This is a genomic window from Roseobacter sp. (genome assembly GCF_039970775.1).
Taxonomy (GTDB): domain Bacteria; phylum Pseudomonadota; class Alphaproteobacteria; order Rhodobacterales; family Rhodobacteraceae; genus Roseobacter.
The window spans coordinates 55,723-110,773 of sequence record NZ_JBDVLG010000026.1; the positions used below are offsets into that span (position 1 = coordinate 55,723).

At 59.1% G+C, this 55,051-nt stretch carries 59 protein-coding genes (1 of these 59 cut by a window edge); 31 read left to right on the forward strand and 28 right to left on the reverse strand.

Features of this window, described 5'->3' with window-relative positions; translation table 11 throughout:
* A protein-coding gene (locus tag ABJH13_RS05645; protein WP_348405243.1) for a LysR family transcriptional regulator crosses the window boundary here: on the forward strand, positions 1-869 show its 3' portion. Its footprint begins 10 nt before the window's first position; the window shows 869 of its 879 coding nt (coding positions 11-879); the start codon falls outside the window, past its left edge; its stop codon occupies positions 867-869.
* Positions 866-1,783: a DMT family transporter gene (locus tag ABJH13_RS05650; protein ID WP_348405244.1), complete on the forward strand. Its 918-nt coding sequence runs from the start codon at positions 866-868 to the stop codon at positions 1,781-1,783. The genes ABJH13_RS05645 and ABJH13_RS05650 overlap by 4 nt, the downstream gene beginning before the upstream one ends.
* Before the next feature lie 105 nt (positions 1,784-1,888).
* Here ABJH13_RS05650 and ABJH13_RS05655 read toward each other — a convergent pair whose 3' ends face one another.
* Complete coding sequence (locus ABJH13_RS05655; RefSeq protein ID WP_348405245.1) at positions 1,889-2,221, reverse strand: metalloregulator ArsR/SmtB family transcription factor; 333 nt, start codon at positions 2,219-2,221, stop codon at positions 1,889-1,891.
* A 39-nt stretch (positions 2,222-2,260) separates the two neighbouring features.
* On the reverse strand, positions 2,261-2,461 hold the full coding sequence (locus ABJH13_RS05660; protein WP_348405246.1) for a hypothetical protein: 201 nt from the start codon (positions 2,459-2,461) through the stop codon (positions 2,261-2,263).
* A gap of 103 nt (positions 2,462-2,564) precedes the next feature.
* On the opposite strand from ABJH13_RS05660, the gene ABJH13_RS05665 reads away from it, so the two are divergent.
* From ABJH13_RS05665 to ABJH13_RS05690, 6 genes are all read left to right on the forward strand, one after another.
* Entirely contained in the window at positions 2,565-3,458 is an 894-nt protein-coding gene (locus ABJH13_RS05665; protein ID WP_348405247.1) for a LysR substrate-binding domain-containing protein, read from the forward strand.
* Positions 3,459-3,663: 205 nt separating this feature from the next.
* Positions 3,664-3,993: an AtpZ/AtpI family protein gene (locus ABJH13_RS05670; protein WP_348405331.1), complete on the forward strand. Its 330-nt coding sequence runs from the start codon at positions 3,664-3,666 to the stop codon at positions 3,991-3,993.
* 1 nt (position 3,994) lies between these two features.
* Positions 3,995-4,741 carry a F0F1 ATP synthase subunit A gene (locus tag ABJH13_RS05675; RefSeq protein WP_348405248.1) on the forward strand — a complete coding sequence of 249 codons (747 nt, stop codon included), beginning with the start codon at positions 3,995-3,997 and terminating at the stop codon, positions 4,739-4,741.
* Positions 4,742-4,795: 54 nt separating this feature from the next.
* The gene (locus ABJH13_RS05680) at positions 4,796-5,020 is read left to right on the forward strand and encodes a F0F1 ATP synthase subunit C (protein ID WP_011567586.1); all 225 of its coding nucleotides are present in this window, start codon (positions 4,796-4,798) and stop codon (positions 5,018-5,020) included.
* Between the two features lie 85 nt (positions 5,021-5,105).
* Positions 5,106-5,633, forward strand: a complete 528-nt coding sequence (locus tag ABJH13_RS05685; protein ID WP_348405249.1) for a F0F1 ATP synthase subunit B' — start codon at positions 5,106-5,108, stop codon at positions 5,631-5,633.
* Between the two features lie 5 nt (positions 5,634-5,638).
* The gene (locus tag ABJH13_RS05690; protein WP_348405250.1) at positions 5,639-6,208 is read left to right on the forward strand and encodes a F0F1 ATP synthase subunit B; all 570 of its coding nucleotides are present in this window, start codon (positions 5,639-5,641) and stop codon (positions 6,206-6,208) included.
* A gap of 70 nt (positions 6,209-6,278) precedes the next feature.
* Here ABJH13_RS05690 and ABJH13_RS05695 read toward each other — a convergent pair whose 3' ends face one another.
* Positions 6,279-7,049: an FCD domain-containing protein gene (locus tag ABJH13_RS05695; protein WP_348405251.1), complete on the reverse strand. Its 771-nt coding sequence runs from the start codon at positions 7,047-7,049 to the stop codon at positions 6,279-6,281.
* Between the two features lie 226 nt (positions 7,050-7,275).
* Between ABJH13_RS05695 and smc the strand changes: the two genes are divergently transcribed.
* Positions 7,276-10,731 (forward strand): chromosome segregation protein SMC, encoded by a 3,456-nt coding sequence (smc, locus tag ABJH13_RS05700; protein WP_348405252.1) that lies wholly within the window; start codon positions 7,276-7,278, stop codon positions 10,729-10,731.
* Positions 10,732-10,868: 137 nt separating this feature from the next.
* On the opposite strand, the gene ABJH13_RS05705 is transcribed toward smc, so the two are convergent.
* The 3 genes from ABJH13_RS05705 to cobD are packed head-to-tail and all read right to left on the reverse strand — an operon-like array spanning position 10,869 to position 13,941.
* Entirely contained in the window at positions 10,869-12,032 is a 1,164-nt protein-coding gene (locus tag ABJH13_RS05705; protein WP_348405253.1) for a lytic murein transglycosylase, read from the reverse strand.
* A 17-nt stretch (positions 12,033-12,049) separates the two neighbouring features.
* Complete coding sequence (gene cbiB, locus ABJH13_RS05710; RefSeq protein ID WP_348405254.1) at positions 12,050-12,955, reverse strand: adenosylcobinamide-phosphate synthase CbiB; 906 nt, start codon at positions 12,953-12,955, stop codon at positions 12,050-12,052.
* Entirely contained in the window at positions 12,952-13,941 is a 990-nt protein-coding gene (gene cobD / locus ABJH13_RS05715; RefSeq protein WP_348405255.1) for a threonine-phosphate decarboxylase CobD, read from the reverse strand. Before cobD ends, cbiB begins: the two co-directional genes overlap by 4 nt.
* Before the next feature lie 161 nt (positions 13,942-14,102).
* Between cobD and ABJH13_RS05720 the strand changes: the two genes are divergently transcribed.
* A complete protein-coding gene (locus ABJH13_RS05720; protein ID WP_348405256.1) occupies positions 14,103-14,483 on the forward strand; it encodes a response regulator in 381 nt (126 codons plus the stop codon).
* 25 nt (positions 14,484-14,508) lie between these two features.
* Here the strand turns inward: ABJH13_RS05720 and ABJH13_RS05725 are convergent, their stop codons facing one another.
* Complete coding sequence (locus ABJH13_RS05725) at positions 14,509-15,492, reverse strand: glutathione S-transferase family protein (RefSeq protein ID WP_348405257.1); 984 nt, start codon at positions 15,490-15,492, stop codon at positions 14,509-14,511.
* Positions 15,493-15,671: 179 nt separating this feature from the next.
* Here ABJH13_RS05725 and ABJH13_RS05730 point away from each other — a divergent pair, with 179 nt between their 5' ends.
* The gene (locus ABJH13_RS05730; RefSeq protein WP_348405258.1) at positions 15,672-16,022 is read left to right on the forward strand and encodes a hypothetical protein; all 351 of its coding nucleotides are present in this window, start codon (positions 15,672-15,674) and stop codon (positions 16,020-16,022) included.
* Positions 16,023-16,027: 5 nt separating this feature from the next.
* Here ABJH13_RS05730 and ABJH13_RS05735 read toward each other — a convergent pair whose 3' ends face one another.
* On the reverse strand, positions 16,028-17,221 hold the full coding sequence (locus ABJH13_RS05735; protein WP_348405259.1) for a MalY/PatB family protein: 1,194 nt from the start codon (positions 17,219-17,221) through the stop codon (positions 16,028-16,030).
* A gap of 100 nt (positions 17,222-17,321) precedes the next feature.
* On the opposite strand from ABJH13_RS05735, the gene def (ABJH13_RS05740) reads away from it, so the two are divergent.
* From def (ABJH13_RS05740) to ABJH13_RS05765, 6 genes are all read left to right on the forward strand, one after another.
* Positions 17,322-17,840, forward strand: coding sequence for a peptide deformylase (gene def / locus ABJH13_RS05740; protein WP_348405260.1), 519 nt, complete (start codon positions 17,322-17,324; stop codon positions 17,838-17,840).
* A complete protein-coding gene (gene def, locus ABJH13_RS05745; RefSeq protein ID WP_348405261.1) occupies positions 17,837-18,334 on the forward strand; it encodes a peptide deformylase in 498 nt (165 codons plus the stop codon). Before def (ABJH13_RS05740) ends, def (ABJH13_RS05745) begins: the two co-directional genes overlap by 4 nt.
* 54 nt (positions 18,335-18,388) lie before the next feature.
* Entirely contained in the window at positions 18,389-19,294 is a 906-nt protein-coding gene (fmt, locus tag ABJH13_RS05750) for a methionyl-tRNA formyltransferase (protein ID WP_348405262.1), read from the forward strand.
* A gap of 11 nt (positions 19,295-19,305) precedes the next feature.
* Complete coding sequence (locus ABJH13_RS05755; protein ID WP_348405263.1) at positions 19,306-19,542, forward strand: hypothetical protein; 237 nt, start codon at positions 19,306-19,308, stop codon at positions 19,540-19,542.
* Between the two features lie 101 nt (positions 19,543-19,643).
* Positions 19,644-20,084: a hypothetical protein gene (locus ABJH13_RS05760; protein WP_348405264.1), complete on the forward strand. Its 441-nt coding sequence runs from the start codon at positions 19,644-19,646 to the stop codon at positions 20,082-20,084.
* Positions 20,078-20,770, forward strand: a complete 693-nt coding sequence (locus ABJH13_RS05765; protein WP_348405265.1) for an HTTM domain-containing protein — start codon at positions 20,078-20,080, stop codon at positions 20,768-20,770. Before ABJH13_RS05760 ends, ABJH13_RS05765 begins: the two co-directional genes overlap by 7 nt.
* 55 nt (positions 20,771-20,825) lie before the next feature.
* Here the strand turns inward: ABJH13_RS05765 and ABJH13_RS05770 are convergent, their stop codons facing one another.
* Both ABJH13_RS05770 and ABJH13_RS05775 read right to left on the reverse strand, forming a co-directional pair.
* On the reverse strand, positions 20,826-22,826 hold the full coding sequence (locus ABJH13_RS05770) for a peroxidase family protein (RefSeq protein ID WP_348405266.1): 2,001 nt from the start codon (positions 22,824-22,826) through the stop codon (positions 20,826-20,828).
* 167 nt (positions 22,827-22,993) lie between these two features.
* Entirely contained in the window at positions 22,994-23,737 is a 744-nt protein-coding gene (locus tag ABJH13_RS05775) for an aspartate/glutamate racemase family protein (protein WP_348405267.1), read from the reverse strand.
* Between the two features lie 158 nt (positions 23,738-23,895).
* On the opposite strand from ABJH13_RS05775, the gene ABJH13_RS05780 reads away from it, so the two are divergent.
* Positions 23,896-25,140, forward strand: coding sequence for an FAD-dependent oxidoreductase (locus tag ABJH13_RS05780; protein ID WP_348405268.1), 1,245 nt, complete (start codon positions 23,896-23,898; stop codon positions 25,138-25,140).
* A gap of 44 nt (positions 25,141-25,184) precedes the next feature.
* Entirely contained in the window at positions 25,185-26,411 is a 1,227-nt protein-coding gene (locus tag ABJH13_RS05785) for an MFS transporter (RefSeq protein WP_348405269.1), read from the forward strand.
* A 13-nt stretch (positions 26,412-26,424) separates the two neighbouring features.
* Here ABJH13_RS05785 and ABJH13_RS05790 read toward each other — a convergent pair whose 3' ends face one another.
* The 5 genes from ABJH13_RS05790 to ABJH13_RS05810 all read right to left on the reverse strand — a co-directional run bounded on the left by ABJH13_RS05790 (position 26,425) and on the right by ABJH13_RS05810 (position 29,414).
* Positions 26,425-26,676 (reverse strand): hypothetical protein, encoded by a 252-nt coding sequence (locus tag ABJH13_RS05790; RefSeq protein ID WP_348405270.1) that lies wholly within the window; start codon positions 26,674-26,676, stop codon positions 26,425-26,427.
* A gap of 206 nt (positions 26,677-26,882) precedes the next feature.
* Positions 26,883-27,419, reverse strand: a complete 537-nt coding sequence (locus ABJH13_RS05795) for an ATP-binding protein (RefSeq protein ID WP_348405271.1) — start codon at positions 27,417-27,419, stop codon at positions 26,883-26,885.
* A gap of 137 nt (positions 27,420-27,556) precedes the next feature.
* A complete protein-coding gene (locus tag ABJH13_RS05800) occupies positions 27,557-27,778 on the reverse strand; it encodes a hypothetical protein (RefSeq protein ID WP_348405272.1) in 222 nt (73 codons plus the stop codon).
* Entirely contained in the window at positions 27,775-28,125 is a 351-nt protein-coding gene (locus tag ABJH13_RS05805; protein WP_348405273.1) for a PAS domain-containing protein, read from the reverse strand. The genes ABJH13_RS05800 and ABJH13_RS05805 overlap by 4 nt, the downstream gene beginning before the upstream one ends.
* A gap of 875 nt (positions 28,126-29,000) precedes the next feature.
* Entirely contained in the window at positions 29,001-29,414 is a 414-nt protein-coding gene (locus tag ABJH13_RS05810) for a transporter substrate-binding domain-containing protein (RefSeq protein WP_348405274.1), read from the reverse strand.
* Between the two features lie 851 nt (positions 29,415-30,265).
* Between ABJH13_RS05810 and ABJH13_RS05815 the strand changes: the two genes are divergently transcribed.
* Positions 30,266-30,514, forward strand: coding sequence for a hypothetical protein (locus ABJH13_RS05815; RefSeq protein WP_348405275.1), 249 nt, complete (start codon positions 30,266-30,268; stop codon positions 30,512-30,514).
* A gap of 182 nt (positions 30,515-30,696) precedes the next feature.
* Here ABJH13_RS05815 and ABJH13_RS05820 read toward each other — a convergent pair whose 3' ends face one another.
* The 3 genes from ABJH13_RS05820 to ABJH13_RS05830 form a co-directional block, all read right to left on the reverse strand.
* Positions 30,697-31,476 carry an ATP-binding cassette domain-containing protein gene (locus ABJH13_RS05820; protein WP_348405276.1) on the reverse strand — a complete coding sequence of 260 codons (780 nt, stop codon included), beginning with the start codon at positions 31,474-31,476 and terminating at the stop codon, positions 30,697-30,699.
* A complete protein-coding gene (locus ABJH13_RS05825) occupies positions 31,476-32,588 on the reverse strand; it encodes an ABC transporter permease (protein WP_348405277.1) in 1,113 nt (370 codons plus the stop codon). Before ABJH13_RS05825 ends, ABJH13_RS05820 begins: the two co-directional genes overlap by 1 nt.
* Before the next feature lie 78 nt (positions 32,589-32,666).
* Entirely contained in the window at positions 32,667-33,617 is a 951-nt protein-coding gene (locus tag ABJH13_RS05830; protein ID WP_348405278.1) for a sugar ABC transporter substrate-binding protein, read from the reverse strand.
* Positions 33,618-33,806: 189 nt separating this feature from the next.
* Between ABJH13_RS05830 and ABJH13_RS05835 the strand changes: the two genes are divergently transcribed.
* Positions 33,807-34,814 (forward strand): LacI family DNA-binding transcriptional regulator, encoded by a 1,008-nt coding sequence (locus ABJH13_RS05835; protein WP_348405279.1) that lies wholly within the window; start codon positions 33,807-33,809, stop codon positions 34,812-34,814.
* Between the two features lie 3 nt (positions 34,815-34,817).
* Here ABJH13_RS05835 and ABJH13_RS05840 read toward each other — a convergent pair whose 3' ends face one another.
* The 4 genes from ABJH13_RS05840 to ABJH13_RS05855 all read right to left on the reverse strand — a co-directional run bounded on the left by ABJH13_RS05840 (position 34,818) and on the right by ABJH13_RS05855 (position 38,540).
* Complete coding sequence (locus ABJH13_RS05840) at positions 34,818-35,225, reverse strand: MOSC domain-containing protein (protein WP_348405280.1); 408 nt, start codon at positions 35,223-35,225, stop codon at positions 34,818-34,820.
* A gap of 154 nt (positions 35,226-35,379) precedes the next feature.
* Positions 35,380-36,513 carry a Gfo/Idh/MocA family oxidoreductase gene (locus ABJH13_RS05845; RefSeq protein WP_348405281.1) on the reverse strand — a complete coding sequence of 378 codons (1,134 nt, stop codon included), beginning with the start codon at positions 36,511-36,513 and terminating at the stop codon, positions 35,380-35,382.
* A 12-nt stretch (positions 36,514-36,525) separates the two neighbouring features.
* Positions 36,526-37,419 (reverse strand): TIM barrel protein, encoded by an 894-nt coding sequence (locus ABJH13_RS05850; protein WP_348405282.1) that lies wholly within the window; start codon positions 37,417-37,419, stop codon positions 36,526-36,528.
* A 17-nt stretch (positions 37,420-37,436) separates the two neighbouring features.
* A complete protein-coding gene (locus ABJH13_RS05855; RefSeq protein ID WP_348405283.1) occupies positions 37,437-38,540 on the reverse strand; it encodes a Gfo/Idh/MocA family oxidoreductase in 1,104 nt (367 codons plus the stop codon).
* A gap of 121 nt (positions 38,541-38,661) precedes the next feature.
* Between ABJH13_RS05855 and iolD the strand changes: the two genes are divergently transcribed.
* From iolD to ABJH13_RS05895, 8 genes are all read left to right on the forward strand, one after another.
* Positions 38,662-40,524 carry a 3D-(3,5/4)-trihydroxycyclohexane-1,2-dione acylhydrolase (decyclizing) gene (gene iolD / locus ABJH13_RS05860; RefSeq protein WP_348405284.1) on the forward strand — a complete coding sequence of 621 codons (1,863 nt, stop codon included), beginning with the start codon at positions 38,662-38,664 and terminating at the stop codon, positions 40,522-40,524.
* 5 nt (positions 40,525-40,529) lie between these two features.
* Positions 40,530-41,510, forward strand: coding sequence for a 5-dehydro-2-deoxygluconokinase (gene iolC / locus ABJH13_RS05865; RefSeq protein ID WP_348405285.1), 981 nt, complete (start codon positions 40,530-40,532; stop codon positions 41,508-41,510).
* Between the two features lie 4 nt (positions 41,511-41,514).
* Positions 41,515-42,357, forward strand: coding sequence for a 5-deoxy-glucuronate isomerase (locus ABJH13_RS05870; RefSeq protein WP_348405286.1), 843 nt, complete (start codon positions 41,515-41,517; stop codon positions 42,355-42,357).
* A gap of 42 nt (positions 42,358-42,399) precedes the next feature.
* Positions 42,400-43,239: a class II fructose-bisphosphate aldolase gene (locus tag ABJH13_RS05875; RefSeq protein WP_348405287.1), complete on the forward strand. Its 840-nt coding sequence runs from the start codon at positions 42,400-42,402 to the stop codon at positions 43,237-43,239.
* Positions 43,233-44,228 (forward strand): inositol 2-dehydrogenase, encoded by a 996-nt coding sequence (iolG, locus tag ABJH13_RS05880; RefSeq protein ID WP_348405288.1) that lies wholly within the window; start codon positions 43,233-43,235, stop codon positions 44,226-44,228. The genes ABJH13_RS05875 and iolG overlap by 7 nt, the downstream gene beginning before the upstream one ends.
* Positions 44,229-44,506: 278 nt before the next feature.
* Positions 44,507-45,019 (forward strand): hypothetical protein, encoded by a 513-nt coding sequence (locus tag ABJH13_RS05885; protein ID WP_348405289.1) that lies wholly within the window; start codon positions 44,507-44,509, stop codon positions 45,017-45,019.
* A gap of 58 nt (positions 45,020-45,077) precedes the next feature.
* On the forward strand, positions 45,078-46,124 hold the full coding sequence (locus ABJH13_RS05890) for a ChuX/HutX family heme-like substrate-binding protein (protein WP_348405332.1): 1,047 nt from the start codon (positions 45,078-45,080) through the stop codon (positions 46,122-46,124).
* Positions 46,121-46,348: a hypothetical protein gene (locus tag ABJH13_RS05895; RefSeq protein WP_348405290.1), complete on the forward strand. Its 228-nt coding sequence runs from the start codon at positions 46,121-46,123 to the stop codon at positions 46,346-46,348. The genes ABJH13_RS05890 and ABJH13_RS05895 overlap by 4 nt, the downstream gene beginning before the upstream one ends.
* On the opposite strand, the gene ABJH13_RS05900 is transcribed toward ABJH13_RS05895, so the two are convergent.
* From ABJH13_RS05900 to ABJH13_RS05925, 6 genes are all read right to left on the reverse strand, one after another.
* Entirely contained in the window at positions 46,326-47,354 is a 1,029-nt protein-coding gene (locus ABJH13_RS05900) for an AbrB family transcriptional regulator (RefSeq protein ID WP_348405291.1), read from the reverse strand. The two genes, ABJH13_RS05895 and ABJH13_RS05900, sit on opposite strands and share 23 nt — an antisense overlap.
* Positions 47,351-47,992, reverse strand: a complete 642-nt coding sequence (locus ABJH13_RS05905; protein ID WP_348405292.1) for a GntR family transcriptional regulator — start codon at positions 47,990-47,992, stop codon at positions 47,351-47,353. The genes ABJH13_RS05900 and ABJH13_RS05905 overlap by 4 nt, the downstream gene beginning before the upstream one ends.
* Before the next feature lie 176 nt (positions 47,993-48,168).
* Positions 48,169-50,100, reverse strand: coding sequence for a response regulator (locus ABJH13_RS05910; protein ID WP_348405293.1), 1,932 nt, complete (start codon positions 50,098-50,100; stop codon positions 48,169-48,171).
* A 275-nt stretch (positions 50,101-50,375) separates the two neighbouring features.
* Positions 50,376-51,971: a glucan biosynthesis protein G gene (locus ABJH13_RS05915; RefSeq protein WP_348405294.1), complete on the reverse strand. Its 1,596-nt coding sequence runs from the start codon at positions 51,969-51,971 to the stop codon at positions 50,376-50,378.
* 156 nt (positions 51,972-52,127) lie between these two features.
* Positions 52,128-53,003: a polysaccharide deacetylase family protein gene (locus ABJH13_RS05920; protein ID WP_348405295.1), complete on the reverse strand. Its 876-nt coding sequence runs from the start codon at positions 53,001-53,003 to the stop codon at positions 52,128-52,130.
* On the reverse strand, positions 53,000-53,425 hold the full coding sequence (locus ABJH13_RS05925) for a nuclear transport factor 2 family protein (RefSeq protein WP_348405296.1): 426 nt from the start codon (positions 53,423-53,425) through the stop codon (positions 53,000-53,002). Before ABJH13_RS05925 ends, ABJH13_RS05920 begins: the two co-directional genes overlap by 4 nt.
* Before the next feature lie 317 nt (positions 53,426-53,742).
* Here ABJH13_RS05925 and ABJH13_RS05930 point away from each other — a divergent pair, with 317 nt between their 5' ends.
* Both ABJH13_RS05930 and ABJH13_RS05935 read left to right on the forward strand, forming a co-directional pair.
* Positions 53,743-54,231 (forward strand): twin-arginine translocation pathway signal, encoded by a 489-nt coding sequence (locus ABJH13_RS05930; RefSeq protein WP_348405297.1) that lies wholly within the window; start codon positions 53,743-53,745, stop codon positions 54,229-54,231.
* Between the two features lie 15 nt (positions 54,232-54,246).
* The gene (locus ABJH13_RS05935; protein ID WP_348405298.1) at positions 54,247-54,861 is read left to right on the forward strand and encodes a ferric reductase-like transmembrane domain-containing protein; all 615 of its coding nucleotides are present in this window, start codon (positions 54,247-54,249) and stop codon (positions 54,859-54,861) included.
* The last annotated feature ends 190 nt before the right edge of the window (positions 54,862-55,051 follow it).

The following is a 55,051-nucleotide window of genomic DNA, read 5'->3' on the forward strand; positions in this document are numbered from 1 at the left end:
GGGACGAGATCAAGACCGCCTATCAGGTGGCACGGGTTGGTACGGTCAGCGGTGCCGCAGATGTGTTGGGCGTGCACCACGCCACCGTGATCCGGCATATTGATGCGCTCGAAGGACGGTTGGGCGTCAAGCTTTTCCAACGGCACGCGCGCGGCTATACGGCCACCGAAGCCGGGCGGGACCTGCTGCGTGTGGCACAGGCGACGGACGATCAGTTTAGCCAATTGGCGGGGCGCATCCGGGGGTTGGGCGATGAGGTATCGGGCGATCTGGTGATCACCTCTTTGATCAGCCTTGCGCCGCGCATGGTGCCGTTGCTGGCGGCTTTCCAGCAGGCCTATCCGGATGTCGTGGTGCGGTATCTGACGGGGGAGCGGTTGTTTCGGCTAGAATACGGCGAGGCCCATGTCGCGATCCGCGCGGGGTCTGCCCCCGATCAGCCAGACAATGTGGTGCAGAGCTTTCACCAACAACGCATCGGGCTTTATGCGACACGCGGGTATTTGGCCACGCACGGCACGCCCGGGTCGGTAGACGATCTCAAACACCACCGGTTTGTCGGGCATGACAGCGCGCAAAGCCGTGCACCCTTTAACCAGTGGCTGCGGTCGGTTGTGCCCCCGGATGCGATCACCTTTCGGTCGACGGACACGCGCGCACTAGAGGTCGCGGTCCGGTCTGGCGCGGGGATAGGTTTTGTGCCGGTGCTAGAGGCGCAGGGCGACGCGGATCTGGTCGAAGTTATCCCGTCGCACGAGGATTGGTCAGCGCCGCTGTGGCTTGTCACCCACGTCGATCTGCACCGCACACCCAAGGTCCAGACCTTTCTGAACTTTCTCAAAGAGCACTCCAAAGACTGGGCGACATGACCCCCAGCGCAAAAGGACATTTGGCGATGCTGGCGGTTTCGATGCTGGTGGCGGGGTCGTTTTCGTTGGGGGCGCAGGCGGCCAATGCGATCGACCCGGCTGTTTTGAACGCCGTGCGGTTTGTGATTGCAGCTACCGTCATTGGCGTGGCTGCTTTGGCCACGACCGGCCTGCCACGCGAGGCGTTTCGCGCGCCATGGCGGTATGTGGCGCTGGGCGGGACGTTTGCGATATATTTTGTGCTGATGTTCGAGGGGCTGAAAACGGCAGCACCCATCAGCGCGGCGGCGGTCTTTACGCTCACACCGGTGATGGCGGCCGGTTTTGGTTGGCTGCTGTTGCGTCAGGTCACGACCCCGCGCATGGCGCTTGCGCTTAGCATCGGGGCTGCGGGCGCATTGTGGGTGATCTTTCGCGCAGATCTTGCAGCGCTGCGGGCCTTTCAGATCGGGCAGGGCGAGGTGATTTATTTCGTCGGGTGCACCGCCCATGCGATTTATACACCGATGGTGCGCAAACTAAACCGGGGCGAACCGGCGGTGGTGTTCACCTTTGGGATGTTGGTCGCGGGGGCGGTGCTGTTGACGGGGTATGCCTGGCGCGACATCGTCGCAACCGATTGGGCGGCCTTGCCGGGGATCGTGTGGGTGACATTGATCTACGTGGCGCTGTTTGCGTCATCCGCCACGTTCGTTTTGCTGCAATTTGCCACGCTGCACCTGCCAAGCGCCAAGGTCATGGCCTACACGTATCTTACGCCCAGTTGGGTGATCTTGTGGGAAATCGCGTTTGGAAACGGGGTGCCGCCGGTGCTGGTTTTGGGGGGCGTGGGGCTAACGATGGTGGCGTTGGCGCTGTTGCTGCGTGATGAAACTTTGCCGATGCGGGAACAAAAGCCAGCCCCTGCACGTTGACCTTTCGACGCAACTGAAGGAATAGAAAAATGTACAGCATTATTTATCTTGTCGGTCTGGTAGTTATCGTAATGGCCGTGATCAATCTGGCGACGTAAAAGGGGCCTAGCCGGTGCTGTCGGGCAATTCGGCCGCTAAGAACCGCTCGAACGCATCGAGGTTTACCGGTTCGAACTGGCCAAACCCCTGCATCCAAACCGACGCCGCGCGCAGGGCGTCTGGCTCTAGTTTGCACCATTTGACCCGCCCACGTTTTTCTTGCGAAATCAGCTTGGCCGCTGTCAGCACACCAAGGTGTTTTGAAATAGCGGCCAATGACATCTCAAACGGGTCCGCCACGTCGGTGACGGCCATGTCGTCTTCAAGCAACATGGTCAAGATCGCCCGGCGGGTCGGGTCTGCCAACGCGGCAAAAGCCTGATCAAGGTCACGTGTCATGCCCCTACATATCGCCCGCCACAGGGGAGGGAAAGGGGCTCAGCCGCGCGGATGATGCGTTGTTTGTGAGGGCATGGTCACGCGGTGCTCTTCGAGGTCGGCATCCGACAGGCCCACATCACGGGCCAAATGGTCGCTGATGCGCCTGATATGGGGCGCTTTGGGGGGCTGCCGTCGGGCGCGTTTCTGCCATAAAATGGCATAGGTCAACAGGCCGCGCAGGCGCGTTATCAATGGCATTTCTGCATCCTTTCAGGAATTCACAGTTGTTTTGCCAGAAATTACCGCAGCGTTCAAAATCAATTGCTTGACGTAACCTGTGCAAAAACTGCACATATATGCGATGGCACGACAGCTCCCCCCTCTGAATGCCCTGCGCGCGTTCGAAGCCGCCGGTCGGCACGAAAGCTTTAGTCGTGCGGCGGATGAATTGGGCGTTAGTCATTCCGCCATCAGCCGTCACGTGCGCGGCCTCGAAGACCGGCTCAATACGCGGCTGTTCCGCGATTTGCCCCGCGGGGTTGAGCTTAGCATCGAAGGTGCCGCCTATCTGGGCGCAATCACTCCGGCGCTGGACGCCATTGCAGAGGCCACCCAACATATCACCGAACGGCCCGCAGGCACCGTGACAGTCAACAGCGAACCGCTCTTTGCGTCGAAATGGCTGATCCCACGGATGGGCGCATTCGCGCGGGCGCACCCAGACATCGAGATCCGTCTTGAGGGGTCGCGTTGGCTTGCCGATGTAAACCGGTACGAAGCCGATATTGCGTTGCGGTTTTTGCAGGTTCCGGGGTCGAACCCCGATGCGATCTTGGTCAGCGACGCGCCGATGTACCCTTTTGCGGCGCCGGGGGTTGTTGACCTGCCGCTGTCGTCGCCGCGCGCATTGGCAAACCAGACGCTGTTGCGCGACCGATCCACCGGAACTTGGGCCGAATGGTTCCGGAGTGCCGGTGTCGATGACCCCGACCTTGCGCCGCCGCCCGGTTGGCGGATGCGGTCGAACCTGGCGTATGATGCGACGGTGGCGGGGCAGGGGGTTTTATTAACCTCATCAGAGGTGGCCGCCCATGACGTCGCGGCGGGCCGGTTGGTGCGGGTGTCCGATATCGGTTTTCGCGAGGGTGGATATTATATGTTGCTGGGCGACGGCGCATTGCGCCGCAAACCGGTCCGGGTGTTTCGCGATTGGCTGTTGGCGGCCAGCATAGACCATCGCGGTGTGGCGGTTTGACAAAGATCAACCAAACGGTTGAATAATCAAAAAGCGCCGTTTCGCGTGGATTTCACCCGAGATGCCGGTTTTACCCGGATCGCGCGTTTTCATATATCATTTATTATCAAAGCCTTGAGGGGCAGAAATTTGCATCTCGGCATTGGTTGACTCGTCCGGCCCGGCGCATTAGCACATGGCCAACCATCCAAAGGGGTGTTTTGACGTGACCGAGCCCGACCCGCAGCACCGTATGCAGCAACTTGAGGCCCGGATTGCAGCGGCGAAACAGGGCCAAGCGCCCAAGCCTCGGCAGGATGAGCACTATTCGCAGGCTCAGTTGGCCTGGCGCATGGTGATCGAATTAGTGGCCGGTCTGGGGATCGGCTTTGGTATCGGATACGGGCTGGATAGCCTGTTCGGGACGCTCCCGATTTTTCTGGTGCTGTTTACATTGCTGGGTCTCGCGGCAGGCATCAAAACGATGCTTCGGTCTGCACAAGAAATCCAGGACAAGAAGTTGGCCGAAGAGGCCGAAAAAGACGAGGGAGCCTGACATGGCGGATACAGCAGAAGAAGGCGGCTTGGTCTTTCACCCGATGGATCAATTCATCATCAAACCGATTTTCGGGGGTGATGTCACATGGTACACGCCCACAAACGCGGCGCTTTGGATGGGTTTTTCGGTTATCGCGGTCATTCTGTTGCTGGTGCTGGGGAGTTCCAAACGCGCGATCGTACCAACGCGGTCGCAATCGGTCGCTGAATTGGCCTACGGTTTTGTCTACAAGATGGTCGAAGATATCTGCGGCAAAGACGGCCTGCGGTATTTCCCCTACATCATGACGTTGTTTATGTTCATCGTCTGCGCGAACTTTCTGGGTCTGATCCCAACGTCGTTCACGCCCACGTCGCATTTCGCCGTAACAGTTGTTTTGGCGCTGGCAGTGTTCCTGACGGTCACAATCTTGGGCTTTGTCAAAAACGGCGCAGGGTTCCTGAGCCTCTTTTGGGTGGCCTCTGCGCCGCTGGCATTGCGCCCGATCTTGGCGATCATCGAGATCATCTCTTATTTCGTGCGCCCTGTAAGCCATTCCATTCGTCTGGCCGGCAACGTCATGGCGGGCCACGCTGTGATCAAGGTTTTCGCAGGCTTTGCCGCGCTAACCGCCGTCAGCCCCGTGGCTGTTTTGGGCATCACAGCGATGTACGGGCTCGAGGTACTGGTGTCCTTCATCCAGGCCTACGTGTTCACCATTCTGACATGCGTGTATCTCAAAGACGCACTGCATCCGCATCACTAATTCGGACATCTCGTCCGTACCTCTACTCAACTTCCAATCGTAAGGAGAATTCACATGGAAGGCGAACTCGCACACATCGGCGCAGGCTTGGCAGCAATCGGTTCCGGGGCAGCAGCCATCGGTGTTGGTAACGTGGCAGGCAACTACCTGGCAGGCGCATTGCGCAACCCATCCGCTGCTGCATCGCAGACAGCAACACTCTTCATCGGTATCGCGTTCGCAGAAGCGCTGGGGATCTTCGCATTCCTCGTTGCTCTGCTGCTGATGTTCGCCGTTTAAGACGTCTACGACGACATTCCTTACGGTCGGGCGGCGGTTCAATAATCGCTGCCCGATGTAATGGGGCGGCTCGAAGGAGACCAACATGGCAACCGACACACACGGCGCTGACGCTGCTTCCTCTGGGGGCATGCCACAGCTCGATTTTTCGACCTGGGGCAACCAGATATTCTGGTTGGTGCTCACACTTATAGTTATTTATTTCGTGCTCTCGCGTGTGGCTTTGCCACGGATTGCGGCCATTCTGGCCGAACGTCAGGGAACGATCACCAGTGATTTGGCTGCGGCCGAAGACCTGAAAGCCAAAGCGCAGGAGGCAGAAGCCGCCTACGAAAAGGCCCTTGTTGATGCACGCGCCGAGGCGCAGCGTATCGTGGCAGAGGCCAAGGCAGAAATTCAGGGTGATCTGGATACGGCGATCGCCAAGGCGGATGCTGAAATCGCGGCCAAAGCCGCCGAGTCCGAGGCTGCAATTTCTGAGATCCGTGCCGGAGCATTGGAGGCCGTCAAAGACGTGGCCAACGATACCGCACAGGAAATCGTGACAGCCATGGGTGGCAAAGCGGACGCCAAAAGCATCGCGTCTGCGGTTGATGCCCGGTTGAAAGGATAAGCGATATGCGACAGTTGACCGGATTAACATCGATCACCTTTGCTCTGCTGGCCAGCCCGGCCTTTGCAGCAGGCGACAAAGGGTTCGTTTCGCTAGGCAACACCGACTTCGTGGTTCTTTTGGGTCTGATCGTTTTCATTGCGATCCTGATCTATTTCAAAGTGCCTACGATGATCGGCGGCATGTTGGACAGCCGCGCCGACGGCATCCAGTCTGAACTGGATGAGGCGCGTCAATTGCGTGACGAAGCGCAATCCCTATTGGCCAGCTACGAGCGCAAACAGCGCGAAGTACAAGACCAAGCGGACCGTATCGTTGCCGCAGCCAAGGAAGAAGCCATCGTTGCTGCGGCTCAGGCCCGCGAAGATCTGGCCCAGTCGCTGGACCGTCGCATGGCGGCAGCACAGGAACAGATCACCAACGCACAGACCGCTGCCATCAAAGAGGTGCGCGACCAATCTGTGACCGTTGCGATGTCTGTTGCACGTGATGTGATTGCCAAACAGATGACCGCGGCGCAGGCCAATGGCCTGATCGACGATGCGATCAAACAAGTGGACGCCAAGCTGCACTAAGCTGCACGTTCACGGTAAGTATTCAAAAGCCTCGGTTGATCGCCGGGGCTTTTGTCGTTTTGGCCGCGCGTTAGCTGCGTTCGACTTCATGGGCCAGCCGTTGTTGCGCGATTTGCTCGTTGCGCTCGGCTTTGGCCTGATCTTGCAGGCAGGTTTCCACATAGTTGAGATGGGTTTCGACGGCACCGCGCGCGGCGTCGGCATCGCGGGCCTGTAGGCTGCTGTTGATGTTGCGATGTTGGTCCAACAACAGCTGCCGGGTCGCGCGTTGTTTGAACATAATCTGCCGATTATAAAACACCCCCTCGCGCAACAGATCATACATCGACCGCATCATATGCAGCATGACGACGTTGTGGCTGGCCTCGATGATGGCCATGTGAAATTGGGCGTCTAACTGGGCCTCGTCGTCGGGGTTACGTTTGCTGTGGGCGGCTTCCATCTTGTCAAAGATCGCCTGAACCACCTGTAAATCGGTGTCAGATGCCAATTGTGCGGCACGGTGCGCGGCCAAACCTTCCATGTCGCGACGAAACGAAAGGTAATCCAGGACGGCCTCGTCGTGGCGCGCGAACAGATGCACCAACGCAGGCGAAAACGCCGACCCCAGAACATCGGCAACATAAACACCGGCCCCCGCGCGGGCACTCAGCAGACCTTGGTCTTGCAGCAAACCGATCGCGTCGCGTAGGCTGGGCCGCGATACTTTGAGCCGCTCGGCCAATTCGCGTTCGGGGGGCAGACGTTCGCCGGGGCGCAGGATGCCCCGCAAGATCAGTTCTTCGATCTGACGCACCACGGCAGTTGATAGTTTCTCGGATTGGACCGGGCGGAACGGCATGGTGTCTCCCATTTTGGTCAATTTATATGACCACCTGACGGGGCTGGCAAACCGTTTATGACGCAAGGCGCAGGTCTGGTGCGTTTGACCACGACCTACGTGCCGTGCCTCAACAATATGTTGTGGATAACCCCGTTGCTCGCGCAGCCCATGGTGCGTTTTGGTTGACACGCCCCCCTCAAGAGCGCCACGCTGATGCACCACAGGAATCAACAGGCGGCCCGTTTTGCGTTTTTCCAAGCTCAGATTAACCGGCTTCAAAAGCTTCGTGGATCCCACGGATTTGATCATTTCCGATGGGTTGACGGGCGTGGTTGGGCCCAATGGGTGTGGCAAATCGAACCTGCTTGAGGCGTTGCGTTGGGTGATGGGTGAAAGCCGCCCCACGGCAATGCGGGGCGGTGGCATGGAAGACGTGATCTTTGCCGGCGCCGCCACACGGCCCGCCCGTAATTTTGCCGAAGTCGCATTGCATCTGGACAACTCAGACCGTCTGGCCCCGGCGGGTTTCAACGATCACGATCAGCTGGATATCGTGCGCCGGATCACGCGGGATGTGGGCAGTGCATATAAGGTGGGCGCCAAAGATGTGCGGGCGCGCGACGTGCAGATGTTGTTTGCCGATGCGTCCACGGGCGCCCATAGCCCGGCGTTGGTGCGACAAGGCCAGATAGCTGAATTGATCAATGCCAAACCCAAAAACCGGCGGCGCATTTTAGAAGAAGCAGCCGGTATTAGTGGCCTTTATCAACGGCGCCACGAGGCCGAACTAAAGCTCAAAGGTGCCGAGGCCAATCTGGCACGCGTTGATGATGTGATCGAACAATTGGCCAGTCAATTGGCCCAACTGGCGCGGCAGGCGCGGCAGGCTGCGCGGTACCGTGAGATTGGCAACCATTTGCGCCGCGCCGAGGGGATGTTGCTGTACCGACGTTGGTGCGATGCGGATGAAACGCGTGCGGTGGCCGAGGAAAACCTACGTGGGCGGGTGGCCGAGGCGGCGCAGGCCGAGGCAGCGGTGCGGCAGGCTGTGACGGCGCGCGAAAGGTCGGAAGGTGCGCTGCCACCGCTGCGCGAGGAAGAGGCGATTGCGGTCGCGGTGTTGCAACGTCTGACCGTAGAGCAAGACACGTTGAACGACCAAGAAGCCCGCGCGTTGGCGTTGATCGAGACGTTAACGGGGCGGATCGCGCAGTTGGGGCAGGACATTGCGCGTGAAGGCGCTTTGAACCGGGATGCAGGCGAGACGATCGAACGTCTGGATTGGGAGGCCGCAGAGCTGGCCAAAGCGTCACAGGGCCACGAAGATGCGCTGGCCGATGCTGCCGAAGCGGCCCGCGAGGCGGCCGCCGTGTTGCAGATGCGCGAAGGCGACATGTCGACCCAAACCGAAGATATGGCGCGTCTGTCTGCACGGCATAGTTCGGCACAGCGGATCGTCGAAGACAGCCGCAAGACGCAGGCCAAATCAGAGGCCGAGGCGGTCAAAGCCCGTATGGCCGTCACGCAAAGCCAAACTGCATTGACCAAGGCCGGGGATGATTTCATCACCGCGCAAACGGCCGAACAGCACGCGATTATTGCGTCTGAGGACGCAGATGCCGCGTTGATTGCCGCAGAAGAGACGCGCGCAGATGCGCAAGCGCGCGAGGCGGATGCGCGGGCGCACCGCTCTGAGGCTGAGGGCGAGATGAACGCCTTGCGTGCGGAGGCGAGCGCGCTGGCCAAGCTGGTGGATCGCGACACCGCCGAGGGCGGCCAAGTGTTGGATCAGCTGCAGGTGAAAACGGGGTACGAAAAGGCACTGGGCGCGGCGCTGGCGGATGATTTGCGCGCGCCTGCCGTTGGGGCGGATGCGCCGTCGGGGTGGGCCGCGCTGCCGGGATACGCGCAACATCAACCCTTGGGCGCGGGGGTGCAGCCGCTGGCGCTGTTCGTGGAGGTGCCTGACGTGTTGGCGCGGCGGATTGGTCAGATCGGGTTGGTGCGTGCGGATGAAGGTGCCGCGTTGCAGGCTGGTTTGTTGCCGGGGCAACGGTTGGTGTCGGTGGAGGGTGATTTGTGGCGCTGGGATGGGTTTCGCGCGGGGGCCGAAGATGCGCCATCGGCGGCGGCCTTGCGGCTGCAACAATTGAACCGATTGGAAGAGCTTAAGCAGGGGCTGGAGGTTGCAACGCAGCGCGCAGACGGTGCGCGGGCAGCGCATGAGCTTTTGGGCACGCAGTTGGCGGAATTGGCACGTGCGGATGCGGCAGCACGCGATGCGCGCCGTGCGGCTGACAAAAGCATGGCTGATGCTGGGCGTCGGTTGAGCCGTGCCGAGGCGGACCGCAATCTCGCCGAGGGACGGTTGGACGCGTTGGGTCTGGCCGTGGCCCGCCACGAAGAAGAGGCAATGGCCGCGCGCACCCGTTTGCGAGAGGCCGAACGCGCGTTGGAAGATCTGAGCGATCTGGACGAAGCGCGGGGGCTGGTTGAGCATGTGCGTATGGCTGTCGAGGCTGCGCGCATTACCATGATGTCGCGCCGGTCCAGCCATGATGAGCTGCGCCGTGAAGGCGAAGCCCGCACCCGTCGCGCCCAGCAGGTGAGCAAGGAAACCAGCGGTTGGCGGCACCGGCTGGAAACTGCAGAAAAACGCACCGATGAATTGACCGCGCGTAAAACCACAGCCGAAGACGAACTGGATCAGGCCCAAGCGGCCCCCAAGGAGATCGCGGCCAAACGCGCAGATATGCGTGATGCGATTTCTGCGGCAGAGACCCGCAAGGCCCAAAGCGGGCAGGCGATGTCAGCGGCCGAGGATGCTTTGAGGACCGCGATGCAGGCCGAACGTGACGCCCAGCGGGTGGCATCTGACGCGCGCGAGGCCCGCGCAGGTGCCGAGGCGCGCAGTGATGCGGCCCGCGAAACGGTGGCCTTTGCCGCCGAGCGGATCGCCGAAGAGGCGCAGGTGACGCCTGCGCAGCTGTTGGCGCAACTGGATGCAACGCCCGATGACATGCCCGGTTCCGAGGCGTTAGAGGCCGAGGTCAACCGGCTCAAACGTCAGCGCGATGCATTGGGTGCGGTGAACCTGCGCGCCGAAGAAGACGCCGCGGAGGTGCAAACTGAGCATGACACTTTGGCCCGTGAAAAGATCGATCTGGAGGAGGCCATCAAGACCCTGCGGGGGGGCATCGCGGGGCTGAACCGTGAAGGCCGCGAGCGTCTTTTGACAGCGTTTGAACAGGTGAATTCGAACTTCTCGATGCTGTTTACGCATTTGTTTGGGGGTGGCGAGGCTAATCTGGTGATGGTGGAAAGCGACGACCCGCTTGAGGCGGGTCTCGAGATCATGTGTCAACCGCCGGGCAAGAAACTGTCGACGTTAAGCTTGCTGTCAGGCGGTGAACAGACATTGACAGCGATGGCGCTGATTTTTGCGGTGTTTCTGGCAAACCCGGCGCCGATTTGTGTGCTGGATGAGGTCGATGCGCCGTTGGACGACGCCAATGTCACGCGGTTTTGCGATTTGCTGGATGAGATGTGCCGGCAAACAGAAACGCGGTTTTTGATTATCACGCATCATGCGGTCACGATGGCCCGGATGGATCGGTTGTTTGGGGTCACCATGGCCGAACAGGGCGTCAGCCAATTGGTGTCGGTGGATCTGAAAAAAGCCGAAACGATGGTGGCTTAGACACGTGGGGCTTTGGGGGAAAAGAGAAGACCCTGCGGCACAAGGCGCGCAGGGTCTAGGCATAAAACAAACCTGAATGTAAGTTTCGTCGTGGAAATTACAGGGCTGGCGATAAAAAGTGGTTAATGCTTCGGACGTCAGAGGCGTGCCAAAAGCGCCGGCGTCGGCCATGCATCTGCGGGCAAACCAAGGCGCTGCTGTTCGGTCTGCACGGCGGTGCGGCTGCGCGCACCGAGGATCCCGTCAACTTTGCCAACGTCATGCCCGCGGGCCTGCAATTTGCGTTGAAGTTCTTTCATCTGGGGGCCGGTGAGACCCGGTTCTGGGCTGCGCGCGTCGTAGACCGGGGCGCCTTCGAGGCGCGTGGCAAAATATGCGGCGGTCAGGACGTAGGTAAAACTTTGGTTCCATTCGAAATAAACGCTGAAATTCGGATAGGCGAGAAACGCGGGCCCCTTGTGCCCCTGCGGCAGCAACAAGGACGCCTGCAACCCCTGTGTTAACGACCCGTTGCGGGCACGCACACCCATGGCTTCCCAGTCGCGGGGGGATTTCACAGTGCGCAACCCGCTTTGCGACCAGTCGAAATTGGCAGGCACGGTGACCTCTTGCAACCATGGTTCGCCATCGCGCCAGCCGAGGCTTTGCAACATTTGACCGCCCGACATCAGCGCATCAGCGGCAGAGGTTTTCAGCGATACGTGGCCATCGTCGTCGCCGTCAACACCGTTTTCGATGATATCGCGCGGCAACATCTGGACCATCCCGATTTCGCCAGCCCAGGCGCCGGTTGTGGTGCGGGGGTCTAGGTCGCCGTCCTCAAACAGTTCCAGCGCAGCAAACACCTGCGGGCGGAACAATTCGGGGCGGCGGCAGTCGTGCGACAGCGTCACCAGCGCATTCACGGTGTTAAAATCGCCCTGAAACCCGCCATAGTCCGTTTCAAACGCCCAGAACGCGAGCAATACGCCACGGTTCACGCCGTAGCGTCGGGCGATTTGGTCAAAGATTGCATCGTATTTTTGGGCGTTGCTTTGCCCGCGCCGCAGACGGTCTGCCGAAATGAGGCGTTGGGAAAAATCAAGAAACGGGCGTTGGAACACGCCTTGCGCGCGATCTGCCTTGAGCACTTTGGGGTCTTGGCGCACGCCCGAAAAGAAACGATCCACGGTGGTGCCGTTGTGGCCCTTGGATATGGCTTCGGCTTTGAGATCGTTCACGAAACTGGCGAAAGACCCGCCGCAGGCCTGCGCGGCGACGGGCAGGGCAAAAGCAAGGGCGGCAAGAAGAGGCAAGCGCATCAATGGGCTCCGATTGGTTAAAATATAAGGGCCAGCACACACAGGACGAGCCACATGCGCCACGCCTTCCAAAGCATCGCGATGCTGGCATCAATGTCCACCGCCGTGAGCACCTTACGCCCATCCGGGTTTACAAATGGAAAATCGCGCATCTGGCCATCATAGGCCCGTGGGCCCGCCAATGCGACCCCCAGAGCCCGCGACATGGCGGCTTCTGGCCAACCGGCATTGGGGGATCTGTGCTGGGCGGCATCGCGGCGGATGGCGCGCAGGTCGTAACACCCGGCGGGCAGGGCGATCAGGGCCGCCGTCAGCCGGGCCGGGATGAGGTTGAGCAGGTCATCAAGCCGGGCCGCAGCCCAGCCAAAGGCGTGGTGACGCGGGGTGCGGTAGCCGATCATGCTGTCGGCGGTGTTGATCAGCTTGTAGATCACCAGCCCCGGCACACCGGCGATCAGAAACCAGAACGCGGGGGCGATGACCCCATCTGATAGGTTTTCGGCGGCGCTTTCGATGGCGGATCGCGCGATCTGGGTGTCGTGCATGGCGTCGGTATCGCGGCTGACGATCTGGGCGACCATCCGGCGGCCTTGGGCGGTGGACATGCGCAGCCCGTCCGCGACCCGTGCCACATGTTGCACCAGCGACCGTTGTGCCAGCAAGATCGCGGCGGTGATGATCTCGGCCACCGGGCCGAGCGTGCTCAGTAACAGCCCAATGGCCCCACCGACGCCCACCAGAAACACCACACAGCCGATGCCTTTGAGGCGGCGTTGCGCGCCCTCATTGAACCGCCGATCCAGCGCGCCGATCAAACGCCCCATCAGGACCGCCGGGTGGGCCACCCTGTCCCACAACCACTTGGGTTCGCCCAGCAGCGCATCAAGGCACAGGGCACATATCAACAGCACGGCGGTCGTCATGACAGGGCGGCGGTGACACGCGGCCAATGCAGCGCATGCGGCAGGCCAAGGCGCAGCCAGCGTGGGTTGTAGGGGAAGGTTCTGCTCCAGATATGATGGGTCGCGAGGCGGTGTTGCCAACGGGTTGCGTCGTCGACCTCATAGAGCCGAAACAGCGGCGTGCCGCCCACCACATTGGCACCGGCCGCCTGCATCAGGGTGTCCAGCCGGGTCGCGTCCTGTGATAATCGCGCGCGGGTTTCAGTGGCCCACTGTTGGTCGGTCAACGCAGCAGTGCCGATGTGCAATGCCGGGCCAGAAACCGCCCAAGGGCCCAAGGTATCGGCCAAGCGCGCCACCAACGCAGGGTCGCCTACGATGAACCCCAACCGCATCCCTGCGAGCCCCCAAAACTTGCCAAAGCTCTTTAGGATCAATGTGCCCGGCTGCACCGATTGGCCGACGAGAGAATGGTCCGGGGCGATGTCGCAAAAGCTCTCGTCGATCACGGTGAGGGATGCGGCCGGGTTGGGTAGGGTGTCTGGCGCCCATATTTTGCCATCTGGGTTGTTGGGATGCACCACGACCTGCGCGGTGGCTGTGCCTGTATCGATGGTGCGCCAGCCCTGCACGGTGAAGGCCGCAGCGTGTTCATTATAGGTGGGGCCGGGGATGCGCACCGTGCCGCGGGGCACCAATTGTGGGATTTGTACGATGATCGCGGAGGCCCCGGGTGCGGCCAGCACCGCCGCCTGATCGGGGATTTGCCAAAACGCCCGCGCGGCGTTGGTTAGCCGGGTGTTTGCGCCCTTGTCGGGCAGTGCTGTCCAGACGTCTGCGGGCATATGCGACACCGGGTAGGGGTGTGGATTAATGCCCGTCGACAGGTCAATCCAGGCGATTCGACTGCCGCCATATTGCGCAATTGCTGCATCGAGGCCGCCGCCATGATCACGCTTGTGGTTTGTCAACAATCCGCTCTTTCCTCTATATCTGTTGCGTAACATGCCAAGGTTACGCGCCGCTGAAAGCGGAAATCAGCCGGTTAATCAAGTATGACCGCTAATGATAAAATTGTCACCTCTCGCTTAATTGTTTGTTAACCTTTGCACGACACCACAGGTGTTACAAAACGTAATAACTTCGGGTGTTCCGGAATGGAGGACAGATGAAGGTTCTAATTGTCGAGAGCCAGGACGATCTGGCTAGGATTTGGCAACGCCACCTTGAACGCATGGGCATAATAGTGTCCCGTGCGTGCGATCAGGCGGATGCCATTCACCAACTCAGCAGCCGTTGCAGTGACGTGATCATTCTTGATCTTGTGCTCAATGAGGGGTCGGCGCTTGCCGTTGCGGATTACGCCAGTTACCGGCAGCCCGATGCCAAGGTCATCTTCGTGACCAATACGTCGTTCTTTTCGGACGGATCTATTTTTTCGCATGTGACGAACGCCTGTGCCTTTGTGCAAAGCGCGACACCGCCAGAAGATTTGGCCGCCATGGTTGAACACTATGGCGGCCCTTCCGAGCAGTCCGGCGCGGCCTGACCGCGCCGGACACTCCTCCCATTCCCTAAGACATAGCCGCGCGATCATGTGGGGCACCAAAATCCAGATCGGGCCCGATCGGTAGGATCCGATGCGGGTTAATTGTGTCGTGGCTGTAGTGGTAATGCCGGATGATGTGGTTCAAACACACCGTCTGTGCGACGCCCGGCACCTGATATAGATCGCGCGTGTAGCCCCACAGGTTCGGATAATCGATCAGCCGCTTTCGGTTGCATTTGAAATGCAGGTGATAGACCGCGTCAAACCGCACCAATGTTGTGAACAGCCGCCAGTCGGCTTCGGTGATGGTGTTGCCCATCAGGTACCGGGTGATGTGCAGCCGGGTTTCGAGCCAGTCTAGCGTGTCAAATAGCGGTGTTATGGCGGTGTCATAGGCACCTTGCGTGGTGGCGAACCCGGCCTTGTAGACCCCATTGTTGACGGTGTCATAGATGCGGTCGTTTACGGGCGCGATGGCATCACGCAGCGGCGCGGGCCAGAAATCGAGCGTATTGCCTGTTAGCCCATCGAAGGCCGAATTGAACATGCGGATGATATCGGCGCTTTCGTTTGACACGATGGTGTTTTGCGTGGTGTCCCAAAGGATCGGCACGGTCACGCGGCCCGTGAAATCGGGGACGGCTTTGGTGTAGATATCGCGGGCAAAGGGCAAGCCGTATAACGTATCGCCAGTAGCGCCGTGGTCGTCGATTTCAAAGGTCCAGCCGTCGCCCAACATGTCGGGGTGCACCACGCTGATGTCGATATGATCCGCCAGATCTTTGAGCTGCCGGAAGATCAGCGCGCGGTGGGCCCAAGGGCAGGCGTAGCTGACATAAAGGTGGTAGCGGCCCGAATCGGGGGTGAACCCGCCGTCACCTGTGGGCCCCGGCGCGCCGTCTGGCGTGACCCAATGGCGAAATTTCGCCTCTGTTCGCTGGAATGTCCCGCCGGTTTTGGACGTGTCATACCACGTGTCTTGCCACTTGCCGTCAACCAAAAGCCCCATGCGTATTCTCCTGTGTACGTTGGCAAAGCTAGGGGCTTGGGCGGCGGCGGGGTAGGGCATGGCGCGCGCAGGATCCTCCGCATCTGCGCACAACAGACCGATCTGTCGCAAAAACTTAACTTGATTTTCAGCGCGCTGGTGCAGCATGTGGTCACTGGGACAACGTAGGGCATCACGATATGGAAGTGGTTTTTTCCAAGGAAATTCAAGCAGGTCTGGATCAGGCCCGCATCGCGGCCCTTAAAAAGGCATCACGGTTGCGCGTTACGGTGGATGGTACTGTTCATCCGGTGTTGCGCCTGTGGAAAACCGGCTTTGCACTCGAAAGCGACGCGCCGTCGTTGCGCGGTTTGGTAGACCTATACGACGGCGCCATTCATATTTTTCAGTGCCTGATCATCACCAGCTACGATGAAGATGGCGAGCGGCGGTATGAATTCAAACGGGCGACGGCTGTGTCAGACGCGCCCGCCGTGGATTTCGAAAAACGTGAAGGCGCGCCCGTTGGTTTAATCGCGCACGCCCCCTAACGCCGTTACTGCAAATCACCAAAGGCCTTGGCCAGCCGGGCGCAGGCGTCTTCGACCCGCGCGCGTTGGGTGCCGATGTTGAACCGCATAAAGGGTTCGCCGCCGCCGCCAAAGCTGGTCCCGTGGTTGGCGGCAATCTGCGCGTCTTGTTGGATGCGGCGGATCACCTCATCTTGGGCCATGCCGGTGCCGGAAAAATCGACCCAAGACAGATAGGTGCTTTCCAACGCCATGGATTGCAAACCGGGGATCGCTTTGATTTGGGCATCAAAGAGTTGGCGGTTGCCGTCGATGTATTGGATCAGATCATCGACCCAGGCAGCCCCATCTGGGGTATAAACAGCCCGCGCCATCACCAGCCCAAAGGAATTGGGCGACATTCCCAATGCGGCCATACGCCGAGCGAATTGCGCGCGCAGATCTGGGTCTTGGATGATGACATTGCCGGTGTGATGGCCCGCCAGATTAAAGGTCTTGCTGGTGGCTGTCATCATGACCAGACGGTCCGTGACCCCGTCGATCAGAGCGGCAGGCGTGTGGGTGTGGCCGGGCATCGCCAGATCGTGGTGGATTTCGTCAGACACAAGGATCAGGTCGTGGCGCTGTGCAAAATCCGCGACCTGCTGAAGCTCGTCGCGGGTCCAGACCCGGCCGCCGGGGTTATGTGGCGAACACAGGATGACCATTTTCTCTGACCCGGTCATCTGGGCGTCGTAGGCGTCAAAATCCATGGTGTAGCGCCCGTCGGTTTGCGCCAGCGGGCATTCCACGACCTTGCGCCCGGCTTGGGTGATCACGCGGGCAAAGGCGTGATAAACTGGGGTAAACAGCACAACCCCGTCACCCGGCGCGGTGAAGGTATCGATGCACATGCCGGTGCCGTTGACCAAACCGTGGGTGTTGAAAATCCAGTCGTGTTCGATCTTCCAGCCGTGGCGGGTCTGCATCCACCACTGCACCGCGTCACGATAGCTGGTTTCATCACCGTAATAGCCATAAATGCCATGGTCGATCATGCCTTGCAGCGCGGTTTGCACGCAGGCGGGCGGGTGGAAATCCATGTCGGCCACCCACATCGACAAACCGGTGTCTGGCGAAACGCCAAAGATGTCGTGCATGCTGTCCCATTTGGCGCAATCGGTGCCGCGTCGATCGATCTGCGTGTCAAAGCGGGCGTCATGGGGGGTGTTGAGGCTCATATGGTTCTCCTGAAGATTGATCGGCACGCTAACGGGTTTCTATGATGCTGCAACCCTGTCGCGTGTTGCAGATGGCGGGCGGCTGGCTTACATGAATTTCATGAAACGAAAGATACTGCTGCACCCCGACCCCCGTCTTAAAAAGGTCTGCGCGCCACTGCCAGACCTAAATGATGAATTGCGCGCGTTGGCGGATGACATGTTGCAAACGATGTACGAGGCGCCCGGCGTTGGGCTGGCCGCGCCGCAGGTCGGTATTTTGCAACGGCTGGTGGTGATGGATTGCATCAAAGGGGACACCGAAGCGCCCCGCCCGATGGTGATGTTTAACCCCGAGATCGTCTCGGCGTCGGATGAGTTGAACGTCTACGAAGAAGGCTGCCTGTCGCTGCCCGATCAATACGCCGACGTGACCCGCCCCGCCGAGGTCGAGGTGCGCTGGATGGATCGCGATGGCAACGCACAACAACAGGTGTTTGATGGGCTGTGGGCGACCTGCGCCCAACACGAGATTGATCACCTGGATGGCAAGCTGTTCATTGACTACCTCAAGCCGCTGAAGCGTCAGATGATGACGCGCAAGATGGTGAAAATGAAGCGGGAGCTGGCCCGTTCGTGACCCCGCGCGCAGTACTTCAATGGCCAGACCCACGGTTGCGCAAAGCCGCCGCCCCAATTGACGCGATCACCGATGAGATCCGCGCGCTGTGGGACGAGATGATCGAGGTCATGGATGCGATGCCCGGTGTGGGGCTGGCTGCGACGCAGATTGGCGTGATGTTGCAGGTGGCCGTGGTGGATGCGTCTGATGCCCGCGACCGGCGTATTCGCATGGCCAACCCCGAAATTATCGACGCCTCTGCCATTCTGAATGTACACCAAGAGGCCAGCCCGAATTTGCCGGGGGTGCACGCCGAAATATCGCGGCCTCGTGGGGTTTCGGTGCGGTTTATGGATGAAACGGGGGCCACCGTGCAGCGTGATCTGGTGGGTTTGGAAGCCACAAGCGTGCAACATCAAATCGACCACTTACAGGGTCGGATGTATTTTGACCGGCTCAGCAAGATCAAACGCGACATGCTGATACGCAAGGCCCGCAAACTGAAACCCTAAAAAGCGTGCGGCATGCGGGGTATTTTCGCAAGACCCCAAGCAGGGAGAGACATTATGCGCGTGATTTTCATGGGAACACCTGAGTTTTCCGTCCCGGTGCTGGATGCATTGGTGTCGGCCGGCCACGAGATCGTCTGCGTGTATTCCCAGCCGCCGCGCCCTGCGGGTCGGGGCAAAAAGGACCGTCCCAGCCCGGTGCACACGCGCGCTTTGGCTCTTGATTTGCCGGTGCGCACGCCGGTGTCGTTGAAAACGCCCGATGCCCAGCAAGCGTTCGCAGCGCTTGAGGCCGATATCGCCGTTGTGGTGGCCTATGGGTTGATCTTGCCGCAAGCGGTGTTGGACGCGCCGGCGCGGGGGTGCCTGAACATTCACGCAAGCCTGTTGCCGCGGTGGCGCGGCGCGGCGCCCATCCATCGGGCGATCATGGCGGGCGATGCCCAAACCGGGGTCTGTATCATGCAAATGGAGGCCGGGCTTGACACTGGCCCCGTGCTGTTGCGCCGCGCGACGGATATCGCGCCCCAAGAAACCACCGCCCAACTGCAACACCGCCTGAGCGTGATGGGGGCGGATCTGATCGGGGACGCGTTGGCGCGCCTTGATGACCTGCCGCCTGTGGCCCAACCCGATGCGGGTGTCACCTATGCCGCCAAAATCGACAAGGCCGAAGCCCGCATAGACTGGCAACAACCCGCCGCACAAGTGGATCGCCAGATCCGGGGGCTGTCGCCTTTTCCGGGGGCATGGACGATGGACGGCGAGACGCGCATCAAACTGCTGGCATCGCGTTTGGCCGACGGCACCGGCGCGCCGGGGACCGTGCTGCAAGATCCGCTGCGCATTATGTGTGGGGACGGCGCCGTCGAATTGGTGCGCTTGCAGCGGGCGGGCAAAGGTGTGCAGGATGCAACGGATTTTCTGCGCGGCTGGTCGTGGCCCGTCGGGAAGCAACTGTAAAGGAGCCCGCGATGTTTCCTACCTTGATCGGCACCGTGGTGATCGCGGGGATCGTCGGCTACCTGTGCGAAAAAACCGGGTTCACCCATAACGGTATATTACCAAGCATTATCATCTGCGTTGGCGGCGCATTTGTGTTTTATTTCGTGACGCTGATGTTTGGAATTGGCTTTCGCAGTCCGGGGTTGAACGCGATTGCCGCGTCGATTGGGGCGCTGATTATCGTGCCGTTCCATTGGCGCAAATAGCGTATCCTGACGGCGTATTTCGTATTAGATTTGTTTAGGGAATTTCCCGGTTGCCCCACGTGGTTCACGCCGTATTAACATACGCGCCGTTAGCTGTGTTTATGTTGAAAACACTCTCCTTGATATTGCCCGTGATGATCCCGTCTTGGCGGTTTTTCAAAACGATTGAGCCATCACCAAGGGTGCAGTGGCGGTTTTTACCTGACAGCAATGCAGCCCCGGCCGGATGGCAAGAATTTCAGCCCCAACCATCGACTGTTGCGCCGTCCCAGATGATTTTGCGGTTGTTTTGGAACCCGGATCGCAACGAAGAACTATTCGTCGTCAGTTGCGCAGAGCGCATTCAGCAAGAACCCACCGACCACAGTATAAACGAGATCAAACGACGTATTCAGATTGAGATTGTGAAAGCCTATAGCGATACAGCGATGATAAAGTTCCAATTTAGGTTGGTTTTTGTACACCGCGAACAGACGCGTTTGGTGCAAGAAACGGTGTTTCTCTCGGATGAATTTCCTGTGTCGGGGGCCACGGTATGTTGATGTTGGACCCGGCATTGCGCCTGACCGAAATCTTGCTGGCGCTGGCGTTTTTACAGCAAAGCGCCGAACATATGTTCGGGTCTCGTGGTGCGCGGGCGTTGTTTGCGCCCCGTGCGGTGCTGAGCATTATGTTGTTGTTGGGGCCCTACAGCCCGTGGGTGCTGCTGGCGCTTTCTGCGCATAGCGTTCTGATTTTGCACCGCTTCCAAGGCCCTTACAACGGCGGCAGCGACCGAATGGGGTTGTTGATTTTGTACTGTCTTTGTTTGGCGCGCTGGTTGCCGGATGGCATCGGCGCAGAGGCCGCGTTTGGTTATTTGGCGGTGCAGGTCATCCTATCGTATTTCATTTCGGGGCAGGTCAAAATCGTTAACTCGGAATGGCGCAGCGGGCGCGCATTGCAGGATGTGTTTCGGTTTTCGGCCTACCCGGTAAGCGGGTCTCTGCGGGCATTGGCAGACCGCCCCCGCCTGCTTTGGGCCGCGTCCTGGGTCGTGATGCTGTTTGAGGTGGCGTTTCCGTTCAGCATCCTGAATTCCACTGCTTTGATCGTGGCCTTGTGTATCGCCGCGATGTTTCATGTGGCGAATGCGTGGCTGTTTGGCCTAAACCGTTTTGTGTGGTTTTGGATTGCCGCGTATCCATCGATCTTGTGGTTGCAAACACGTCTGGTTCCGCACGCCTGATCTATTCTCAACGCTGTGGCGGCACCCGACCCAACAGCGCCGCCTCTAAAATAGGTTATTCGCGGACCCATCCCCGTTGGGTCATGCCAACAAAACCCAAGGTTTTTGGGGTGTTGATGTTGCGCAACACAAGGTCACGCAGCGACCCACAGGTGGTGATCTGATCCCACCCATACCGCGAAAACGTAGGGTGTTCGGCGCTTGGATCTTGCGGTGGTTTGAACACATGTTCGGACAGCAGCGGGTTGGTCAGGGCCTGCGAAAACGCATCCAACGCGACAAATGACAGCACCGTCCGGGGCAGAGGCGCGTTCTTGACCCGGTCTTCACAGAAAATGCCGACAAAAAAATCCACCTGATCGACCTCGCCATAGGCGTATTTCAGCTGCGCGGCTACGGTCCGATCCGAAGAAATATCACCCATGGTTTCGACTGGCATGCGTTGCATATATTCAAGGTAATCGGCGAACGGTCGTAACTGGCACGCGCGCCCTTGGTTGATCGAGGCCTCCTCGATGTGCATCAATGATGCGGTGGTGTTGCGGGGACCCAATTCGCCGGTGCGTTGGGTGCTCATGTCTTCAAAGGCGCGGCCCAATCCAACGTCGATGAGCGGCTGCATTTCCATGAAATATGAACGGTTTACAGCATGTTCCGTCTCGCCCCATGTGATCTGGTCAGGGATCAGCGCGTGCCACCGGTAAAGCAGGCTAAATTCGGTTGTGATCCAATTGGGGCGGTTCCACTTGGCGCCCCAGGCGGCTTTTGGGTCGGCCTTGATCCGAAATTCGGTGGGGGCGATATGGTTGATGTAGTCTTCAACCACGATCTTGATGAACTGGACGATCGAAATATTGCGGGCGGTTTCAAACACCCTGTCGTCGTCCCAACCGGGATAACGTGCGCACAGCTGCCCCGCCAACCTGTTGTGTTCGCGTAGCAATAACGTGTTGATCATCGCCGTTTGAGGCACCGAATTGGCCCGGTCGCCGCCAAAGGCAAAGAGCCGCCCGCGTTTGCCGCGTATCTTTTCAGCGACCTCTGGCGTGCCATTGGCAATTGCGGTGTTGAGCGTGTCGAGCCCAAGCGGCGGGTCGAGGGGCTCAAATTCGGGTTTGATCGTGTCGCCATCAAACAAAAACGGCGCGAATTCTTCATCGCCACGCATTTGGGATTTCAGCTTGCCGCGGCTGTGTTGGTCGGGGGCGTGTACGCGCAGGGCCCGCGTTTGTGCGGGGGTGCGCCCATAAAGCGGGCAAAGATCGATATTGTGGTTGGATGTGTTGCGTTTGAAGTGATCGAGGTCCGATGTGTCGGTGACCGTCCGAATGAACCCATCGGTCAAATACTGCGCAAACGCGGGAAACAGGCAGGTGGATTTTGGGCACAATCGCTGGGTGTCTTCTGTGCGCGCGAACAGCGGCGCAAGTGTGTTCCAACCGGGCAGTGCGTCTTGGTCAATCGGTGAAATCCCCAAGTGCCGCGCGCTCCATTCTGTGTCGGTGAGGCTGGCCCAGGATGTATAATGGCTGTGGGTGGAAAACGGATGCGGGCGGTTGCGCACCTGATTGACGATGCGGTTGATCACGATGCGATTTATCGCGGCATCCAGCGGCGGTATCTTGCCGATCAGCGCCACAATCCAAGGCACATTCAACAGGCCCATCAGCTGTTCGCCGACCCAACCCAGCACGCGGCGCAGCAATAATGTGATGGTGCGCGATTCTTCTAGCTGGCTGTAGAACGCGCGAAACACCACCGGGAAGACCGCAATATACCACAGTTGCCCGGCCCACGGTGCCTTTAAAACGGCAGCAGACCAAAGGCCCGCGCCAATGCTGGCTGCGGCGAAAACCCACCATCCAAGTTGGTGCCCGCGCCACATTTTGAAGATGCCAAACAGACAGGCCAAGTATAGGGGCGCCAACAGCAAACGCGATCCGTCGCCGGGAAATTGGGTCAGGTGTCGTCCGGTTTGATACAGCATCACCGCGCCGATCCCGACGCAAGCAAGAGACAACAGCGTGTTTCGCTGGGGTGTGGGTGTGTGTGCCATGATGAAAACTCCGGCAGATTTTGAAATGCATCGATAAAATACGAAACATTTCACACCATAACGCGGCAATTTTCTAGTCTTGATTAGGTTGGTGGCGCGCGACCGGGGGGTGGCCCGCCCGCCTATCGTCGCAGTTTATGCACGAGGCGAGGCGTTGCGCAGGCCGGTCAAAGCCCGCGGGGGTCGTCCAAATCAGATGGAAACCGGCGCGGTGACAACGCGCCCTGAAACCAATTGACCAACGTATAAATCGAATACACAGGCAGGCCCGTGGCCAGACGGATATCGCGGGCGTAGGGCACCATGTTTGTGCATTCCAGCACAATTGCACCGATATCAGCGTGGCTTTGCACCAGTTCCAGCGCGCCGGCCAACACATCTTTGCGGCAGCCTTCAAAGTCGATATCGACTTGGTCGGTCAGGAAGGCGGGGGAAAACACGCGCCCGCTTTCGGTGCCAACAACGGGTGTGTCTGGGGCGGCACCAACCGCAACCAGATGTGCCGCACTCAGGCTGGTTTTGGACACCGTCAGCACGCCAACCCGTTGCCCCATGGGCAGGGTTTGGGCGATCATGGGCAGTTGCATTAACGCAGAGCTGGCAACAGGAACGTCCAGCGCCTTGGCCAAATCGTCTTGGAGCACCGACAAGAACCCGCAGTTTGTCACGATCCCGTCGCAGCCCATCCGTACCAACGCCTGCCCTTCGGCGATAAAGGCATCGCGCATGGCGCGGGCGTCTTGCAGCACGATAAGATCAGGGGTTGCGCCTTCGACCACACGGTAGTGCACGGGGAATGGCCATGTGGTGGCGTTGCCTATGTCACCGGGAATGCGCGGAAAACGGGTTTCCAGCATCAATATCCCGACCGTTGCGCCATACACAGTTTTGCCGCCCGACTGTACGTTCATGTTTGGTCCTTTGTCGTGAGAGCCCGCAATATTTCAACTATCACGACCCCGGCGCTGTCCCTAGGGCGAAATGCGGCGTTTTCGGGGGCGAACGGTTAAAAAGAAATTGACGCCTCGGCAGCGGCACGCATGGTGTGCGCATCGAGATAGGGTAGAGCATGGCAGATAAGATCATCATCATCGGCGCGGGTATTGTTGGGGTGTCGACGGGCATCTGGTTGCGCCGCTATGGGGCCGATGTGACGCTGGTGGATCGCAGCGCGCCGGGGCAGGGCACGTCTTATGGCAACGCAGGCGTCTTGGCGGCCTGTTCTATGGTGCCCGTCACCGCGCCGGGGCTGATCCGCAAGGCGCCGGGTATGTTGCTGAACCGGGATTTCCCGTTGTTTTTGCGGTGGGGGTATCTGCCGAAAATGGCGCCTTGGCTGATGCGGTATCTTGGCCACGCCAATGACGCCGAAACCCGCCGGATCGCCAAGGGGCTGGCCCCGATCGTTTCTGACACGGTGGCGCAGCATCAGGCGCTGACCCATGACACGGACGCGGCACGTTGGGTCACCGAGAGCGACTATCATTTTGCCTATAAAGATCGCGCGGCCTTTGCGGCGGATGGGTACACGTGGGGGCTGCGGCGCGAGGCCGGGTTCATACCGCAGGTGATAGAAGGCGACGCAGTGCAAGCGTGCGAGCCGCATCTTGCGCCGCAGATCGGATGTTTGGCCACCATGAAGGACCACGGGTTTATCCGCGATCCGGGCGGGTATGTTGCGGCCTTGGCTGCGGTGTTCCAACAGATGGGCGGTCAGGTGCGCACGGCGGATGTGGTTGATTTTGACATGTCGGGGGGGCGCATTTCGGCGGTGCATACCACAGATGGGCCCTTGCCATGTGACAAGGTGGTGCTGGCGACGGGTGTGTGGTCAAAACCCTTGATGAAAAAGTTGGGCGTGTCGGTCCCTCTAGAAAGCGAACGCGGCTATCATATCGTATTCGAAGACCCCGAGGCGGGCCCAATTGCCCCCACCATGGTGACCACCGGGAAATTTGTGGCGACGCCCATGGCGGCGGGGCTGCGGTGCGCCGGTGTGGTCGAATTTGGCGGGCTAGAGGCGAAACCATCGCGGGCGCCGTTTGATCTGTTGCGGCGTCAGGTTCGGCAGGCCTACCCCGCGCTGACCCACGGGCAGCAAGCAGAATGGATGGGCCACCGCCCCGCGCCCAGTGACAGCTTGCCGCTGATTGGCGAGATCGGCCAAACCGGTGTCATGACAGGCTTTGGCCACCACCACATTGGTCTGACCGGGGGCCCCAAAACCGGCCGCCTGATCGCAGACATCATGACCGGGCGCACGCCGAATATGGACATGCAACCCTACACGCCCAACCGGTTTTCGGCGGGGTAACAACGGGCGGCATATGTGGCTCGACAGGGGTAGGCGTGCGTGCCATGGTGCGGCATCCCACCCCTCTGGTTAAAGTGATCTGGTCTATGTTCAAAGCCCCCCTTGGCGGGTTGATCCCGTTCCTTGGCCTGCTGTTTTGCGGCACGTTGTGCGCCGCGATGATCGTGCCGTTTATGGCGTTCTTTATCGTGCAGGGGTTGGGGCACGAACCGCGTGTGATCAGTCTTTATTCGCTGTTGGCGATCTGCCTGACGGTCGCGGTGAACCGGGCCTTTGCGCGCCGTATCGATGCCGGACAGCGGGTGTTTCCCTTGGTGGGCATCGCAGCGCTGAGCTATGGCGCGGCCACGGCCTCTTTGATGGTGGCGCCGAACTTGTGGGTGGTGTTGAGCTTGGGCGTCTTGGGGTTTGGGGTCAGTTCCAGCGCGGTGTCAACGATGTTTAGCCTGGGCGGCAGCCTCGCTGAACGGTCCGATGTCGGGCGCCCGCGGTTCAACGCCTATATGCGCGCGACCTCATCGACCGCGTGGATGGTGGGACCTGCGGTTGCGTTTTTGGTCGCAGATCGGGTGTCTCATGTGGCGGTGTTTGCCACCGGGTTTGGCACATCGTTGATCTGGTTGGGGTTGTGGTGGTGCATATTGCCACGCGATATCGTCGCGCCGTCACCGCCCCGCGCCCCGGACGCCGCCGCAAACACCGCCGCGACACGGGCCTTGTGGATGGCGGGGGCCTTCGTGTTTTGCCTGTCATCGGCGCATTCGTTGACGTTTTCGGCCTTGCCGTTGTTCTATGTCCAAGAGGTTGGCTTGCCGGGGTATGCACCGGGCACAGCGTTCAGCGTGAAGACCTTTGTGGAGGTTTTTGCCATTTTTGCGACCCCGCTGTTGATCGCGCGTATCGGGATGCGGGCCGCATTGCTGGGCACGACGGTGCTGGCGGTTGTCACGATCCAGCTGTTGTCGATGGTGCATAGCTATCCGCAGATGTTGGCTGGGGCCGCGCTTGAGGGGCTATACTACGGATTTTACGCAAGCCTCGGTATCAGCTATGTGCAGTCCTTTGCCCCAGATCGCCCTGCGCAGGCGACGGCGATTTATTGGAACACCGTGATGATCAGCGGTGTACTTGCGGGCCCGGCGGTTGGGTTTATCGCCCAAGCGTATGATTTTCGGACGGTCGTGCAGGTGGCGTCTGGTGTGGCGCTTGGTGCGGCGGTTGTGCTTGTGTTGGGGCGCCGGGCGTCAGAGGCCGCACAGACCGCAGAGTGACCCGCGACCGCGGTCATTTTCTATTGCGGGTCAACACATCGACCGCGTGCAATACGTCTTGGGTGTCGGCGGGTTTGGCCAGTGTCATATCCGCCCCATGGTCGCGGGTGATCAACGAAATCCCAGCATCAGGCACAGATTTAGACCCCTGACGCACCATGATAACCGCAATCAGCAGGCCAAACCGCCCCAGCGATGTCAGTTCTATCGCATCTGACGCAGACTCGCATGTGCGCGCGCTTTGCTTGTGGGGCCGTGCGCGCAAATTGGTGTGCCGTATAAACAGCCTGCCAAAGTGGGTCGATACCGTCGCATCACGCGTCTCCCTTTGGGGGCCGATCTACCAGTGCCTTCGCCAAAATTTCGGCCAATTCGACAGGTGGGTATGGTTTTTGCGACATCGGTGCCACAATATCTCCAACAGGTTTTCTTCGTCTTCCACGACCAAAATGCGCTGGTCATCCCCGCGCGTTATCGGCAACCACGTGATTGGTTTTTCGCGTTCATTTTCGGCCGTACCACGGGGCAAACAATGCGGACCGTGGTGCCGAAGTCTGCCTCCGAATAGATCAGCAATTCGCCATCTGATTGTTGGATAAATCCATACACCATCGACAGGCCCAAACCCTTCCCCGAATTGCTATCCTTGGTGGTGAAAAACGGGTCAATCGCTCGGCGCTTTACCTCGTCGGACATGCCGGGCCCGTCGTCCGTTACAGAGATTCCGATGTAGCGATAAGCGCGTGAATCGTGACGGGCGACGTCCTTGGCGTGCTCGCTTTTCATTCCTTGCGTGATGTAGGCGTGAAGATCTTCGCGGCGCAGATCACGGTCCACATCGATCTCGTTCACGGCACGGGTTTTGACGATGATCTTGCTGCCTTTGCCGCAGCGCAAAATCGCGTCACGGAGGTTCAAGGCTAGGTTCAACAGCGCATTATCAAGCTGCCCGTGATCGCAGTAAATCAAGACATCCGGGGCCAGATCAACAAAAGAGATACCAGCCATTCCCTCGATCGCGGGGCGGGAAAGTGTTTTGAATTCGTTGAATATTTCAAGGGTTGAACGCGACTTTGCAAATCCGAGTTATCGTTTTGCAAATGCCAGAAAACGTCCCGTCAGGTCGCGCCCACGTTCCACAGCACTCAGTGCCGTTTCAAGCACCCGGTCTGAGCGTGCAGACAAGTTATCTGCATCGCATAGAGGATCGTCGCCAGCAGGGTGTTAAAGTCATGCGCGATGCCATCGGTCAATTGGCCAAGCGTATCAAGACGGCCTTTGCGTTCGATCTGCTGGCGGTTTTTTTCGAGCATGGACACGTCATCCAGTACGATAACGCAGCGCAAATCACTGGCGGGGTCCGTCACCACGACGCTGGAATGCGCTTATAGCGGTTTTCGTACCTGTTTTCCCGTGTCATCAGATGTGTTTCGCCGGTCAGAACCTGACCTGCCAACGCGCGATTTATCGGATCTGCGGAGGCATCAGGCGGATGCAAGTCCAGCGTATCCAGAAACTTGACACCTTCGGGCCAAAGAAACGGAGACGGTTCGGGTTTGCCGTCCAACATATGGCGCGCCGCGGGGTTGATGACGTTCACATGTCCCGCTTCATCCAGACCGATGATGCCGTTCATCGTGGTGTCGAGCGCAATACGCAGCTGTTCGGATGCAGCGTTGAACCCCTTGCCCATGTCTTCAAACTGCGCGGGCATTGTGTTGATGGCGCGCCTGATCGCATCGAGGTCGTCGTCGGTGGTGTGGTGTGGTGCGGTCGGGCAAGCTCTAGGGCGGGGCCTGATATGGGCCAATCGGGTCGCGATACAAATGTTGATATTTCGCGCAGATGGCGGCTGACCAGCCTGAAGAAAATCGCCAGAATAGCGATAGAGGCAAGGCTGGTTTTGGCCATATTGGAGCAGAAAAAACCAAGGCTTGGGCGTAGAGGTTTGCCCAAATCTCCGCGCGACTTAGCCCAATGTCGAGAGTTCCAACCTCGACGTCTCCGCGTACCGGATCTTTATGCAAAAGGGTCACAGTTTCTATTTGCAAAGTCTGACTTGCCACGTCAGAGCCATGTTCCAACAGCAAACCCTCGGGCGAGCGCAAGGTCACCGATGCGACCTCGTTACGGGTGTATATACCGCCCAGAATATGTTCGATTTGGCGGGTGTCAAAGTCTCGCAATGCGGCACCAAGACCTCGGCCGAACCCCGTTTCGATTTGGGATGTCACCTCACTCAGCGTGTCATTTTGCCGAAGGAACGACAGATATAGCTGCCCTGAAGTTGCGAGCAACGACAAGATTGTGTTGCTCGCCAATACCCAGATGAGCAGCCTGAACGCGAGGCGATTATTCTAACGACCGAACATGGTGCTTGGTCCGCGAGATGTTTCACGAGCAGCGCACATTTGGGCAAGGGCCGCGTTAAAGGCTTTGGCGATGCTGTCTGGTCGGTTCTGTGCTGGGAAACCGCCATGTGAATGTGCTGTTCTGCCAACGACGGGTAGATGAACTGGATCCGCGTGGCGAGGTCGGGGGCTTCGTTTTGATCGCGTGATTGATGACATCGGTGTTTTCGAAGGTCAGCTAAACGCGGCCGGCGGCGACCATTTGAACAGCTTGCAATGTTGTCGTGACTTCGAATTTATTGAGGTCGTCGGCGGCGTCAAAAGCGGGGTTATAAAGGAGCCCCTTGCCGACGGCGATGGAGTGGGGCGCGAGCGATGACAAACCATCAAACACGGTGTCCGACCTGATTGCGCGGACGAATTTCACGTGGGCTTCAAAGAACGGTTCCGAATAGTTGAGAAACGTCTCCATTTCGGGGTCGTGAAAAAGGCTTGTGATGATGTCATAGTCGCCGTTTCGCGCGCCAGTGACGACGCGGTTCCACGGGAGAATGGCTATTTGCACGTCGCAGCCTGCGCGGTTCAAGACGGCCCGTGTAACGTCCAGCGAGATCCCATGGCTCGGTAATTTCTCGTCTGAAAACGGGGCCATTCATCTGCAACAACGACCAGCGTGTCGTTTGCAAAGCTGACATTCGCGGTCATCGCCCGCACAGTGGCGGTGCAGGCTATCTAGTTCTTGGCAAAAGGCATGGTGCCTCGTTCGTAAGGAAAGTTAAATCGATTTTAGTGATGCATATAATTTGCTAACGTCGCAAGCAAAGCTGGCTTCAGGTATCAGGCACATTTCAAATTTTAACGGAATGATGGCGTTAGACAATACGATGAATTGTAAATGTGATGCTAGGAAAGCAACGCGTCCTACGTATTGGTGCAAAACCCAGGTTTCAAATTGACCCACAGGGGTAGGTTCTTTTTGCAGGCGTAGGCTTCATTGGGGCGGTCAACGGTGCCGTTGGTTAACCATTTGCCGATGCCCACCCGCACTTCTTAAAGTGTCTCAAGTACATTTGTGCTTCAAGGGCCACCACAATCTTCAATCATTCGATTGACAGGCCACGCGTCTTTTTCGCCGACTTCCGGCAGGTGATTGTATCCGTCAGATCCCCTCGGGCGGGCCACGAAAACCGGTAAGTATCACGCCAAATCTGCGATGACTTAGGGGTGCAAGGAGGACGGTGGCCATTGGTGATTGTGGGGCGAAACATAGTGAATCAGCACGGATTAGAGCCTTAATAAACCGCAGGTGAATGTTAATTTGCACGCCTTTGGACAACCCAACCGTGCGCCTGCGTATATTTGCGTATCTCCAGTTGCAGCGAACAGCATGTTTTGTTCACAAAAGGCGCATTTGCGTCAGGATAGCGTTAACCTCTTCTTTCCAGTTGGGGCCGTAAACGTTACATTCCGTCCTTGGAATTTTAGTTACCTGTGATTGAGATAATGACGAATAAAAAGCCACAACGCGTGCAGACGGGCGTGCGTATTGAAAAGCGTATATTGAAGGTTTTAAAAGCCGTCGCTGCGCAACAAGAGATGTCTTTGGGGGATCTGCTGGAGGGTATCTTGCTCCACAGCTTTGAAGGCAAAGCCTCTTTCGACACCGAAACACTCGGTTTTATCGAGCAGATGCGCACGGCGTATGGGCTGGATTTATCCGCAAATGACAGCGCTTGGATCGACCCCAGCTGAGCGGGGTACTGTGTTTCGATGAGCGGCGCGTTTACGATCGTCTGCTGGGTTGTGGTGTCACGGCAAGGTTAAGGTATTGCCTAGGAAAAGGTTAACTAACAGCATCCGTGCCGAACAAGACAGCCAGAGAGGGATCACAGGCCCCCACCGGCTGCACCGGCAGGGCCCTGATGTGTTAGGTGCTAGACTGTTCCGCCAAGGCTGCCTTCGAGTTGCACCAATTCTTGCCCCCCCGCCATCATGTCTTGTAGTTCTTCAGGGGTGATCTCGCCGCGCAGGGCCGTGCCCAAGGTTTGGCCGCGGTTGAGCACGGTGAACCTGTCGCCCACTGCCATCGCGTGGCGCACATTGTGGGTGATGAACACCACCGCAATGCCTTGTTTGCGGACTTTGTCGATGGTGGCCAATACGTTCGCCGTCTGGCGTACGCCCAATGCGCTGGTCGGTTCGTCCAAAATCAGAACTTTGGCGCCAAAATAAACCGCCCGTGCAATCGCCACGGTCTGGCGTTCGCCCCCCGACAGAGTGCCCACCGCCTGATCCGGGCCGCGCAGGTTGATGCCCATCTTGCGCATCTCTTCCATGGTCACGCGGTTGGCGAATTCATGGTCGAAAAATCGCATGCCCGCGACTTTCTTAAGGGGTTCGTTGCCCATAAAGAAATTGCGGCTGACCGACATCAGCGGGATCATCGACAGATGCTGGTGCACCGTTGCAATCCCCGCAGACATCGCATCGCGCGGGTCCGCAAAATCAAGGGGTTGGCCTTCAAAAACGATCTCGCCTTTGGTGGGTTTGTGCACCCCTGACATGGTTTTGATAAAGGTCGATTTGCCCGCGCCATTGTCGCCCAACAGGCAGTGGCATTCGCCTGCGTGCACATCCACCGACACCCCCGCCAACGCGATGACAGAGCCGAAGTGCTTTTCGATATTTTGCATCTGGATAATGATATCGGACATCAGCGTTCTCCTGTGATGATGCGGCGGATGTAGGTGTTCAGGATGACCGCAAACAGCAAGATGACCCCTAGAAACACGCGAAACAGGCTGGATTCCACACCGGCAAAGAATAGCCCCTGTTGCACCACGCCAAAGATGAGCGCGCCCAACGCGGCCCCGATGACGGACCCGTAACCACCCGTCAAAAGCGCGCCACCGATGACCACAGCGATGATGGCTTCGAATTCCTTCAACAACCCACGATCCGCGCCCGCCGACCCGAATTCCATCACCTGACAGACAGCCAAAACTGTGGCGCAAAATGCGGTGCTCATGAACATTAAGATCTTGACTTTGTTCACTGGCACACCCGAATTGCGCGCGGCTTCGGCGTCGCCACCAGAGGCAAAGATCCAGTTGCCAAACCGCGTGCGTGTCAGCAAAACGTGCCCCAAAAAGATCAAGACAAGCGCCCAGACGATCAACATGGGGATACCATCGACCACCGGTTGACCCGCCCGGCTGCCGCGTTCGAAGACGCCGATAACCCCCATATCGCCGAGCCACTGAAACAAGGGTTGGCCGATTTTGCCGCCGAACATAGGCGCGAGCCAGTCGCCTTCGGCTGCGTCGCGGATGCCGCCGATGATGGTTTTGCGTTCAATGGTTTGCGGGATGTAGATCGTAAAGCCGCGCAAAATAAACAAAAATGCCAATGTGACGATAAAGCTGGGCAGGCCCGTGCGCACCACAATCCAACCATTGAGCGCCCCAAGCGCGCAGCAGATCACAAAGGTGATGATGATCGCCATCCACATCGGCCACGCGAGGACCACGCCGAACACCGCAATCATCATGCCCGCAAAGCCGATCATGGACCCAACGCTGAGGTCAAATTCACCGGCGATCATCAGCAGGCACGCCCCGACGGCGATGATCATAAACTGGGCTGAAACAACGGACCAGTTGATGATGCCTTGGCTGTTGAACATGCCGCTATCAAAGGCAAAAAGTGCAAAAAGTGTAAAAACCGCGACGGTGCCAACGATGCCGCCCAATTCGGGGCGGATCAGGGCGCGGCGCAGGGAGGAAATGTCTTTTATTCGCTCATCGGTTTGGGCTGTGTCAGCCATGACGTGTCCTTCGGCGGGTAAAATGGGAAAAAAAGGGCGGCATTCGTCTTGCGAAGCCGCCCCCGTGGAGATGTGAGATTAGCGGTATTCGCCGGCGAAAGCCTCAACCTTGGTCAGCCCGTCTTTGGTGACAAAACCGGGGCCAGAGTTGATGTTGTTGCCGGGCAGAACGCCGTAGCGGTCCCAGTTGGCGAGGATCACGACAGGCATGTAGGCCTGCAAGAAGGGCTGTTGGTCGATGCCCCAGTTGATCACGCCGTCTTTGATGCCTTTTACGATTTCTTGACCCAGATCGAAGGTGCCAAAGTGGATTTCGCCAGCCAAACCGTTTTCTTCCAGCGCGGCGATGGTTGGGTCAGCCGACACCGGGCCCAAGGTCAGAATGCCGTCTACATCCGGGTTGGCGGACAAATACGCCAGTACCTTGTTTTTGATTTCCGACGGGTCTTTGCCGCTGTCCATCATCGCGTTGCCCAGATCAATGCCCAGGCCGTCCGCGTATCCGCGGCACCGTTCGCCGACTGTGGGTTGTTCAATCGCGTGGTTCACACACAAGAAGTTGGTGACCCCTTCGCCTTTGGCGCGCAGGCCGGCGGCAAAACCCGCGTCATATTCGGGCTGGCCCACATACATCAGTGCGCCCAATTCACGTGCCTGATCCGGTGAGCCGGTGTTCATGATGATCACGTCAATGCCTTGATCAACGGCGGCGCTGATGGGGCCTTTCAGAACATCGTAGTCGGCCAGTGTTGTGATGATACCATCGGGTTGGCTGGCTGCGGCCTGTTCGATGATCCGCGCCATATCGGCGATGTCACCTGTTGGCGGGTTGCGGTATTCGACGTCTGCGCCGACCTGTTCACCGGCCAGCGCGATGCCGTTTTTGATGGTATTCCACCAAGTGTCGCTGTCAGGGGCGTGGCTGACGAGAATGTATTTTTCGCCCTCAGCGGCGGCGGTTTGTGCTGTCAGAAAAGGTGTAGCGACGAGTGCCGTCGCCATCACCAGCTTTTTCATCAATGTTGTCATGTTATCCTCCCAAGGATGCACCGTTCTCATGGCAAAAGGGTGACTGTGTCACGCCTTCGAATCCGATTTAAGCATGCGTTAAGATTTTTTGCAACCGGTTGCAAAATATCAAGGCCTGTTTCATGCTGCACAAAGGCAGCCCTTGCGATAGAAACGAGGGCGCACAGATAGAAAACCGGACCGAACCCTATGGCCGTCACACTTAAAGAAGTCGCAATACGCGCGGGGGTGTCCCGGTCTGCGGTGTCGCGCACATTTACAGACGGCGCGTCGGTGTCTGATAAAATGCGCCGCAAGGTTGAACGGGCCGCCCGCGATCTGGGGTATAGCCCCAACGCGCTGGCTTCGTCGCTGACGACGGGCCGGACCAAACTTATCGGGCTGGTGTCGAACAACTTTCACAACCCGATTTTCCTGCAGGTGTTTGATCTTTTCACCCGTGGTTTGCAGGACCGTGGGCTGCGGCCTTTGTTGGTGAACCTGTCGGACGAAACCGACCCGCAGACATCGGTGCGCATGTTGCGGCAGTATTCGGTTGATGGTGCTGTGGTTGCGTCGTCGACGTTGCCGCCGGGGTTCGCCAAAGCGTTCCGGGATGAAGGCGTGCCCGTGGTGCATAGTTTTGGCCGGTCATCCGGCGCGCCCGAGGTGCACGTCGTTAGCATCGACAACGTAGAATGCGGGCGGATGGCGGCGCGCACGTTGGTGGCGCGCGGCTACCGCAACGTTGCCTTTTTGGGCGGGCCGGAAAGTGCGACATCGACCCAAGATCGCTATGCGGGGTTCTTCTCGGAACTGGCCGCGCATCGCGACATCAAGGCCAGCTATAGTTTTGCCGATGCTTATTCCTTTGATGCGGGCCGTCGCGAGATGTTGCGGTTGATGCGTGCAAACCCAGCTGAGGCATATTTTTGCGGCGATGACGTGTTGTCTATTGGGGTGCTGTCGGCGATCCGCGAAAGTGGGTTGCGTGTGCCCGACGATATCGGGGTGATCGGGTTGAACGACATGGAAATGTCGCGCTGGGAGAGCATTAACCTGACCACGATCCACCAACCCATCAGGCAGATCGTGACATCGTCGATTGAACTCATGGTTGCCATGCTGGACGAACCAGACCGCTACCCCGAGGCCCGCGTCTTTCCGTCCTCGATTGTGGAACGGGGCACGTTGCGGCCGCTGCCGCCGCAGAATTAACCGCTATTCGGGCTGTATGACATCGCCAACAGATATCATCCCACCCTGGACGATAGAGCAGTTCAACCCAGAGCGATGATGCATCAGATCATAGACGCTTTTGTCGGTCACTAGGTCGAGATACCGGCAAGGGGTGTTGAGCCGCCCACCTAACAAAATCGTATCGCCCACCCGAAAACGTTTGCCGACCAAATGGTTGAGAGGCACGCCCGAGGTCGTCAGATTGCGCCGGTGTTCATCTGGCGTCAGGGTGATGCCATGGTCGCGGTCGAGGGCGATGAGGGTTTCGATTTCAATCAAGGTGACCTCTCGGATGTCGGGGATCTGTGAATATTTCCCACGTCCGGTCAGATACCGGTCCCCCTCAACGCCGCGCCCTTCGATCAGGCGGATTGAGGTGTGTGCGTCCATCGGCGCGCGAACCTCGACTGCGGTATGAATATTCAACAACGTCCCATGCCACATCGGCTTTGCCCTCAAATGCTGGTTTCTGACGCAGACCGTGCCTGTCTGAACCGGGGCCGTCAATGGCGCGCCCGTCAGTTGGGCGCGCCTCCTGAGAGGTTTACGTAAACATCGGCGGTCGGGCGTCGACCCACGCGCCGTCGTCTTTGGCGGACCGGACCGCCGCATAAACCGCCGCCATGGAACGCAAGCCATCCGTTGCCAAGGGCAGGGCGTCACGCGGTGCGCCGTTGATCGCGGCGGCGAGATCCACATAGATGTTGGCGACGGCCAAAGGGAAGCCTTCGGGGTGGGCGATGGACACGCGCGACAACCGACCGGCCTCGTCTGACAGGCCTGCTTCGCCTTTTTCCATGATCTGCGTACGGCCACCAACCGGGGTGTAGTAGACTTGGTTGGGCTGTTCAGACGCCCAACGCAGCCCGCCTGTTTCGCCGAACACCTGAATATCAAACCCATGTTGCCGCCCGATCGCCACCGAAGACGTCCACAAACGCCCAACGGTACCGCCCTCGGTACGGAAATTCACCATCGCGTCGTCTTCCAGTTCGCGCGACGGGATCGTCGAGGCAAAATCAGCGGACAGGCTGCGCACCTCGTCACCGGCGATAAAGCTGGCCATGTGCATCGCGTGAATGCCGCAATCGGCGAATTGCCCCGATACGCCTGCCATCGCGGGGTCATACCGCCAACGGACGCGCGGGTTGTCGGCGTCGGTGGCGTCGCCGTGGTGGCCGTGGCTAAAGTTGGCGACCACCAGCCGCACCTTGCCCAGCTGCCCGGTTTTGACCATCTGGCGCATTTCGCGCACCATCGGATAGGCCGAATAGCAATAGTTGACGGCGCAAATCTTGCCGCTGGCCTCGGCCACGCGCACGATCTCTTCGCCTTCTTCGACGGTCATTGTCATGGGTTTTTCGCATAAAACGTTGAAACCGGCCTGCAAAAACGCCTTGGTGATCTCAAAGTGGGTGCTGTTGGGGGTCGCCACGGTCACCAGATCGACCCGGTCGGGGCGGTCGCGTTCGCCGTCTAGCATGTCTTGCCAGTTGGCGTAGGCGCGGTCGGCTGCCACGCCCAATGATTGCGCATAGGCGCGGCCCTTTTCGGCGTCTACATCCAATGCGCCCGCCGCCAGCACAAAGTTACCGTCTGCTTGTGCGCCCAAACGGTGCGCGGGCCCGATCTGGCTGCCTGCGCCGCCCCCGATCATGCCCCAATTCAACCTTGTCATGGTCCGTATTCCTTACTGAAAACCAATGGATTCGAGATATTCGCGGTTTGCTTTGGCATCGCCGACGGGGTCGGGATCCAACAGCGGGTCGCAATCTTGCTCAACGGTGCACCAACCCTCAAAATTGGCGTCCAACAACACCTGACGCACGGCTGCAAAATCCACATCGCCCTGGCCCAGATTGCAGAAAATACCTTGGCCACAGGCGTCATAGAACCCGGTGCGCTTGGCGATCACGCCAGACTTCACCGCAGGGTCGATGTCTTTGAAATGCATATAAGAAATGCGGTTTATATGACGTTTCATGAAACCCACCGGGTCAAACCCCGCATAGGAATGGTGGCCGGTATCAAAGCAAATCTTCAAGATGTTGTCGTCGACTTCGGACAGCAGCCGTTCCAGCTCTGGCTCGAAATCCATGAAGCCCGCGGCATGGGCGTGGATGCCCACGGTCAGCCCGTAATCTTCGGTGCCCAGCTTTGCGATGGTGGCGATCCGGTCGCGGTACGCGGCCCATTCGGCGCTGTCCATCTGTTCGGCCTCCGAGGCACGGCCCGCAGTCGGCGCCCGGCGCGGCGAGATCGAATCAATCAACACCAGATGCTGTGCCCCATGCGCGCTGAGCGCCGTGCAGGTACGGTGGGCGGCATCCAGCACTTCACTCCATGCATCTGGGTCATGAAACGGCCGAAACACGACGCCCCCGATCAATTCCAGATCATGGGCGGCCAACGCGTCGCCCAAAATAGCTGGGTCTTCTGGCATATAGCCGACCGGGCCCAGTTCAATGCCCTTGTATCCCGCATCCGCGCAGTCTTGCAGCACGGATTTCCAGGTTGGATTGCGTGCGTCATCTGCAAATTCCACACCCCAGGAACAGGGCGCATTGCCAATTCGTATCGTCATTCAGGTCGCCCTTTGTATTAAAAATCAGAAATGGTTTTCCAGGTTTTGTCGGTTGACGACGCCATGGCGGCGGCGATCACACGACCCACCTCCATGCCGTCCTCAAAGGTTGGCCAGACGGGCTGGCCTGTCTCTATGGCGCGCAGGAAATCGCGCGCTTCGATAAGGATTTGATCTTGGTATCCGGTGCCGTGCCCCGGTCCCTGACAGAAGGGTGCATAATCAGGATGCGCAGGGCCGGTCAGAATTTTGGTAAAACCGCGCGTCGCCTCGGGCCCTTCCATCCGGTACAGCCACAACGCGTTTTGATCTTCTTGATCAAAGCGGATCGCGCCTTTTGTGCCTGTTATTTCATAGGCATATCCCATCTTTCGCCCCGACGAGATGCGCGAGAAATACATCTGCCCCATGGCGCCGTTGGCGAACCGGCACATAAATTGGCCGTGGTCATCATTGGTGACGGTGCCGCCGGGGCGCGTGTCATGCACGGTTTCAACCTCGGCGATCAGCCGGTCAATTGGGCCCAGCAAGGCCAAAGCCGCGTTCACCATATGTGGGGCCAGGTCGCCCATCGTGCCATTGGCGTCACCTGTGGTGCGCCAAGTGGCCGGTGTTTGCGGGTCGGCTAGGAAATCTTCGGTGTGTTCACCCCGAAACCACGTGATGTCGCCAATCGTACCATCGGTGATCAACTGGCGCGCATATTGGCTGGCGGGGGTACGGATATAGTTGAACCCGCTCATGTTGGCCACGCCTGCGGCCTGTGCCGCCGCAACCATCGCGCGGCTGTCATCCAGCGACCCGCCCAGCGGTTTTTCGCAAAACACCGGCTTTCCAAGGGCAAAAGCAGCCTCGGCAATGGCGCGGTGGGTGTCTTGCGGGCTGGCAATCACAATCGCCTCGACGCGCGGGTCTGCGACCAACGCGCGCCAATCGTCCGTGCCTCGTGCAAAACCAAAGGCGGCGCGATAACGTTCGGCGCTGGCCGGTGACGTGGCGCAGACCATCTCTAGTCGGGGGCGCAAGGCTGTGTCAAAAACGGCGCCAACTGCGGACATGGCCACCGCATGGGCCTTGCCCATGTAGCCACCGCCAACAATGCCTATCCCAATCTCTGCCATCGACGGATCCTTTTTTCAAATTCCGTTTGCAACCGGTTGCAAAATTAGTATCGTGAGGGCAAGACCTGTTCAAGATGTGAAATCGTTTGGTCGAAATAATTGCAACAGGATCCTCTGCGCCATGACTTTTCAAACGCTGACCACCGCCCAAGCCATTATCAAGTGGCTCGATAATCAATTCATCATCATTGACGGCGTGGAAATGCGCGTTTGTGGGGGTGGGTTTGGCATTTTTGGCCACGGCAATGTGCCGTGTCTGGGCGAGGCCCTTTATAACGTGCAAGACACGCTGCCGCTGTATCGCGGGCAGAATGAACAAAGCATGGGATTCGCCGCTGCGGGGTATGCCAAGCAATGGCTGCGCCAACGGTTCATGCTGTGCACGGCGTCGGCGGGGCCGGGCACGTCGAACCTGCTGACCTCGGCGGCATTGGCCCATGCCAACCGGTTGCCGATGCTGTTGCTGTGTGGCGATACATACCAGACGCGATTGCCTGACCCGGTACTGCAACAGATGGAACATTTTAATGATCCAACTCTGGGTGTGAATGACGCGTTCCGCGCGGTTAGCCGGTACTGGGACCGGATCACGCACCCTGCGCAAATCATCCAATCGTTGCCTGCGGCTTTGGCGACATTGCTCGACCCTGCCGATTGCGGGCCTGCGTTTATCGGGTTGCCGCAGGACGTGCAGGGGTGGACCTATGATTACCCTGATGAGTTCTTTGAAAAGCGTGTGCACCGCATTCGCCGTCAGGTGCCGGATGCCGATGAAATCAGTGATGCGATTGCGGCGCTGAAGACGGCGCAGCGGCCCATGATTATCGCAGGTGGTGGGGTGCAATATTCCCGCGCGGTGGCCGAACTGACCGCCTTTGCGGAAACGCATCAGATCCCCGTGGTGGAAACCATCGCAGGCCGTGCGAACCTGACTGATACGCATCCGCTGAACATCGGCCCCATCGGGGTGACCGGGTCTGACAGCGCCAATGCGATCGCCGAAAAGGCTGACGTGATTGTGGCGGTCGGCACGCGGTTGCAGGATTTCACCACCGGGTCATGGACAGCCTTTGCCCGGCGCGCTCGGTTTATATCGCTGAACGCGGGGCGGCACGACGCGGCCAAGCACCGGTCTTTGACGGTGGTTGGGGATGCCAAGCTGGGGCTAACAGCATTAAGCACCGGTTTGGACGGATACACCGCGCCTGGGTCATGGGTAGAAACGGCGCAGGCCGAACGCGCAACATGGGCGGCTTATGTGGCGGGCAATGTGGCCCACGGCGACAACCGGCCAAATTCCTACGCGCAGGCCATCGGGGTGGTGAACGCGCTGTGCGATCCGCGCGACCGGATCGTGGCGGCAGCGGGCGGGTTGCCGGCCGAGGTCACCGCCAACTGGCGCACCCTTGATGCGGGGACAGTCGATGTCGAGTTCGGATTTTCCTGTATGGGCTATGAAATCGCGGGGGCGTGGGGCGCACGCATTGCTCAGGCCGAACGGGAACCAGACCGCGACACCATTACCTTTTGCGGCGACGGGTCGTATTTGATGATGAACTCAGATGTCTATTCGTCGGTATTAACCGGCAAAAAACTGATCATTCTGGTGCTGGACAATGGCGGCTTTGCCGTCATCAACAAATTGCAAAACAACACCGGCAACGAAAGCTTTAACAACCTCATAGCTGATTGCCCCACAGTCCCCGAACCCTTTGCGGTGGATTTTGAGGCGCATGCCGCGTCGATGGGCGCGCTGGCTGAAACGGTCGCCAACCCGGCGGAATTGGGCGCGGCGTTCAAACGTGCGCAGGCGGCAGATAAAACCAGCGTGATCGTCATGAAGGTCGACCCTTACGAAGGCTGGACGGCCCAAGGCCACACGTGGTGGGAATGCGGCACACCCCATGTGTCGACGTCTGAAAAAGTCCGCGCCGCCCATACGCAATGGGAAAGCGCGCGCGACCGTCAAAGGAAGGGGATCTGATGGTCATGGATGCGTTGGCAACGGGCAATTATCTGGTCATCGGTCGGGTTGGGATGGATCTGTTCCCCGACCCGCCAGGTACCCGCACGCGGGAGGCCACGACTATGTGCGTCGGTATGGGCGGATCTGCGGCCAATACGGCGGCTGGGTTGGTCAAACTGGGGTGCAAGGCGGCGCTGGTCACTGCGGTGTCGGATGACGCGGTGGGCTGGTATTGCGAAGGGCAACTGGATGCCTACGGCGTTGACCGGACCCATGTGAAACGCGTGACCGGCGAACCGCGCACGTCGTTGGCCGTCTATGAGACCCGCATCAAAGAGCATCAATCGGTGATCTACCGCAATAATGCAGCTGATTTTCAGATGTCGTTGGACGATATCGAGGCGATTGATTTCACCAAATACGGCGCGGTGCTGACGGCAGGCACGGTGTTTGCGGCGGAGCCATCGCGCAGTGCGGCCTTTCGCGCCTTTGAAAAGGCCAAGGCCGCGGGCTTGCCGATCTTGTTTGATATCGATTACCGCCCCTACAGTTGGCCATCGGCGGAAGACGCCGCGCAGGTGCTCACGCGGGCGGGTGATATGGCCGATGTGATTGTCGGTAACGACGAAGAATTCGGGTTTATGGCCGGTCACATTGACAAAGGTTTGGCCAAAGCGCGCACCTTGGCCACGACCACGGCCAAGATCGTGATCTATAAAATGGGCCCTGAAGGTGCGATTACCTGTGCAGATGGCGCTGAAACGCGCACGGGTATCTACCCGGTTGCGGCGGTCAAACCTACGGGTGCAGGCGACAGTTTCATGGCCGGTTTACTGGCCAGCCTGACCCAAGGCCGCCCCCTGCCAGAGGCCGTGCTGCGCGGCTCTGCCTGCGCGTCCCATGTGGTGGCCCGCCCCGGTTGCGCGCCTGCCATGCCCGATACCCAAGCTCTTGAGGCGTTTCTCGCCGATCACCCCGGCCCAACGATGGCCCAGGAAGGATAACCCTATGCATATCGCCCCACATGATAATAAAAACACCCCCATCGTAGACGCCGATGACCCGACGGTACCGCTGAATTATTTCAACATCGTCAAGCTGACCAAAGACCAAAGCTTTGAATATCAGGTGCCCGGCTACGAGACCTGCGTTGTTCCGGCGACAGGCACAATTGATGTGGAAATCGAAGGCGTGGCGTTCAACGCGCTGGGCAATCGCGGCGTTGATGTCTGGGATGGCGAGCCCGAGGGCGTCTATGTGCCGATGGGGGCCAAGGTGCGTATGGTGTGTACGTCGGACGCGGCCGAGGTTTTTATTGCCGGTGCCAAATACGACAAGGTGCTTGACCCGTTTGATGTGCGTGTGGCCGAGCTGGACAAGGTGCAATACGGGTCGGATGACACCAAAACGCACCGTAAAATCAAACACATCCTTGGCCAGAAACAACACGGAAAAGTTGGGCGGCTGTTGGTGTCTGAATTGTTCACCGTAGGGCAGGGCGGCTGGTCTGGTTTCCCTGCGCACAAGCACGACACTGACAATTTGCCCCACGAAACACGCCACGACGAGACCTATAATTTCCGGTTTCGGCCCAATCACGGATCCGGTGTGCAGATCTTGCAGCGCGAAGAGGGCAAGCCTGGAGACGCGTATCAATTGATGGATGGGTCAACCGTGTGCATCGACAAAGGGTACCACCCTTGCGCGGTGATGCCGGGTTATGAAATGTACTATTTCACCATTCTGGGTGGGTTGTCACAGCGCAGTCTGGTGCAGTTTTTCCAGCCCACACACGCCTACCAGATCGAAACGATCCCTGGCATCAAAGACATGGTCGCAAAGTTCAAATAGCGGCCTCAGGCCACCCGTCAGATATCAAGATCGGACCCAATTATGCCGCTCGTCACACTTGCCGACGTCCTGCAGCCTGCGTTGAAACAGGGCCACGCTGTCGCGGGCCTTGTCACGCTGGGCTGGGAGGACATGCGCGCCTATGTCGCCGCCGCCGAAGCCGAAGGCGTGCCGGTCATTTTACAGGCGGGGCCATCGTGCCGCGCCCATACGCCGCTGCCGGTTTTGGGCAAAATGTTTCGCCATCTCGCAGACGCGGCCAGCGTGCCTGTCGTGGCGCATTTGGATCACGGCTATACGGCGGACGAATGCCGCGAGGCGCTGGATTCGGGGTTTACCTCGGTGATGTTTGACGGCTCGCGGTTGCCGTTGCAGGAAAATATCGACCAGACGGCGGCGATTGTCCAACTAGCCCATGCCGCCGGTATGTCCTGCGAGGGCGAGATCGGCTTTGTCGGGTACACCGATGGCGCGGCCTCGGCTGGTACAGACCCCGACGAGGCGGCGCAATTTGCCCGTGACACCGGGGTGGACGCCATGGCGATTTCTGTGGGCAACGTGCATCTGCAACAGGACAAAGACGGCGGCTTGGACGAACCACGCATCCGCGCCATCGAGGCGATCACACAGGTGCCTTTGGTGATCCACGGCGGGTCCGGCGTGCCAATGGCGCAACGGCAGGCCTTGGCGCGCGGATCGCGCATTTGCAAATTCAACATCGGGACCGAACTGCGCATGGCCTTTGGTGCGGCATTGCGGTCGGCGGTGAATAGCGACACAGACAGGTTCGACCGGGTGAGTATTCTCAAGGACACACACGACCCGCTGGTCGCGGCCACGCGCGCCGTCTTGCGTGGATTTAAAGGAGACGCCTCATGCTGAACATCGGGCTTTTGGGGTGCGGACGCATTGGCGCCGTGCATGCCGCATCGATATCGCGCATCGCTGGCGCGCGGGTCACTGCGGTGTCCGATGCGATGCCAGCGGCTGCGCAGGCTTTGGCCGCGAAAACGGGCGCACAGGTCATGGACAGTGACACGCTGATCGCGAACAACGAGGTAGATGCCGTCGTGATTGGCACCCCCACAGACACGCATTACGCCCTGATCCATGCGGCTGCGGCTGCTGGTAAGGCGATCTTTTGCGAAAAGCCTATAGACATGTCGGCCGACCGCATCCGCGATTGTATCAAGGCGGTTGAACAGGCGGGTGCGCCGTTTATGACCGCGTTCAACCGGCGGTTTGACCCGAACTTCGCGCATTTGCAGGCCAGCCTTGCACAGGGCGACATCGGAGACGCTGAAATCGTGACGATTTTGTCGCGTGACCCATCCCCGCCTCCGGTTAGCTATGTCAAAAGCTCCGGCGGGATTTTCCGCGACATGATGATCCATGATCTGGATATGGCGCGGTTTTTGCTGGGCGAAGAACCTACATCGGTGTTTGCCGTGGGCAGCGCCTTGGTGGACGCCGAGATCGGCGCAGCAGGGGATGCCGACACCGCCGCAGTGACCCTGACAACCGCCAGCGGCAAGATCTGCCAGATCAGCAATTCGCGCCGCGCGACTTACGGCTATGATCAGCGCATCGAGGTGCATGGGTCGACGGGCATGTTACGTGCGGCCAACGTGCACGAGCACACCGTTGAAATTGCAACACAATCGGGGTTTGCAACCGCCCCCGCGCAACATTTTTTCCTGGAGCGGTACGAGGCAGCCTATTTGGCGGAAATGACCTATTTCGTATCGGCTCTAGGCGCAGGCACCGCTTTGCGCCCGGACATCACAGATGGTCTGCGTGCCCAAATGCTGGCCGATGCGGCGACGCAATCCTGGACAACAGGGCAACCTGTGAACATCGCCGAAGGCTGAGCGTTTTTGAGCAGCGGTATGCCGTCTCATCCTGAATGGGTCAGGTTCTACCGATGCGCGGGCACCCACTATCGGCGGCATTGCATAGCCCTGCCGCTGGTGGTGTGAAACATCTTGCAATACCCGATAAAATTTGTCAGTTAATAGAAACCTAGCCCCCCTTGGCGTTTTGGGCCAGCCCGGTGATCATCACAAATGGCATCTGTTTGAGATGCACGCCTACCTGTCACGCCGCCATGGTCGTGTGTGGTCGGCGCGACCGGATAAAGGGCCTGCACATGCAACCGCGCAAGATTTCTGAGGACTGTCACCGCGACCCCGCGGCCAAGGAGCACCGTGTTGAAGAGGCGGGTCTGGATGCGGTCGATATTGTCTGTCTCGATATCTTAAGGTTTTTCATAAGCACCTTCGCAGAACCGCAATCGCAAAACTGGATGCGCGGATTTGCCCGTGCCGCAGCCGCGTTTGGCCCAACAAACGGGCCCGTTGTCGCCGCGCGGTTGATCGCGTTGTTGCAGGCGGTGCGGCGGGGGCGACGGTCGATGTTTATGTATAGCAACCCTGATTGTCCGGGTTGCTGCAAGATCCTGACGGAACATGAAAGACGCCTCATTTGTGCGATAAACGGTCAAAGACACGGCCGCCCCCAATTGGCGCGCTTGCAGTTGATGATGCTGTGCGAAGGCAATTCAACCGATGCCGTTTTGGTGCAGCTTGACGCGTTCATGACCACGCTGGCTGAATGTCCGCTGCATCACGACGGGGCGGTCGACCGTGCGGACGTATTCTAACATGACCCCCGTAAAGGCAGCGTTCACCCCTTTCATTGACAGGACTTGATGCATCATGATGACCGACCTGACCGCCGAAAACATCCGCGCAACCCGGGCCGAAGATAGCAAGATACGCGACCGTGATCTGGCCGAAAAACTAGGGATTTCCGAGGCGCAATTGGTGGCTGCACACGTGGGCCATGGTGCGACAGCGGTGGCGGCCCATCCAGATCACATTATGGCCGCGGCGGTTGGGTTTGGCGAAACGATGGCGTTGACGCGCAACGTTTCTTGTGTGCATGAAAAGATCGGCGTCTACGAGAATTACCACACCGGCAACCATGCTGCGATGGTTTTGACCCACGACATAGACCTGCGCATGTTCCCCAGCCATTGGTGCCACGGGTTCATGGTTGAACGCGAAACCGATGCGGGTGTGCGGCGCAGCCTGCAGGTGTTTGATGCGGCGGGCGACGCGATCCACAAGGTGTTTTTGCGCGATGAGGCTGATTTGAGCGCATGGGCGGATGCACAAGGCCGTATCGCCTTACCGGATCAGCACCAGACCCTGACCGTAGCGGCCCGCCAGCCCGCCGAACCCCCAAAGTCGGACCCGAAAAAGGCGGATGTGTTGCGCAAAGAATGGACGCGGCTGACCGATACGCATCAATTCCTGCGGCTGGCCTCCAAGCTTAAAATGAACCGGTTGGGGGCGTACCGGATCGCGGGGGCGCCGTTTGTGCGGGCGTTGTCGCCGGGCGCGGTTGAGGTAATGTTGGAAACTGTCCGGGACCGCAAGATCGAGATTATGTTGTTTGTGGGCAATCGCGGCTGCATTCAGATCCACACTGGCCCCATCGAGACGTTGCGCCCGATGGGGCCGTGGCAAAATATCATGGATCCGGGGTTCAACTTGCATCTGCGCGGCGATCATATCGCCGAGGTATGGGCGGTGGAAAAACCAACGCAACGGGGCCCGGCCGTGTCTGTGGAAGCTTTCGATGCCCAAGGCATGCTGATCTTTCAGGTCTTTGGCTTGGGCAAAGAAGGCCGCGATAGCCGACCGGCGTGGAAAGAGATCGTCGATATGCTGCCGGGGCTCGAAACGGTGGCTGCGCAATGAGATGGCGGCAGCTGAAAAAGGGACGCATGGCGGCCAGTGACCGCATTGGGCTGGGCGTTGCGGTCCTTCTTGTGACGCTTGGCGTGGCAACATCGAACGCGCGCGGCCAAGGCAGCGCCACGCGGGCGGTGCCTTGGGGTGGGGCGATCACACAGGTTGCCTTTGGGGTCGGGCGCGAACACCGCCTGATGAGGCGCGCTGTTATCCCGGAGGCGGGGCGTTAAATAGCTTTGCTGCGACGGGCGCGCCCAAGATCACCATAAAAATCCGGAGCATGTGGTGCGCGACCACAAATGCGACATCGGCGCCAACAATAAGGGCCAGCACGGTCAGTTCGGCCTGCCCACCGGGGGCAAAGGCCAGCAGTGCCTCCATCCCGGAGGCCAAACCCAAATTGTATATGACCTCGACGAACACCACCGTGAGCAGGATCAACAGCGCGCAAAACCCCAGACCGGCCACCAGATCTTTGCGAACCTCAGCCAGCGTGACGCCTGCGTATTTGCACCCGATGCCCATGCCAATAAAGAACTGCGCGGCCCAAATGGCCTCGGCGGGGGGGCGGTGGTGCAACAGGCCGGTCATCGCGCAGACGGCGGCAACAATCAGCGGGCCTAGGATAGATGCGCCGAACATCCCCGCCCATTTCGCCAACCGCCAGCCGACGATGGCGCATACCGTCATCACGCCCAGTTCAATGAGCGGAATGCTAGTTGCCGGTGCCCCCGGTGCGCGGGTCAGGTCTGCGGCCCAGATCCCTTTCATCAAAAACGGCAGGCTGGCCACGATCACCAGCACACGGGTGGCGTGGATCAGGCTCAACGTGCGGGGGTTGGCGCCGGCTTCTTCGCCAAACAAGATCATATCTTGCAGGCCGCCGGGCATTGTTGCGTAATACGCGGTGGGGAAATCATACCCGCACAACCGTTGAAAATATGGAACCCCGACGCAGCCAACGGCTATGATCATCACGGGAACCAGCGCCAGCGTGGGCCACATCGCGGGAAGGCTGGCCAAAACCGTTGGAGTCAACGTTGCGCCCACGGCCACGCCCAAAATGGTGCGCATCCCATCGTTAACCGATGCGACACCGGCGAGCGGCACCCGCAACAACGCGGCCAGCAGGCAGGCGCAGATCGGCCCCAAAAGCCACGGCAAAGGCAGCTGTAGCTTGAGGAACACCGCAACACCTATACCGGCGACGACAAACGCGATGGTAACGGCCTTCATGCGCGCGGCCCCTTGAGGCGGTGAGACAGCGAGGTCTGTAAATGCGCCTGCGCTGCGGCGCCTGCGGCATTGGCATCGCGGTCGCGAAAGGCGGCGATGATGGCGCGGTGCTGCCGCACCACCACATCGATACGGTTTGGATCCGTGTAGGTGGTGGGGCCCAGCAAGATCAACGCGTTGTTCAGCACCCGCGACGCATCCAACAAGAAACGATTGCGCCCGGCCAGATACAGCCCACGATGGAAATCTTGGTTTAGCGCGGCGCCATGTGCGGGATGATCGCGGTGCGTTTCTATCTGGGTGTTCATCGCATCAAGCGCATCAAATTCGGCATCCGCACCGTGTTTTGCGGCCATTTCGGCAGCGGTGCGTTCGAGCACCATGCGCATTTCATACAGCTCCACGACTTCGGTGTGGCTGAGCGTTCGGATCACGGCACCAACCCGTGGGCGGTGTTCGATGATGCCGTCACTTTCCAACCGCCGCAACGCTTCGCGCACTGGGGTCCGAGACAGGGTGAGCCGGGCCGCAACGTCTTCTTCGCGCAGACGATCACCGGGTTCGAAATTGCCTGCGCGTATCTGTGCCAAGAGGGCGTCATAGGCGTGTTGGCCACTGGATTTTTGTGCGTCTGGCATCGTCTTCCCATTTTGTATCCGGTTGGATACACTTCGAGTATGCGAAACATCGAACCATGTCAAAGCCAGATTTGAATGGAATTCTATGGAGAGACGTGGTGCGGATTTCGACGCAACCCTTTGCAAAGGCGAGATTTAACCAGAAATCGCGACGCTCGTCGCCCTAACGGTGGTCCCTACGGGTGTTGTTGTGGGGCGCCGTCCATGATTGTTTCTTTGGGGTAGGGGTGGTCGCGCCCCAGTACCTGCGCGACGGTGCGCAAGATCTCAACCTGACCCACGGGTTTTGTCAGCCGGATGTTGGGGGCCCCCAGAGACGTTGTTTCGCCTTCGTACTTCGCAGAATGGCCGGTCAGGAAAATGCACGGCAAATCCGGGCGGGCCATCCGCATTTTTGACGCCAAAGATGGGCCCTGAAGCGTGCCCGGCATAGAAACATCCGTCAACAGCACGTCCAATGTGCCCAAGGTCTCGGATATCACCAAAGCCTCATCCCCGCTTTCGGCTGCGACCACATTGTAGCCCGCGCCTTCAAGGGTGCGTTGCAGGATGCGCACGATGGCAGGCTCGTCGTCGACGATCATAACCGTGGCTTGGGCCGTGATATCGATTTTGTGTTTGGCCCCGTCTGGATAGTGAGAATGTGCGGGCGTATTGAGGGCCTTAAAGTACAATTGAAACGTCGCCCCAAGGCCGACTTCGGATGCAACATGCACCGCGCCGCCCGATTGTTTCATGAACCCGTGTACCATGGACAACCCCAGCCCCGAGCCCATGCCCACGGGTTTATCGCTGTAGAAGGGCTCAAAAATGGTATCAAGTTGATGCGCCTTGAGGCCGTGCCCGGTGTCGGTGACCGATAGCACCACATAATTCCCGGGCGACAGTTTCCCGTGATGGACTAACGTGTGGTCTGGCTCGACGGTCATATTGTCGGTTTCAATCGCGATTGTCCCGCCGGTTGGCATGACGTCACGGGCGTTCAAAAGCAGGTTGATGATCGCGGTATCCAACGACGCGGTGTCCAATTCGGTGTCCCACAGATCGGGGGAGAGCGTATTTTTAAGGGCCACGTTCTTTGGCAAAATACGCAGCCCCCAAGCGATAGAATCTTGGATATGGGAATTCAGGTTTAGTCGCGTGGGTTCCAGATGCGCCTTGCCTGCAAAGCTCAGCAGGTTTTTCGTCAGCTCGGCGCCCCGGTATGTGGCGTCAATGGCCTCGCTGAGCAGTTCATGCCTGTCGGTCGGGTCATCGACCTCTAGTGCAAGTTCGATGTGCCCAAGCGTAATGGCCAGCAAGTTGTTGAATTCATGCGCAATACCGCCGGTCAACGTGCCGACAACCTCGATGCGCTGGGATTGCCTGACGCGGGCTTCGGCCTCGCGAAGATCGGTCAAATCTAGGCTGCATCCAACGATTTCGACAAGCTGCCCGGCCTTGTCAAACACGGGTTCTACGATCTGTCGAATGAATTTGAACGCGCCATCGGGCTGCACCGCGCGAAATTCAAAAACCAGGCTTTCGCCTTGGTCGATCCGGGCGATGGCGTCGGTAAATGTGTCGCGGTCATCTTCATGTACGAAATCGGTATAGGGGGCTTTGCCGCCGGTGATTTCTATGAATTTTTCGGCCGTTATGCCATAGTGAGCCGCGTTTTGTTCAGAACAATAGGTGCAGTTTCCCGTTGCCGCATCCCACGTGAAATGGCCGATACCAGAGATGCGGACAGCTTGTTTCAGACGCTCTTGGCTTTGCGTTGTCTTTTGCGCTTGCCGATCTTTGGCGGTGGTTTCGCGCTGTAAAGACGCGCGCAGGCCTTCTCGTTCGAGGCCCAGTTTTTGCAGGGTGAGTTCGGATTGATCTTTCACGCGGCCTAGTTGCGCACCGATGGCGGTAAAGACCACGGACCCAACGACCGCGTGGAAAAGGTTGCCGGTTAGCTCTGCCGGGCCGATCCCCAGTTGATAGCTATGAATGATGAGAACGGTCGATATCAGCCCCGCGATTAAACCGGGGACCAGACCGCCAAAGATGCCAGCAACCACGACGCTGACCAGAAGGGAAATGAACGGCACGGGCAGGATAATACCTGCGTGTCCGCTCATGTCGATTAATGTTGCGACAACCAACGTAGGAAGCGCCCATAACAATCGGAATTTAATAATCAATCTCAACAAAATCAGTCCACGCACGCCGTAAAAAATGAGCCCCGCGGAACGTGACCAAAAAAGGGGGCCTTGGACGAACCTTACTGCACCTTGGGGAACCGGTCCACAAAGGTGTTTTGCCCCAGCGGTTTTCGCCGCTGTGGTCTATCTGGCGCACGCGGGCTGCAGCCACGCACGTGCCGCGATGGATCACCCGAATATCGTGTGGCGTGCTATTCGCCGGGGGGCGCATTGGGGTCGCGGACCCACTGAAACAACCAGATTTCCGACAGTTTGCGATCTGGGCCAGCCACATGCGCTGTGAGCTCGATCAGGTCGTTATCTGCGCCATCAATGTTGATGATCATGCGCCAACGCCCTGCGTCTACCTCGTTGATTTTATGCAATACCGGCGCATCCAGCGTCCCGGCAGAGGCGGTGACCACGGGCATAATATCGGCGTCTTCGGGCATGTCTGCCAATGCGCCGCCGTCGAAATCCACCACAAATTTGCGCAGGTTGGGGTTTGTCACCGGCACACCGGATGGACCGCCCACACCTGCGCGCGTGGCCTTGACCCAAGCCAACTCATTGGTGGCATTTGGCGGCAGGGCGCCCCAATGCATGCGGTAGCGATAGGTGCGTGTTTCGCCGGCTTGCGGGGGCGTGTCGGGCACCCAGAACAGCACGATGTTGTCTTCAATCTCGAGCGCGGCAGGGATTTCGACCAGCCTGACTGACCCGGACCCCCATGCATTCAACGGCTCTATCATCACAGATGGGCGGTCATGGTAGCGCGCGCCTGCGTCTTGATAGGTTTCATAGTCGCGATCCCGTTGGATCAGGCCAAACTGCGCCATGTCAGGTTCGGTGAAATACGAGCTTGAGACGCGCGGCGGGTTGTTAAGGGGCCGCACCAGCACATCCCCATCTTTGCGCAAAATCTGCAATGCATCGCTGTCGTGTACTTGCGGGCGGAAATCGTCAAACCCCCGGTTTGAATGCTCTGCAAAATAGAACATCGAGGTCAGCGGCCCCAGCCCAAGCTGCGCCACAGAGGTCCGGAAATACAGCGTCGCCTCGACGTCGATCGCGGTGTCATCGCCGGGGGTGATCTCAAACCGGTAGGCGCCGGTCACAGATGCGCTGTCTAATGCCGCATATATCGTCAGGGTGTCGGCATCGTCTGTGGGCCGTTCTAGCCAGAATTCGGAAAACCGGGGGAATTCTTCGGGGCCTTGCAGCCACGTGTTGATAGACAAGCCGCGCGCGGACAGGCCATAGCTGTTTCCCTTTCCAAGGGCCCGGAAATAGCTGGCCCCCAGAAACGTCACCAATTCGTCAAACAGACCACCCTTGTTGAGCGGATGCGACACCTTCAAACCGGCAACACCTGACAGCTGAGCATGGGGCGGCACGCGGTCGCCTAGGTCGTTATAATATTTGAAATCATCCACCGTGAAGGTCAGTTCGCGGGCGGTGCCATTGTGGACCTCGTGCAGGCGCACCGGTTCACGGTAGAGCCATCCGGGATGGAACGATGACACATGGAACAGCAGATTTGTATCGGACCACCGCGCCGCATCTGACCGAAAGGCGATGTTGCGGTAGTCATCGTAACTTAGATCCGTCAGGAAACTATCTAGCAACGCAGGAGGGGTATCTGGCGTTTGTGCCCGCTGTTCCATCAGGGTTTTGAGCGTTTCATACGAAAACGGCTGTGACGGGGCAGACGTCTGTGCGACGGCAATCTGTGGTACCGCGGCGCTGGCCAAAAGTGATGCCAAAACGCGGCGCCGTGTGAGGTGTATATCTGTCTTTGAACCCATTGCGCCCGCCCTAAATCTTGCGTCTGTTGTGAACCTTAGCGCAAAGAAGTGTCAGAAGTCTGTGCAGACGTCCACCTTGGGGCGCTCACATCACGGTGCTTTGGGCGCGGGTCGGCGTGATTTGGCCGTGGACACTGGCGTGGGTTTGCCGCCCCGCTATGGGGCTGCCTTGGCGCAATGGTCGTAGATATCGCCCGCGCGCGTCAGCCAAATGTCATCGCGGTGGGCGCAGATATGGCGCAACGCGCGGCGCAAGTGCCGCAGGCGATACGGTTGCCCCACAAGATACGGATGCAAGGCGATCCCCATCACCAGCGGCTGCCCCGCTGATTGCTCTAACATTTCGTCAAAGTTATCGATGATCATATCGGCAAACGTCTGTGCGCTGTCTTTGCGCGCCACAATAGACGGGATATCGTTGACCTCTTGCGGGTAGGGGATGGCCAGCAACGGCCCGTGATCAGTGCGCATCCAGATGGGTTGGTCGTCCATGCACCAGTTCAACGTATACCCGTACCCGGCCTGTTTCAGCAGGTCAGGCGTGACCCGGCTTTCCGCGATCCACGGCGACAGCCAGCCCTTGGGCGGCGTGCTTTCGGCCTGCGTCAGGACGTGGGTCGCATCGGCGATCAATGCGGCTTCGGCGGTAGGGTCCAGCACGCTTTGACGTTCGGAATTTGTGCGCCCATGGCCTACGATCTCGTCGCCGCGGGCGCGAAATGCGGCCATCAGGTCGGGTGCTTCGCCGTACATCGCAGAATTGGCCAGCACGCTGACCGGCATATCCAACGCGTCAAACATATCGCGCATGCGCCACGCCCCGACACGGTTGCCATAATCGCGCCACGCGTAGTTCAGCACGTCAGGCTGCGGCCCGCCCGGTGCCAGTTCTGCGCCCAACCCCTCGCCAAAGGCGAAATGTTCAAGGTTTAGCCCGATATACACGGCCAGCCGTTTGCCGCCGGGCCAATTATAGTCGGGCCGATTGGTGATTGCGCTGTAGTCATAGCGGGCGTGGTTGGGCAATGTCATAGGGGGGCCTCGGCCAATCCGGCCTTGTGCAACAAGATCTCGGCGCTGTCATTCCAGACCTGCGTGCTGACGATCTGGCCGCCGCGCACAACGAACGTATCCATATACCGGTTGGTTTCAAATGCGCTGCCATCGCGCCATTCGCCGTATAAATACCCGGTGTTATAGACATGCACATCGCCGGTTTCAGGGTCGAGAGCGGCATCGGTGCGCAGGAATTTCTTCTTGACCCAAGCATAGCGTTTGGCGTTGAACGCCGCCGTCTGAGCAGGGGCTGTAAAACGCCGCCCGCCGGTAAATGTGATCTGAAAGTCATCTGACACATACGCGCGCGCACCTTCAGGGTCGGGGACCATCGCGCGTTCCAGATACCGCTCCACAATGGTTTTGGCGGCGGCGACGGGGTCTGTTGGGGTGTGCAAATCGGTCTCCTGCTCGGGGCGCCGGTATATGGTGCAGCGCCCTGCGCGGTGTTAAAATGCGCCCATGGTCAAACATCAATGGCTTGGTGCCGGTGCCTTGGTTGTTTTTCGCCGTTGCGACATAATTCAGCACCCTGGCGGTGATCAAACGTGGGTGTGCGGCTGTTTTGCGCCGCATTCACGCAGCTGTGAGCGTCATTTGGCGGTCTCTAGACAATCACAGGTCGAGATCTGTTCGAAATCGCCTATGTTAACACCATCATACCAACCAAGATTGCGCGATGTGGTATCGGTATACATGTGGAAGGAGCCCACCCATGGTAGACACTCATTTTAACCGCCGAACGTTGATTGCGGTTGGCGGGGCGGTCCTCGCGGCGGGCGTATCGGTGGGGCCAGCCCCGGCACGCGCGGCGGGGCTGGCCCCAACACAATCCATGCGCGGCGGGGCCAATAACTACCAGCCGGGCGCGCCGATCGTGGACCGCATTGGCGGTGGCGGCTTTTGGATGACGGGCACGGTGCGCCGGGCGGGCGATGGCGCGCCCTTGGCCGGGCAACGCATCCAGATCTGGGCGCACACCACCGAAGGCCACGAACGCGACCCGCACAGCCATGGCGCAACGCTCAGCGATGAAAACGGTGTGTTCCGTCTGGAAATGCCCCAGATCGTGCCAGCGTTTGGCCAGGCGCACGGGCATTTGGCCTATGACGACGACGCCTTTGAAACGGTGTTCTTGCGGCCCATTATGTCCAGTGCGCGCGACACCGAATTGACCGCCGATTTCATCCTGCAACCTGCCTGACAGACGCGCGTGCGGGTGAAACGAACCTACGCGGCGCTGGTCTGGGCGGCGGTGTTGGCGGTCGGGCTGGCGGCGGTTGTGGCCGCCGCGATGAGCCCGCTTTTGGCGTGGCGCAACCCGGTCTATATTGTGGCGGGTTTTGCAGGGGTCATCGCGATGGCGCTGTTGCTGGTGCAACCTGTGTTGGCCACACACCGCCCGCCGGGTCTGCCACAAGGGCGCGCGCGCAAGGTCCACCGTGCGGTTGGGCTGGCGGTGGTGGTGGCCGTTATTGTGCATGTGGGTGGGCTGTGGGTCACCAGCCCGCCGGACGTTGTAGATGCCTTGATGCTGCGGTCACCCACGCCGTTTTCTGTTTGGGGAGTGGCCGCGATGTGGGCGGTGTTTGCGACGGCTGCCTTGGCGTTGATGCGGCGGCGATTGCGTTTGCGCCCGGTGGTGTGGCGGTTGTGCCATACGTCGCTGGCCGCCACCGTTGCGGTGGGCACCGTCATCCATGCCATGCGCATCGAAGGCACCATGGGGCCGGTCACTAAAATCGTGCTGGCGGCGGCGGTTATCGCAGTGACGGGGGGTGTTTTGATCCAACTGCGGGTCTGGGCGACTGGTCGACGGCGCATCCAACGCTAAGGCCATGGCGCATCATAGCCGCCCCAGAGAGGTGCAAAATGAGGCGGCCCTACTGGTTTTGCGGGGATTTCCGTGTTTTGCGAGGCCGGGCCCGATAAACTATTAAATTGACGTTGTTCGATCTTGCCGCACATCATAGAAGGCTGTGGTCACAGAGCGCTCAATGCTCTGGAAAACAACGAGAGGGTCC

What these genes read in the sequence shown, in the direction of transcription:
- ABJH13_RS05815 (WP_348405275.1), top strand. Translation starts at nt 30,266, where the DNA reads ATGACGAATAAAAAGCCACAACGCGTGCAGACGGGCGTGCGTATTGAA.
- ABJH13_RS05825 (WP_348405277.1), bottom strand. Translation starts at nt 32,588, where the DNA reads ATGGCTGACACAGCCCAAACCGATGAGCGAATAAAAGACATTTCCTCC.
- ABJH13_RS05755 (WP_348405263.1), top strand. Translation starts at nt 19,306, where the DNA reads ATGTTTCCTACCTTGATCGGCACCGTGGTGATCGCGGGGATCGTCGGC.
- ABJH13_RS05915 (WP_348405294.1), bottom strand. Translation starts at nt 51,971, where the DNA reads ATGGGTTCAAAGACAGATATACACCTCACACGGCGCCGCGTTTTGGCA.
- ABJH13_RS05805 (WP_348405273.1), bottom strand. Translation starts at nt 28,125, where the DNA reads ATGCCCGCGCAGTTTGAAGACATGGGCAAGGGGTTCAACGCTGCATCC.
- iolC (WP_348405285.1), top strand. Translation starts at nt 40,530, where the DNA reads ATGGATGCGTTGGCAACGGGCAATTATCTGGTCATCGGTCGGGTTGGG.
- ABJH13_RS05685 (WP_348405249.1), top strand. Translation starts at nt 5,106, where the DNA reads ATGGCAACCGACACACACGGCGCTGACGCTGCTTCCTCTGGGGGCATG.
- ABJH13_RS05725 (WP_348405257.1), bottom strand. Translation starts at nt 15,492, where the DNA reads ATGGGGCTTTTGGTTGACGGCAAGTGGCAAGACACGTGGTATGACACG.
- ABJH13_RS05695 (WP_348405251.1), bottom strand. Translation starts at nt 7,049, where the DNA reads ATGCCGTTCCGCCCGGTCCAATCCGAGAAACTATCAACTGCCGTGGTG.
- ABJH13_RS05900 (WP_348405291.1), bottom strand. Translation starts at nt 47,354, where the DNA reads ATGAAGGCCGTTACCATCGCGTTTGTCGTCGCCGGTATAGGTGTTGCG.
- cbiB (WP_348405254.1), bottom strand. Translation starts at nt 12,955, where the DNA reads ATGACGACCGCCGTGCTGTTGATATGTGCCCTGTGCCTTGATGCGCTG.
- ABJH13_RS05920 (WP_348405295.1), bottom strand. Translation starts at nt 53,003, where the DNA reads ATGACATTGCCCAACCACGCCCGCTATGACTACAGCGCAATCACCAAT.
- ABJH13_RS05810 (WP_348405274.1), bottom strand. Translation starts at nt 29,414, where the DNA reads ATGGCCCCGTTTTCAGACGAGAAATTACCGAGCCATGGGATCTCGCTG.
- ABJH13_RS05905 (WP_348405292.1), bottom strand. Translation starts at nt 47,992, where the DNA reads ATGCCAGACGCACAAAAATCCAGTGGCCAACACGCCTATGACGCCCTC.
- ABJH13_RS05675 (WP_348405248.1), top strand. Translation starts at nt 3,995, where the DNA reads ATGGCGGATACAGCAGAAGAAGGCGGCTTGGTCTTTCACCCGATGGAT.
- ABJH13_RS05665 (WP_348405247.1), top strand. Translation starts at nt 2,565, where the DNA reads ATGGCACGACAGCTCCCCCCTCTGAATGCCCTGCGCGCGTTCGAAGCC.
- ABJH13_RS05855 (WP_348405283.1), bottom strand. Translation starts at nt 38,540, where the DNA reads ATGGCAGAGATTGGGATAGGCATTGTTGGCGGTGGCTACATGGGCAAG.
- ABJH13_RS05690 (WP_348405250.1), top strand. Translation starts at nt 5,639, where the DNA reads ATGCGACAGTTGACCGGATTAACATCGATCACCTTTGCTCTGCTGGCC.
- ABJH13_RS05720 (WP_348405256.1), top strand. Translation starts at nt 14,103, where the DNA reads ATGAAGGTTCTAATTGTCGAGAGCCAGGACGATCTGGCTAGGATTTGG.
- ABJH13_RS05785 (WP_348405269.1), top strand. Translation starts at nt 25,185, where the DNA reads ATGGTGCGGCATCCCACCCCTCTGGTTAAAGTGATCTGGTCTATGTTC.
- ABJH13_RS05650 (WP_348405244.1), top strand. Translation starts at nt 866, where the DNA reads ATGACCCCCAGCGCAAAAGGACATTTGGCGATGCTGGCGGTTTCGATG.
- ABJH13_RS05770 (WP_348405266.1), bottom strand. Translation starts at nt 22,826, where the DNA reads ATGGCACACACACCCACACCCCAGCGAAACACGCTGTTGTCTCTTGCT.
- ABJH13_RS05910 (WP_348405293.1), bottom strand. Translation starts at nt 50,100, where the DNA reads ATGAGCGGACACGCAGGTATTATCCTGCCCGTGCCGTTCATTTCCCTT.
- def (WP_348405260.1), top strand. Translation starts at nt 17,322, where the DNA reads ATGAAACGAAAGATACTGCTGCACCCCGACCCCCGTCTTAAAAAGGTC.
- ABJH13_RS05655 (WP_348405245.1), bottom strand. Translation starts at nt 2,221, where the DNA reads ATGACACGTGACCTTGATCAGGCTTTTGCCGCGTTGGCAGACCCGACC.
- ABJH13_RS05885 (WP_348405289.1), top strand. Translation starts at nt 44,507, where the DNA reads ATGCAACCGCGCAAGATTTCTGAGGACTGTCACCGCGACCCCGCGGCC.
- ABJH13_RS05765 (WP_348405265.1), top strand. Translation starts at nt 20,078, where the DNA reads ATGTTGATGTTGGACCCGGCATTGCGCCTGACCGAAATCTTGCTGGCG.
- ABJH13_RS05820 (WP_348405276.1), bottom strand. Translation starts at nt 31,476, where the DNA reads ATGTCCGATATCATTATCCAGATGCAAAATATCGAAAAGCACTTCGGC.
- ABJH13_RS05680 (WP_011567586.1), top strand. Translation starts at nt 4,796, where the DNA reads ATGGAAGGCGAACTCGCACACATCGGCGCAGGCTTGGCAGCAATCGGT.
- iolG (WP_348405288.1), top strand. Translation starts at nt 43,233, where the DNA reads ATGCTGAACATCGGGCTTTTGGGGTGCGGACGCATTGGCGCCGTGCAT.
- ABJH13_RS05845 (WP_348405281.1), bottom strand. Translation starts at nt 36,513, where the DNA reads ATGACAAGGTTGAATTGGGGCATGATCGGGGGCGGCGCAGGCAGCCAG.
- ABJH13_RS05835 (WP_348405279.1), top strand. Translation starts at nt 33,807, where the DNA reads ATGGCCGTCACACTTAAAGAAGTCGCAATACGCGCGGGGGTGTCCCGG.
- ABJH13_RS05705 (WP_348405253.1), bottom strand. Translation starts at nt 12,032, where the DNA reads ATGCGCTTGCCTCTTCTTGCCGCCCTTGCTTTTGCCCTGCCCGTCGCC.
- ABJH13_RS05830 (WP_348405278.1), bottom strand. Translation starts at nt 33,617, where the DNA reads ATGACAACATTGATGAAAAAGCTGGTGATGGCGACGGCACTCGTCGCT.
- ABJH13_RS05735 (WP_348405259.1), bottom strand. Translation starts at nt 17,221, where the DNA reads ATGAGCCTCAACACCCCCCATGACGCCCGCTTTGACACGCAGATCGAT.
- ABJH13_RS05850 (WP_348405282.1), bottom strand. Translation starts at nt 37,419, where the DNA reads ATGACGATACGAATTGGCAATGCGCCCTGTTCCTGGGGTGTGGAATTT.
- ABJH13_RS05795 (WP_348405271.1), bottom strand. Translation starts at nt 27,419, where the DNA reads ATGGCTGGTATCTCTTTTGTTGATCTGGCCCCGGATGTCTTGATTTAC.
- ABJH13_RS05930 (WP_348405297.1), top strand. Translation starts at nt 53,743, where the DNA reads ATGGTAGACACTCATTTTAACCGCCGAACGTTGATTGCGGTTGGCGGG.
- ABJH13_RS05775 (WP_348405267.1), bottom strand. Translation starts at nt 23,737, where the DNA reads ATGAACGTACAGTCGGGCGGCAAAACTGTGTATGGCGCAACGGTCGGG.
- iolD (WP_348405284.1), top strand. Translation starts at nt 38,662, where the DNA reads ATGACTTTTCAAACGCTGACCACCGCCCAAGCCATTATCAAGTGGCTC.
- cobD (WP_348405255.1), bottom strand. Translation starts at nt 13,941, where the DNA reads ATGTTACGCAACAGATATAGAGGAAAGAGCGGATTGTTGACAAACCAC.
- ABJH13_RS05895 (WP_348405290.1), top strand. Translation starts at nt 46,121, where the DNA reads ATGAGATGGCGGCAGCTGAAAAAGGGACGCATGGCGGCCAGTGACCGC.
- ABJH13_RS05875 (WP_348405287.1), top strand. Translation starts at nt 42,400, where the DNA reads ATGCCGCTCGTCACACTTGCCGACGTCCTGCAGCCTGCGTTGAAACAG.
- ABJH13_RS05760 (WP_348405264.1), top strand. Translation starts at nt 19,644, where the DNA reads ATGTTGAAAACACTCTCCTTGATATTGCCCGTGATGATCCCGTCTTGG.
- ABJH13_RS05660 (WP_348405246.1), bottom strand. Translation starts at nt 2,461, where the DNA reads ATGCCATTGATAACGCGCCTGCGCGGCCTGTTGACCTATGCCATTTTA.
- ABJH13_RS05840 (WP_348405280.1), bottom strand. Translation starts at nt 35,225, where the DNA reads ATGGACGCACACACCTCAATCCGCCTGATCGAAGGGCGCGGCGTTGAG.
- fmt (WP_348405262.1), top strand. Translation starts at nt 18,389, where the DNA reads ATGCGCGTGATTTTCATGGGAACACCTGAGTTTTCCGTCCCGGTGCTG.
- ABJH13_RS05730 (WP_348405258.1), top strand. Translation starts at nt 15,672, where the DNA reads ATGGAAGTGGTTTTTTCCAAGGAAATTCAAGCAGGTCTGGATCAGGCC.
- ABJH13_RS05890 (WP_348405332.1), top strand. Translation starts at nt 45,078, where the DNA reads ATGACCGACCTGACCGCCGAAAACATCCGCGCAACCCGGGCCGAAGAT.
- ABJH13_RS05780 (WP_348405268.1), top strand. Translation starts at nt 23,896, where the DNA reads ATGGCAGATAAGATCATCATCATCGGCGCGGGTATTGTTGGGGTGTCG.
- ABJH13_RS05870 (WP_348405286.1), top strand. Translation starts at nt 41,515, where the DNA reads ATGCATATCGCCCCACATGATAATAAAAACACCCCCATCGTAGACGCC.